Source organism: Flavobacterium chuncheonense (assembly GCF_042686145.1).
Lineage (GTDB): Bacteria > Bacteroidota > Bacteroidia > Flavobacteriales > Flavobacteriaceae > Flavobacterium > Flavobacterium chuncheonense.
In genome coordinates this window covers 1-57,671 of the sequence record NZ_JBHUPC010000013.1, presented here as the reverse complement: position 1 = coordinate 57,671, position 57,671 = coordinate 1, and the positions used below count along the sequence as shown (strand labels likewise).

At 33.4% G+C, this 57,671-nt stretch carries 51 protein-coding genes and 1 riboswitch (1 of these 52 running past the window's edge); of the genes, 41 read left to right on the top strand and 10 right to left on the bottom strand.

Going from position 1 to position 57,671, the window contains the following annotated elements; all coding sequences use genetic code 11:
* From ACFS5J_RS07820 to ACFS5J_RS07805, 4 genes are all read left to right on the top strand, one after another.
* Nucleotides 1–1,710, top strand: partial view of a DUF5686 and carboxypeptidase-like regulatory domain-containing protein gene (locus ACFS5J_RS07820; RefSeq protein WP_379811531.1) — the 3' portion only. The gene continues 777 nt to the left of window position 1, outside the view; 1,710 of the gene's 2,487 nt are visible here — the last part of the coding sequence; its start codon lies off the left edge, out of view; the stop codon is at nucleotides 1,708–1,710.
* Nucleotides 1,711–2,316 (top strand): DNA-3-methyladenine glycosylase family protein, encoded by a 606-nt coding sequence (locus ACFS5J_RS07815; protein ID WP_379811530.1) that lies wholly within the window; start codon nucleotides 1,711–1,713, stop codon nucleotides 2,314–2,316.
* A 69-nt stretch (nucleotides 2,317–2,385) separates the two neighbouring features.
* Nucleotides 2,386–2,916, top strand: coding sequence for an inorganic diphosphatase (locus ACFS5J_RS07810; RefSeq protein ID WP_379811529.1), 531 nt, complete (start codon nucleotides 2,386–2,388; stop codon nucleotides 2,914–2,916).
* Nucleotides 2,917–3,026: 110 nt separating this feature from the next.
* Nucleotides 3,027–5,531 (top strand): sodium-translocating pyrophosphatase, encoded by a 2,505-nt coding sequence (locus tag ACFS5J_RS07805; protein ID WP_379811528.1) that lies wholly within the window; start codon nucleotides 3,027–3,029, stop codon nucleotides 5,529–5,531.
* A gap of 52 nt (nucleotides 5,532–5,583) precedes the next feature.
* On the opposite strand, the gene ACFS5J_RS07800 is transcribed toward ACFS5J_RS07805, so the two are convergent.
* The 3 genes from ACFS5J_RS07800 to ACFS5J_RS07790 all read right to left on the bottom strand — a co-directional run bounded on the left by ACFS5J_RS07800 (nucleotide 5,584) and on the right by ACFS5J_RS07790 (nucleotide 7,649).
* Complete coding sequence (locus tag ACFS5J_RS07800) at nucleotides 5,584–6,174, bottom strand: carboxymuconolactone decarboxylase family protein (RefSeq protein ID WP_379811527.1); 591 nt, start codon at nucleotides 6,172–6,174, stop codon at nucleotides 5,584–5,586.
* 78 nt (nucleotides 6,175–6,252) lie between these two features.
* Entirely contained in the window at nucleotides 6,253–6,867 is a 615-nt protein-coding gene (locus ACFS5J_RS07795; protein WP_379811526.1) for a deoxynucleoside kinase, read from the bottom strand.
* On the bottom strand, nucleotides 6,867–7,649 hold the full coding sequence (locus ACFS5J_RS07790; RefSeq protein WP_379811524.1) for a hypothetical protein: 783 nt from the start codon (nucleotides 7,647–7,649) through the stop codon (nucleotides 6,867–6,869). Before ACFS5J_RS07790 ends, ACFS5J_RS07795 begins: the two co-directional genes overlap by 1 nt.
* 135 nt (nucleotides 7,650–7,784) lie before the next feature.
* Between ACFS5J_RS07790 and ACFS5J_RS07785 the strand changes: the two genes are divergently transcribed.
* Nucleotides 7,785–8,666, top strand: a complete 882-nt coding sequence (locus ACFS5J_RS07785) for a GLPGLI family protein (RefSeq protein WP_379811523.1) — start codon at nucleotides 7,785–7,787, stop codon at nucleotides 8,664–8,666.
* A gap of 36 nt (nucleotides 8,667–8,702) precedes the next feature.
* Nucleotides 8,703–11,435, top strand: coding sequence for a carboxypeptidase regulatory-like domain-containing protein (locus ACFS5J_RS07780; protein ID WP_379811522.1), 2,733 nt, complete (start codon nucleotides 8,703–8,705; stop codon nucleotides 11,433–11,435).
* A gap of 60 nt (nucleotides 11,436–11,495) precedes the next feature.
* On the opposite strand, the gene metK is transcribed toward ACFS5J_RS07780, so the two are convergent.
* Nucleotides 11,496–12,746, bottom strand: coding sequence for a methionine adenosyltransferase (gene metK, locus ACFS5J_RS07775; protein ID WP_379811521.1), 1,251 nt, complete (start codon nucleotides 12,744–12,746; stop codon nucleotides 11,496–11,498).
* Between the two features lie 539 nt (nucleotides 12,747–13,285).
* Here metK and ACFS5J_RS07770 point away from each other — a divergent pair.
* From ACFS5J_RS07770 to ACFS5J_RS07695, 16 genes are all read left to right on the top strand, one after another.
* On the top strand, nucleotides 13,286–14,323 hold the full coding sequence (locus ACFS5J_RS07770) for an elongation factor 1-alpha C-terminal domain-related protein (RefSeq protein WP_379811520.1): 1,038 nt from the start codon (nucleotides 13,286–13,288) through the stop codon (nucleotides 14,321–14,323).
* 11 nt (nucleotides 14,324–14,334) lie between these two features.
* A complete protein-coding gene (gene epsC, locus ACFS5J_RS07765; RefSeq protein ID WP_379811519.1) occupies nucleotides 14,335–15,165 on the top strand; it encodes a serine O-acetyltransferase EpsC in 831 nt (276 codons plus the stop codon).
* Between the two features lie 29 nt (nucleotides 15,166–15,194).
* Nucleotides 15,195–16,106 carry a cysteine synthase A gene (gene cysK / locus ACFS5J_RS07760; protein ID WP_379811518.1) on the top strand — a complete coding sequence of 304 codons (912 nt, stop codon included), beginning with the start codon at nucleotides 15,195–15,197 and terminating at the stop codon, nucleotides 16,104–16,106.
* An 81-nt stretch (nucleotides 16,107–16,187) separates the two neighbouring features.
* Nucleotides 16,188–17,006 (top strand): uroporphyrinogen-III C-methyltransferase, encoded by an 819-nt coding sequence (gene cobA / locus ACFS5J_RS07755; RefSeq protein ID WP_379811517.1) that lies wholly within the window; start codon nucleotides 16,188–16,190, stop codon nucleotides 17,004–17,006.
* Complete coding sequence (locus ACFS5J_RS07750; protein WP_379811516.1) at nucleotides 16,996–18,696, top strand: diflavin oxidoreductase; 1,701 nt, start codon at nucleotides 16,996–16,998, stop codon at nucleotides 18,694–18,696. Before cobA ends, ACFS5J_RS07750 begins: the two co-directional genes overlap by 11 nt.
* Before the next feature lie 11 nt (nucleotides 18,697–18,707).
* A complete protein-coding gene (locus tag ACFS5J_RS07745) occupies nucleotides 18,708–20,351 on the top strand; it encodes an NADPH-dependent assimilatory sulfite reductase hemoprotein subunit (RefSeq protein WP_379811515.1) in 1,644 nt (547 codons plus the stop codon).
* A 6-nt stretch (nucleotides 20,352–20,357) separates the two neighbouring features.
* The gene (locus ACFS5J_RS07740) at nucleotides 20,358–21,113 is read left to right on the top strand and encodes a precorrin-2 dehydrogenase/sirohydrochlorin ferrochelatase family protein (RefSeq protein WP_379811514.1); all 756 of its coding nucleotides are present in this window, start codon (nucleotides 20,358–20,360) and stop codon (nucleotides 21,111–21,113) included.
* Between the two features lie 341 nt (nucleotides 21,114–21,454).
* Complete coding sequence (locus tag ACFS5J_RS07735) at nucleotides 21,455–21,790, top strand: hypothetical protein (protein WP_379811513.1); 336 nt, start codon at nucleotides 21,455–21,457, stop codon at nucleotides 21,788–21,790.
* Between the two features lie 387 nt (nucleotides 21,791–22,177).
* On the top strand, nucleotides 22,178–23,152 hold the full coding sequence (locus tag ACFS5J_RS07730; protein ID WP_379811512.1) for an alpha/beta fold hydrolase: 975 nt from the start codon (nucleotides 22,178–22,180) through the stop codon (nucleotides 23,150–23,152).
* A gap of 4 nt (nucleotides 23,153–23,156) precedes the next feature.
* A complete protein-coding gene (gene thrA / locus ACFS5J_RS07725; RefSeq protein ID WP_379811511.1) occupies nucleotides 23,157–25,571 on the top strand; it encodes a bifunctional aspartate kinase/homoserine dehydrogenase I in 2,415 nt (804 codons plus the stop codon).
* Nucleotides 25,572–25,573: 2 nt separating this feature from the next.
* Nucleotides 25,574–26,809 carry a trans-sulfuration enzyme family protein gene (locus tag ACFS5J_RS07720; RefSeq protein WP_379811510.1) on the top strand — a complete coding sequence of 412 codons (1,236 nt, stop codon included), beginning with the start codon at nucleotides 25,574–25,576 and terminating at the stop codon, nucleotides 26,807–26,809.
* Nucleotides 26,810–26,946: 137 nt separating this feature from the next.
* A riboswitch (SAM riboswitch) is annotated at nucleotides 26,947–27,051 on the top strand.
* Between the two features lie 68 nt (nucleotides 27,052–27,119).
* On the top strand, nucleotides 27,120–28,109 hold the full coding sequence (locus ACFS5J_RS07715; RefSeq protein WP_379812252.1) for a homocysteine S-methyltransferase family protein: 990 nt from the start codon (nucleotides 27,120–27,122) through the stop codon (nucleotides 28,107–28,109).
* Between the two features lie 39 nt (nucleotides 28,110–28,148).
* Nucleotides 28,149–28,289 (top strand): hypothetical protein, encoded by a 141-nt coding sequence (locus ACFS5J_RS07710; RefSeq protein ID WP_379811509.1) that lies wholly within the window; start codon nucleotides 28,149–28,151, stop codon nucleotides 28,287–28,289.
* Nucleotides 28,276–30,954 (top strand): methionine synthase, encoded by a 2,679-nt coding sequence (gene metH / locus ACFS5J_RS07705; protein WP_379811508.1) that lies wholly within the window; start codon nucleotides 28,276–28,278, stop codon nucleotides 30,952–30,954. The genes ACFS5J_RS07710 and metH overlap by 14 nt, the downstream gene beginning before the upstream one ends.
* A gap of 1 nt (nucleotide 30,955) precedes the next feature.
* Nucleotides 30,956–31,912 carry a methylenetetrahydrofolate reductase [NAD(P)H] gene (metF, locus tag ACFS5J_RS07700; protein WP_379811507.1) on the top strand — a complete coding sequence of 319 codons (957 nt, stop codon included), beginning with the start codon at nucleotides 30,956–30,958 and terminating at the stop codon, nucleotides 31,910–31,912.
* Nucleotides 31,913–32,053: 141 nt separating this feature from the next.
* Nucleotides 32,054–32,446 carry a tetratricopeptide repeat protein gene (locus ACFS5J_RS07695; RefSeq protein WP_379811506.1) on the top strand — a complete coding sequence of 131 codons (393 nt, stop codon included), beginning with the start codon at nucleotides 32,054–32,056 and terminating at the stop codon, nucleotides 32,444–32,446.
* A 51-nt stretch (nucleotides 32,447–32,497) separates the two neighbouring features.
* Here ACFS5J_RS07695 and gldA read toward each other — a convergent pair whose 3' ends face one another.
* A complete protein-coding gene (gldA, locus tag ACFS5J_RS07690; RefSeq protein WP_379811505.1) occupies nucleotides 32,498–33,391 on the bottom strand; it encodes a gliding motility-associated ABC transporter ATP-binding subunit GldA in 894 nt (297 codons plus the stop codon).
* 117 nt (nucleotides 33,392–33,508) lie between these two features.
* Here gldA and ACFS5J_RS07685 point away from each other — a divergent pair, with 117 nt between their 5' ends.
* Nucleotides 33,509–34,741, top strand: coding sequence for a YCF48-related protein (locus ACFS5J_RS07685; RefSeq protein ID WP_379811504.1), 1,233 nt, complete (start codon nucleotides 33,509–33,511; stop codon nucleotides 34,739–34,741).
* Nucleotides 34,742–34,907: 166 nt separating this feature from the next.
* Nucleotides 34,908–35,990 (top strand): chorismate mutase, encoded by a 1,083-nt coding sequence (locus ACFS5J_RS07680; protein WP_379811503.1) that lies wholly within the window; start codon nucleotides 34,908–34,910, stop codon nucleotides 35,988–35,990.
* A 31-nt stretch (nucleotides 35,991–36,021) separates the two neighbouring features.
* Here ACFS5J_RS07680 and ACFS5J_RS07675 read toward each other — a convergent pair whose 3' ends face one another.
* Nucleotides 36,022–36,477, bottom strand: coding sequence for a hypothetical protein (locus ACFS5J_RS07675; RefSeq protein ID WP_379811502.1), 456 nt, complete (start codon nucleotides 36,475–36,477; stop codon nucleotides 36,022–36,024).
* Nucleotides 36,478–36,539: 62 nt separating this feature from the next.
* Here ACFS5J_RS07675 and rsgA point away from each other — a divergent pair, with 62 nt between their 5' ends.
* The 12 genes from rsgA (at nucleotide 36,540) to ACFS5J_RS07615 (ending at nucleotide 49,834) form a co-directional block, all read left to right on the top strand.
* Nucleotides 36,540–37,517 carry a ribosome small subunit-dependent GTPase A gene (rsgA, locus tag ACFS5J_RS07670; protein WP_379812251.1) on the top strand — a complete coding sequence of 326 codons (978 nt, stop codon included), beginning with the start codon at nucleotides 36,540–36,542 and terminating at the stop codon, nucleotides 37,515–37,517.
* A 73-nt stretch (nucleotides 37,518–37,590) separates the two neighbouring features.
* Nucleotides 37,591–38,043: a D-aminoacyl-tRNA deacylase gene (gene dtd / locus ACFS5J_RS07665; protein ID WP_379811501.1), complete on the top strand. Its 453-nt coding sequence runs from the start codon at nucleotides 37,591–37,593 to the stop codon at nucleotides 38,041–38,043.
* Between the two features lies 1 nt (nucleotide 38,044).
* On the top strand, nucleotides 38,045–39,949 hold the full coding sequence (locus ACFS5J_RS07660) for a DUF3857 domain-containing protein (RefSeq protein WP_379811500.1): 1,905 nt from the start codon (nucleotides 38,045–38,047) through the stop codon (nucleotides 39,947–39,949).
* Nucleotides 39,949–41,955, top strand: a complete 2,007-nt coding sequence (locus tag ACFS5J_RS07655) for a transglutaminase domain-containing protein (RefSeq protein WP_379811499.1) — start codon at nucleotides 39,949–39,951, stop codon at nucleotides 41,953–41,955. The genes ACFS5J_RS07660 and ACFS5J_RS07655 overlap by 1 nt, the downstream gene beginning before the upstream one ends.
* Nucleotides 41,956–42,166: 211 nt before the next feature.
* A complete protein-coding gene (locus tag ACFS5J_RS07650) occupies nucleotides 42,167–42,493 on the top strand; it encodes a nucleotide pyrophosphohydrolase (protein ID WP_379811498.1) in 327 nt (108 codons plus the stop codon).
* Between the two features lies 1 nt (nucleotide 42,494).
* Nucleotides 42,495–42,821, top strand: coding sequence for a DMT family transporter (locus ACFS5J_RS07645; RefSeq protein ID WP_379811497.1), 327 nt, complete (start codon nucleotides 42,495–42,497; stop codon nucleotides 42,819–42,821).
* Nucleotides 42,821–44,053 (top strand): 3-phosphoshikimate 1-carboxyvinyltransferase, encoded by a 1,233-nt coding sequence (gene aroA, locus ACFS5J_RS07640; protein WP_379811496.1) that lies wholly within the window; start codon nucleotides 42,821–42,823, stop codon nucleotides 44,051–44,053. The genes ACFS5J_RS07645 and aroA overlap by 1 nt, the downstream gene beginning before the upstream one ends.
* Before the next feature lie 143 nt (nucleotides 44,054–44,196).
* A complete protein-coding gene (gene queA / locus ACFS5J_RS07635) occupies nucleotides 44,197–45,246 on the top strand; it encodes a tRNA preQ1(34) S-adenosylmethionine ribosyltransferase-isomerase QueA (protein WP_379811495.1) in 1,050 nt (349 codons plus the stop codon).
* A 126-nt stretch (nucleotides 45,247–45,372) separates the two neighbouring features.
* Nucleotides 45,373–46,677, top strand: coding sequence for a kynureninase (gene kynU / locus ACFS5J_RS07630; RefSeq protein ID WP_379811494.1), 1,305 nt, complete (start codon nucleotides 45,373–45,375; stop codon nucleotides 46,675–46,677).
* Nucleotides 46,655–47,737: an agmatinase family protein gene (locus tag ACFS5J_RS07625; protein ID WP_379811493.1), complete on the top strand. Its 1,083-nt coding sequence runs from the start codon at nucleotides 46,655–46,657 to the stop codon at nucleotides 47,735–47,737. Before kynU ends, ACFS5J_RS07625 begins: the two co-directional genes overlap by 23 nt.
* Before the next feature lie 71 nt (nucleotides 47,738–47,808).
* Nucleotides 47,809–48,390 (top strand): HNH endonuclease, encoded by a 582-nt coding sequence (locus ACFS5J_RS07620; protein WP_379811492.1) that lies wholly within the window; start codon nucleotides 47,809–47,811, stop codon nucleotides 48,388–48,390.
* A gap of 88 nt (nucleotides 48,391–48,478) precedes the next feature.
* Entirely contained in the window at nucleotides 48,479–49,834 is a 1,356-nt protein-coding gene (locus ACFS5J_RS07615) for an FAD-dependent oxidoreductase (protein ID WP_379811490.1), read from the top strand.
* 10 nt (nucleotides 49,835–49,844) lie between these two features.
* On the opposite strand, the gene ACFS5J_RS07610 is transcribed toward ACFS5J_RS07615, so the two are convergent.
* Together ACFS5J_RS07610 and ACFS5J_RS07605 are read right to left on the bottom strand one after the other, a co-directional pair.
* Complete coding sequence (locus ACFS5J_RS07610) at nucleotides 49,845–50,213, bottom strand: cupin domain-containing protein (RefSeq protein ID WP_379811489.1); 369 nt, start codon at nucleotides 50,211–50,213, stop codon at nucleotides 49,845–49,847.
* Nucleotides 50,213–51,730, bottom strand: a complete 1,518-nt coding sequence (locus ACFS5J_RS07605; protein ID WP_379811488.1) for a helicase HerA-like domain-containing protein — start codon at nucleotides 51,728–51,730, stop codon at nucleotides 50,213–50,215. Before ACFS5J_RS07605 ends, ACFS5J_RS07610 begins: the two co-directional genes overlap by 1 nt.
* 136 nt (nucleotides 51,731–51,866) lie before the next feature.
* Between ACFS5J_RS07605 and ACFS5J_RS07600 the strand changes: the two genes are divergently transcribed.
* Together ACFS5J_RS07600 and ACFS5J_RS07595 are read left to right on the top strand one after the other, a co-directional pair.
* Nucleotides 51,867–52,499 carry a 7-carboxy-7-deazaguanine synthase QueE gene (locus tag ACFS5J_RS07600; protein ID WP_379811487.1) on the top strand — a complete coding sequence of 211 codons (633 nt, stop codon included), beginning with the start codon at nucleotides 51,867–51,869 and terminating at the stop codon, nucleotides 52,497–52,499.
* Nucleotides 52,500–52,541: 42 nt separating this feature from the next.
* Nucleotides 52,542–52,943: a DUF2059 domain-containing protein gene (locus tag ACFS5J_RS07595; protein ID WP_379811486.1), complete on the top strand. Its 402-nt coding sequence runs from the start codon at nucleotides 52,542–52,544 to the stop codon at nucleotides 52,941–52,943.
* 56 nt (nucleotides 52,944–52,999) lie between these two features.
* On the opposite strand, the gene ACFS5J_RS07590 is transcribed toward ACFS5J_RS07595, so the two are convergent.
* Entirely contained in the window at nucleotides 53,000–53,707 is a 708-nt protein-coding gene (locus tag ACFS5J_RS07590; RefSeq protein ID WP_379811485.1) for an SAM-dependent methyltransferase, read from the bottom strand.
* 69 nt (nucleotides 53,708–53,776) lie between these two features.
* Between ACFS5J_RS07590 and ACFS5J_RS07585 the strand changes: the two genes are divergently transcribed.
* Nucleotides 53,777–54,274, top strand: coding sequence for a YkgJ family cysteine cluster protein (locus ACFS5J_RS07585; protein ID WP_379811484.1), 498 nt, complete (start codon nucleotides 53,777–53,779; stop codon nucleotides 54,272–54,274).
* Between the two features lie 10 nt (nucleotides 54,275–54,284).
* Nucleotides 54,285–54,695, top strand: a complete 411-nt coding sequence (locus tag ACFS5J_RS07580) for a PH domain-containing protein (RefSeq protein ID WP_379811483.1) — start codon at nucleotides 54,285–54,287, stop codon at nucleotides 54,693–54,695.
* A 33-nt stretch (nucleotides 54,696–54,728) separates the two neighbouring features.
* On the opposite strand, the gene ACFS5J_RS07575 is transcribed toward ACFS5J_RS07580, so the two are convergent.
* A complete protein-coding gene (locus ACFS5J_RS07575) occupies nucleotides 54,729–55,940 on the bottom strand; it encodes an exo-beta-N-acetylmuramidase NamZ family protein (protein ID WP_379811481.1) in 1,212 nt (403 codons plus the stop codon).
* Nucleotides 55,941–55,947: 7 nt separating this feature from the next.
* Between ACFS5J_RS07575 and ACFS5J_RS07570 the strand changes: the two genes are divergently transcribed.
* Nucleotides 55,948–57,180 carry an ABC transporter permease gene (locus ACFS5J_RS07570; RefSeq protein ID WP_379811480.1) on the top strand — a complete coding sequence of 411 codons (1,233 nt, stop codon included), beginning with the start codon at nucleotides 55,948–55,950 and terminating at the stop codon, nucleotides 57,178–57,180.
* Nucleotides 57,181–57,671 lie beyond the last annotated feature (491 nt).

Sequence of the window (57,671 nt, the reverse complement as noted above, 5' to 3'; positions counted from 1 at the left end):
TACAATTATGTATTGAGCGATAGTACATTTATTGACAATAAATGGTGTTATAACATTGTGTTCTATCCCCGTAGAAAAAACGAACTAACTTTTAAGGGTGATTTTTGGGTTAACGATAGTACGTTCGCAATTAAGAAAATTAATCTAGAAGCTAGTAAAAGTGCTAATATCAACTGGGTAAAAGAGATTTATATTGAGCAAGAATTTGACGTGTTGAATGATTCTGTGTTTTTGCTAAAGCGCGATTATATGATGTCAGATTTTAGTTTTTCTAAAAAAGAAGAATCAAAAGGTGTTTATGGAAAGCGAACAACAGTTGTAAAAAATCATCAGTTTGATATTCCAAAAGATGAGAAATTTTACCGAGAAGAAGTTAATTTTTATGATAATGCTGTTTTTGATAAGCCAAATGAATTTTGGGAGCAAAATCGTTTTGAGTCATTAAATAATAACGAAGCAGGAATCTATAAGATGTTAGATACCTTAGGTACGGTACCTAAGTTCAAACGAATTTATAATTTAGCTTCTATTTTAGGTAGCGGTTATGTGGAATTTCCACAGTATAACCTTGATTTTGGTCCAATATTCTCAACTTTTGGTTATAACGATGTCGAAGGAGTACGTATAAGAGCAGGAGGAAGAACTTATTTTGGGCCTAATGATAAGTGGCGTATTCAAGGTTATGGCGCTTATGGTTTTAACGACGATAAATTCAAATACGGTATTTCGGGTAAATGGATGGTGAATCCAAAGAATCGTTTGATATTATCGCTTGGTAATCGCAGAGACGTAGAGCAAATTGGAGTAAGTTTAACGACTTCAAATGATGTTTTAGGTAGGAGTTTCGCTTCGTCTTCACTTTTTTCAAGTGGGATTAATAATAAGTTAACTTCCATTAATTTGACAACCCTAGGTGCCGAAATGGAGGTTTTCAAAAACTTTATGATTCAAACTAATTTAACTTATAGAACGTTACGTTCGGCTTCAAATGAATTTAGTTTGGATTATTATACAGATGCGTCACAATCTGAAATTAAAAGCGAAGTTAAACAATCAGAATTGAACTTAGTATTGGAATATACACCAGGAAGAAAAACGGTTGGTTATGGTGTTGATCGAATGGAAGTGGACAACAACTATGCGCGTTTTTTCTTGAGTTATAGTAACGGTTTGAAAGGGGTTTTAAATAGTGATTTTAATTATCAAAAGCTACAACTTTTTTACAGGCAGCCTGCTTTAATTGGTGGTTTCGGTCGCTTGTTTACAACATTTGAAACGGGTAAAATTTTTGGAACAGTTCCATTAGGATTGATGGGTGTTATTCCGGGTAACCAGTCGTATTTTATTATTGAAAATACTTATAATCTTTTGGACTACTATGACTTTGTTGCCGATGAATATGCTTCTTTACATTTTGAGCATCATTTCAATGGGCGCCTTTTTTCACGTGTTCCGATGTTGCGTAAGTTGAATTTGAGAGAGATTATTGGGATTAAAGGTGTTTATGGAAGGGTTTCGGATGAAAATAAATTAATTAATGCTTCTGGTTTTGAATATGTAGCACCTGAAGATTTATATTGGGAATACCATGCAGGGGTTGGAAATATTTTTAAAATTCTTCGAATAGATTGTGCTTGGAGAGGAAGTTATTTGGATATGCCTAATGCTCGCAAATTCAGTGTGAAAGCCTCATTTGGTTTTTACTTCTAAATGGAAACTTGTTTCGAGTTACTTGCGGAAAGGGATACCGTTTTAAAAGAACTATATAAGCAATATGGAGTTCCCTATATTCCTTCGCGACCACAAGGTTTTGTAACACTCTGCAAACTTATTTTGGAGCAACAAGTTTCGTTAGCATCTGCTAAAGCTTGTTTTTTAAAACTTGAAGCTAAATTAGTTGCGATAACTCCACAAAATATAATAAATGCAACTGATGAAGAGTTACGTAGTTGTACTGTTAGCAGACAAAAGTCGGTTTATTTGAAAGAATTAGCTAATGCTGTTTTATTAAATCAGATAGATTTGGATAATTTATCGAAAATTTCTTCGGAAGAGGTCCGAAATCAACTAATTCAAATCAAAGGAATTGGTAATTGGACAGTTGATGTCTATTTAATGTTTGCTTTAGGTGATTTAGATTTATTTCCTCTAGGTGATATTGCACTTATAAACACTATGAAAGAATTGTATAAGTGTAATTCAACGGAAGAAATGATTGTAATTTCAAACGCTTGGAAACCTTATCGTAGCTTGGCAACCTATCTGTTTTGGCATCATTATCTTGAGAAAAGAGGAAGAAAGCCCTTAATTTATTAAAAAAACTAAAGTTATACTTGTTATAAAAGTATGATTCTTTACCTTTGCAGTCGCAAAAAATATATAAAAATGACAGCAGATAAAATAACGACGTTTGATGTATTAATTGAAATTCCTAGAGGAAGTAGAAATAAATACGAGTACGATTTTGATTTAAAAAGAATGCGTTTTGATAGAATGTTATTTTCTTCAATGATGTATCCTGCAGATTATGGTTTTATTCCAGAAACTTTAGCATTAGATGGTGATCCGTTAGATGTATTAGTATTAGTAAATGAGCCAACTTTTCCTGGTTGTGTAATGGAGGTTAAGCCAATTGGAGTTTTCCATATGGCAGACGATAAAGGACCAGATGAGAAAGTTATCTGTGTACCAGTTTCAGATCCAATTTGGAATAAATTAAACGATTTAAGTGATGTAAACTCGCACTTAATTAAAGAAATCGAGCACTTTTTCCAAGTATATAAAGACTTAGAAAACAAAAAAGTTGATGTTGAAGGATGGGGAGATGTTAACGAAGCTAAAGAAATTTTAGTGAAGTGTACAAACCGTTTCAACGAATTAGAAAACAAACCAGAAGGATTATTTAGTATTAAATAATTTTCAATATAATTCATAAAAAAGGGAGTATTAATTAATAATGCTCCCTTTTTTGTTTATTTTTGTTACTAACGACCATTTTTTATTAACTAAAAATAACCAAAAATTTTATGAATTCAGTAATGATTTACATGCCAATAATTATGGCAATTATTGGGCTGTTGTTTATGGCTTACAAGAGAGCTTGGGTTTTAAAACAAGATGCTGGTGATGGTAAAATGAAAGAAATTTCAGAACATATTTACGAAGGTGCACTAGCGTTTTTAAAAGCGGAATATAAACTATTAACGTTTTTTGTTATTGGAGCCAGTTTAGCACTTGCTGGTATCTCTATAGTAGTTCCTACTACACACATTCTTATAGTGGTTGCTTTTATTTTTGGTGCTATTTTTTCTGCTTTAGCAGGGAATATGGGGATGAAAATTGCAACCAAAACAAATGTCAGAACTACGCAAGCGGCTCGTACAAGTTTACCACAAGCATTGAAAGTTTCTTTCGGTGGGGGTACGGTTATGGGACTTGGAGTTGCAGGTTTGGCAGTTTTAGGATTGACAACTTTTTTTATTATCCTTTTCCAAGTGTTTATGGATGGTACTTGGACTTCTACTGAAGACATGACAATTGTTTTGGAAACTTTAGCTGGATTCTCTTTAGGAGCGGAGTCTATTGCTTTGTTCGCGCGTGTTGGAGGAGGAATTTATACAAAGGCTGCCGATGTAGGAGCCGATTTAGTAGGGAAAGTTGAAGCAGGAATTCCAGAAGATGATCCGCGTAATCCTGCTACAATTGCTGATAACGTTGGAGATAATGTAGGAGATGTTGCCGGTATGGGGGCCGATTTATTTGGTTCGTATGTTGCAACAGTGTTAGCGGCAATGGTTTTGGGGAATTATGTGATTAAAGATATGGGTGGTGCTATTGAAGATGCATTTGGCGGAATTGGTCCAATTTTATTACCAATGGCCATTGCAGGATTCGGAATTTTATTTTCCATTATCGGTACCATGTTGGTTAAAATAACGAGTGACGATGCCAAAGAAAAACAAGTTCAAGGGGCATTGAATATTGGAAACTGGGTATCTATAGCATTGACTTTGATAACATGTTATTTCCTAGTACAATATATGTTGCCAGCAACCATGAAAATGGAGTTTTATGGTGAAGGATTAAAAGATATTTCGTCTATGCGCGTATTTTATGCTACTATTATCGGTTTGTTTGTTGGGGGAGCCATTTCATCAGTAACTGAATATTATACGGGATTGGGGACAAAGCCAGTTTTAGCAATTGTTCAAAAATCGTCTACAGGCGCGGGAACTAATGTGATTGCAGGTTTGGCAACAGGGATGATTTCAACTTTTCCAACCGTTTTATTATTTGCAGGTGCTATTTGGGTATCTTACGCATTATCAGGGTTTTATGGTGTTGCATTAGCAGCTTCTGCAATGATGGCTACTACAGCTATGCAATTAGCGATTGATGCTTTCGGGCCAATTTCAGATAATGCTGGTGGTATTGCAGAAATGAGTGAATTGCCAAAAGAGGTACGTACTAGAACTGATATTTTAGATTCTGTAGGTAATACTACCGCAGCAACGGGTAAAGGATTTGCAATTGCTTCAGCAGCTTTGACATCATTGGCCTTATTTGCCGCATATGTAACTTTTACGGGTATAGATGGCATTAATATTTTTAAAGCGCCAGTTTTGGCAATGCTTTTCGTTGGGGGAATGATTCCTGTAGTGTTCTCGGCTCTCGCTATGAATTCTGTTGGGAAAGCGGCTATGGATATGGTTTATGAGGTACGTCGTCAGTTCAAGGAAATTCCTGGTATAATGGAAGGTACAGGTAAGCCGGAATATGGAAAGTGTGTGGCAATTTCTACAAAAGCAGCTTTGCGTGAAATGATGTTGCCAGGAATTTTGACTATTGGTTTTCCTATCGCTATAGTTTTAATAGGGAAATTAGTATACGGAGATAATAATCAATTAATAGCGGAAATGCTTGGAGGATATATGGCTGGCGTTACGGTTTCGGGAGTGTTGTGGGCAGTTTTCCAAAACAATGCAGGTGGTGCCTGGGATAATGCTAAAAAATCCTTCGAAGCAGGTGTGGAAATTAATGGTGAAATGACGTTTAAAGGTTCTGATGCGCATAAAGCTGCAGTTACAGGAGATACTGTTGGTGATCCTTTTAAAGATACTTCAGGGCCATCTATGAATATCTTGATTAAATTGACTTGCCTGATAGGTTTGGTGATCGCTCCAATTTTAGGTGGGCATTCCGAAACAGCTGTAGCGGCTTGTTGCAAAGGGCAAGGAACAGAAATTGTATGCAAGTCAATGTCACATGAAGATTGCTTAGCTAAAGGCTGTGCTAATGCAAATTGTGAGTATGGAAAAGGACATGTGCATTCAGCATCTTGTAACCATAGTGATAAAGCAGAGAAAATTATAAAAGATGTTAAAATTGAAAAGATAAAAGGAGATGATGGAAAAGTAACAGCTACCGTTATATTGAAAACTATAGTAAATGGTGAAGAAGTAATTGAAGAAAAAGTTTTTGAAGGATCTGATATTGAAGTGGAAGCTAAAATAGCGGAAATGGGATTATAATGACAAGTTCAGTTTTAAAATAAAAAGCCTGAAATTTTTCAGGCTTTTTATTTTAATGATGTTTCCCAATTTCCCAACCTTTTTTTTCTAAATACTGATTACCACTTGCAATTGCATCTTCTTCCAAAGTCGTACCCATAGAATCGTTCCATCTGTTCAAATAACCAAATAACGATATTACACCTAGCATTTCAACAATTTCTCCTTCGTTCCAATGTTGGTATAGTTCTGTCTTTATTTCTTCGGTAACAGCATTTGGAATTAACGAAGCTGCTAAAGAAAAATCCAGTGCAATTCGCTCTGCAGGTGAAAATGCCGGATGGGTTTTGTATTCCCAAATATTGTCTAGTTTTTCTTGTTCTGCACCATAGCGTTCCGCTGCTCTTATGGCGTGAGCTTGACAATAACGACAGCCAGTAGCATTACTACTTACCCAAGCAATCATGCGTTTCAGAGAAGATGTGACACGACCTTGATTTTCCATAACCGCTTTGTTTAAGTTAATGAAAGCTTTTGAAATGGCAGGGCGGTGTTGCATTGTTAATACTGAATTCGGACAAAAACCTAGGGTTTCGTTAAAAAATTCGGCTAATGTTTTTGTTTCGATATCATGATCAGGTGATAAAGGTGTAACTAAAGGCATAATTTTAAGTTTTCGTTTTAGCTAAAATAATAAATGCCACTAAATGTGGCATTGTAAAGTTTAAAATATTGATGCTTTTTAAAACAAACCGTTTATTTCAGCATCAATTCTGTTGATTATATTTCCAAGGTCTTCTGGATTGTCAACAAAATTAATTTTGTCTACATCAATAATTAAAAGTTTTCCTTTGTCATATGTTTGTACCCAAGCTTCGTAACGTTCGTTAAGTCGGCTTAAATAATCAATAGAAATAGAATTTTCGTATTCGCGGCCGCGCTTGTGAATTTGATTGACCAAGTTTGGAATGGAACTTCTCAGGTAAATTAGTAAGTCAGGAGCGCCTACTAAATCTTCCATAAGGTCAAAAAGTGATTTGTAGTTGCCAAAATCACGATTGGTCATCAGCCCCATAGCATGAAGGTTCGGAGCAAAAATATATGCATCTTCATAAATGGTTCTATCTTGAATGGTCGTTTTTCCTGTTTCTCTAATTTGTAATACCTGTCTGAAACGACTGTTTAAGAAATAAATTTGGAGATTAAAACTCCAACGTTCCATCTGATGGTAGAAATCATCTAAATATGGGTTGTCGACAACGTCTTCAAAATGTGCATCCCATTTAAAATGTTTTGATAATAATTTTGTTAAAGTGGTTTTCCCAGCGCCAATATTTCCAGCTACAGCAATATGCATTAAGGTGTGTTTATTTTATAGTTAATAACTTTATTATTGGTAAAAATAGATAAAAATTCGCCTTTCAGACAAAAATTCGAAAATGTTTTTTTATCTGTTTTGAGTTCAATTTCCTCCTTTTTAGAAAGGTCTAATAGGTATAATTGATTTTCTAATTTATATAGAAGATTTGTTTCTGAAAGTATTTGGGCAGAATTAAATGTCGGTACCTTACCTAAAGACTTTATCTTTCCAAAAAAAGTAATACTGTAAAACTCGTTGTCATCATCAATCCAATAGAATCGATTGTAATCGGATTGGCAATACTTTAATGTGTTGTTTAGTGGAGTCGAAATAAATTTATAGGAATCGTCTTCTAAGTTGAATAATCCAATTTTTAAAGTTGCCATATCGTAAAACCACAGCTTATTTTGAATGGTTAGTCCACATCCTTCAAAAATGATATTGTAATTGTTTCCGTTGATTTTCTGAACTTCCGATAATTGATTGTCCAGAATTACAATGGTATTATACTCTTTATACAATACAACAATTTGTAACGGATTTAAAATATCTACTGATGTCAGTTTTCCTAATGCAACATTTTTATACACGAATGACTTTGAAGAATTCGTTTTTTGCAAGGTGTTTTCTGTAATTGTGTAGTAATTATCAAAACTGTCTTTTCCTATGAATTGATCAGCTGAAATATTAATGGAATCTACTATTTGTGTATTGTAATGTTGCTGCGAAAAACCGTTTGAATAGCATACAAGATATAGTAGAAAAAAAAGTTGTTTCATTGTAAATTTCAATTAAACTATTTTAAGTTTTTACAGTCTAACAAGTGTTAAAGGTACAGATTAAACTTATAAAAAATGTTTTTATTGTAACAATTGCACCTTTTTTTAGTCTAAAAATAGTATAAAAAATATATCATGAAAAAAATCTTTCTTACCGTTTCTATTCTAATGATGAGTTTTGTGCAAGCACAAGATTTTCAAGGAATGGCTGTTTATGAATCCAAAACAAGTACTGCCGATTTTATGAAAGGGATGTCAGGAAATAGAGATATAACTCCTGAGATGCAAAAAAACATGGAAGAGCGAATGAAAAAAATGTTTGAAAAAACATTTGTTCTAAATTTTAATCAAACTTCTTCTATTTACAAGGAAGAGGAAAAGTTAGACATGATGGGGCAAGATGGTGGTCGTCGCATGATGGGTATGATGGGAGGCGGTGGAACACATTATAAAAATGTAAAAGAAAAGACGACTGTAGTTGACAAAGAATTCTTTAGTAAAGAGTTTTTAATAAAAGATTCATTACCAAAGTTGGATTGGAAATTAGAAGGAGAATCGAAACAAATTGGTCAATATACCTGTTTTAAAGCTACAGCAGTAAAACCAGTTAGTGAATCGGATTTTAGAAATTTTCGTTTTAGAGGCGATAAGGAAAAAGATGCAGCTGAAAAAAAGAAAGATAGTACAAAAACTGCAAAAACCAATTTGATGGATCAATGGGAAATGCCCAAAGAAATTGTAATTACAGCGTGGTATGCTCCTGAAATTCCAATTAATCAAGGACCAGAAAATTACTGGGGATTACCAGGTTTAATACTTGAAGTAAGTGATGGGAAAACTACTATTTTATGTTCTAAAATTGTAATGAATTCAAAAGAGAAAGTAGATATTGTGCCGGCTACTAAAGGTAAAGTGGTAACACAAAAGGAATACGATGAAATTGTGAAAAAGAAAATGGAGGAAATGCGTGAGATGTACCGTGGAAGCAACAGAGGTGGAGGCGGAAGATTTCATTAATTAATTTAGGTAATTCTTATTCACATACTAATTCAAATGAAAAAAATCATTTTTATTCTTGTCATGGCACTTAGTTTAAGTGCCTTTTCTCAAAATATTCGTCTAGAAGGTACGGTAAAAGATAGTACAGGTTTAGGGTTGGAAATGTCCAATGTTATGGCGATTAATACCGCGACAAAAGCTATGGATGCTTATGCTATTACAAACGATAAGGGGAAGTTTTTTTTGAATTTAAAAGCAAATACAGTTTATACAATCAAAGCGAGTTTCATTGGGTTTCAAACATTCGAAAAGGAATTTAAAACGCCTGCAAGTGATAGTACTTTTGATATTATAATGAGCCAGGGTGTTACTTTAAAAGATGTTGAGGTGGTTTATGAAATGCCGGTAACAATTTCTGGTGATACAATTATTTACAATTCCGATTCGTTTACCAACGGTACAGAGCGTAAACTTGAAGATGTTTTAAAAAAACTACCAGGTGTAGAAGTAAATAAAGATGGAGAAATTCAGGTAGAAGGAAAAACCGTTCAGAAAGTAATGGTTGAGGGGAAAGATTTTTTTGATGGTGATACGAAAATTGCAACCAAAAATATTCCTGCTGATGCATTAGATAAAATTCAAGTATTACGTAATTACAACGAAGTTTCTAATTTAAAAGGATTAGAAAACAATGAAGAAAGTATAGCCATCAACATCAAATTGAAAGAAGGAAAGAAAAACTTTTGGTTTGGTGATGTAACGGCAGGGATTGGTGTAGGCCACGAAGAAGAGCGTTATTTGGTAAATCCGAAGCTGTTTTATTACAGTCCAAAATATAGTATTAATGTAATTGGTAATATCAATAACATTGGAGAATTACCGCTTACGGCTCGAGATTATTTTAAATTCACGGGTGGTTTCAGAAGTATGATGCGTAAAGGCGGTTCTTCTTTTAATGTTACTTCTAATGATTTAGGGATTTTAGGTTTGAATAACAATCAAGCGGCTAATATCGAAACGAAATTTGGAGCGGCTAATTTCAGTTATAACCCTACAAAGTCTTGGACTATCAGTGGTTTTGGTATTTTTTTAGGAAACAAAACTCAAATAGAAAACAATACGATTTACAATCGTAAAGATGTATTGCCTAACGGCGATGAAGTTGATGTGGTTGAAACAAGAAGTCAAAAATCGTTGCAAGACAGTAACCTTGGAATTGTTAAATTGAGTTCTAGTTATGTTCCAAATGAAAAAGTGCACTTTGATTATGATGTATTGACTAAATTTTCAGATCAAAAAGAAGGTCAAACTGTTGCTTCAAATTTACTTGCTGATATTTATACTAACAAAGAGCAAAAGCCATTTAGTGTTAATCAAAATCTGAATTATTATTATACACTTAATGATAAAAACGTTTTTGCTTTTGAAACGCAGCATTTGTTCCAAGAGGAAGATCCTTTTTATAATGCCAATTTAACTTTTCAACCTTTTATGTTGAGCGGTTATGATACTACACAAAATAGAAACAATCTTAACCAGGAGCGTTTTGTAAAAACGAATAAATTAGATGCGAAGTTTGATTATTATTTAATGCTGACTTCAAAGAGCAACATCAATTTCACCTTAGGAAACACATATTCATACCAGAATTTTAATTCACATATTTTTCAAATTTTAGATAATAATTCGGTTAATGATTTAAATGATGTAGCAAATAATAACGATGTAGATTATGCTTTTAATGATGTGTTTTTAGGAGTACATTATAAGTTTTTATTAGGAAAGTTTACCTTTACTCCAGGTTTTAGTGTACACAATTATTCAACTAATGACACACAGTTGGGAACCTCTTTCAGCCAAAGTTTCAATCGTTTCTTGCCGGATGTGTATGCATTATGGCAAATTAAAAAATCAGAAACATTGACTTATAATTATAGTTTAACAAACAATTTTACGGATATCAATAGATTAGCTGAAGGTTATGTGTTTTCTAATTATAATAGTTTGTTTCAAGGAAACCGTTATTTAGAAAATTCGCTTTCACAAAGCCACAGTTTGCGCTATTTTAAATACAACATGTTTAATTTTGAAAACATATTTGCTGTTGTAAACTATTCGCGTCAAGTTGATGCTATTAAAAATAAAGCGTTATTGAGCGGTGTTAATCAAGTTTCTTCTTCGGTGAATATGAATTCAAATTTTGCAGATGAAACTTTTTCGGCAAGTGGAAATTACGGGCGTTCGTTTTTAAAATATTATAAAGCTTCAGCTGGTGCAAGTTTTAACTGGAGTAAGTTTAATAATATCCGTGTGTATCCTGATACTGATGCTAATCCGGATAACAATCCATCTGAAATTCAAACGACAGAATCGGTTACACAGAATTATAATGTGAAATTTTCTACTAATTATAAAACATTGCCGAATTTAAGTCTGCAATATGGTTTTACTATAAATGATAACTCGAGTGCTATTTTTTATACCGATAACCCATCTGTAGAATTGGAATATTATTTCTTAGATGCTTTTTCATTTGTGTCGGAATATAGTTTTTATCACAACAGAAGTAAGGATAAAACAATTGATAGTGAGTATGACTTTTTATCGGCTAGTTTGATGTATCAGAAAAAGAATAGTAAATGGGAGTGGAAACTTTCTGGAACTAATTTATTAGAAACAAAAGCGTTGAATTCAAATAGTTTTAATCAAATTGGAGGGACTAGTACTTTCTCAAGTTATATTGTTCAACCACGCTATTTAATATTGAGTTTAAAATATAATCTTTAATAAGAAGATTATAAATTACTGCTAAAGAAAAAAGCAAGCTTTAAAGCTTGCTTTTTGTTTTTATAATGTGAAGGCTTGTTTTACCTTATCTAGATAATCTAATTTTTCCCAAGTGAACAATTCAACTTCAATCGTTTTAGTCTCACCATTTGGAGTGGTAAAAGTTTTGGTCACTACTTCTGGTGTTCTTCCCATATGGCCATAAGCAGCTGTTTCACTATAAATTGGGTTACGTAGTTTCAAACGTTGCTCAATAAAGTAAGGACGCATATCAAAAATACCTTCCACAACTTTGCTGATTTCTCCATCCGTTAAGTTAACTTTTGCAGTTCCGTACGTGTTAACATTTATCGAAGTAGGTTCTGCAACTCCAATAGCGTAAGACACTTGAACCAAAACTTCATCAGCAAGACCTGCAGCAACTAAATTCTTCGCAATATGACGTGTTGCATATGCAGCAGAACGGTCTACTTTAGATGGGTCTTTTCCAGAAAAAGCACCACCACCATGAGCACCTTTACCACCATAAGTATCTACAATAATCTTACGACCTGTTAAACCAGTATCTCCATGAGGTCCACCAATAACAAATTTTCCTGTCGGATTAATGTGGTATTTGATAGCATCGTTAAATAAATGCGCATATTGTGGGTTTTTAGCAATAACACGTGGGATTAAAATATTAATGATATCCGCTTTAATTTTGGCTAACATAGTCGGCTCATCAGCAAAATCATCGTGTTGTGTAGAAACTACAATTGCATCAATACGAACAGGTTTATTATCATCGGAATACTCTAGCGTAACTTGTGATTTTGCATCAGGACGTAAATAGGTAATCTCTTTGTTTTCTCTACGTAAAATAGCCAATTCTTGTAATAGCTCATGTGACAATTTTAAAGCCAATGGCATGAATTCTTCTGTTTCGTTTGTAGCATAACCAAACATCATTCCTTGGTCGCCAGCTCCTTGTTCTTCTTTGCTAGCTCTATCTACACCTTGATTAATATCTTGTGATTGTTCATGAATAGCCGATAAAACGCCACAGGAATTAGCGTCAAACATGTATTCACTTTTTGTATAGCCAATTTTTTTAATTACTTCTCTTGCTATTGACTGTACGTCTAAATAAGTACTTGATTTAACTTCTCCAGCTAGAATTACCTGTCCAGTAGTTACAAGTGTTTCACAAGCAACTTTTGACTCAGGGTCAAATGCTAAAAAGTTATCAATTAAAGCGTCACTAATTTGATCCGCAACTTTGTCTGGATGTCCTTCACTTACAGATTCTGACGTAAATAAATAAGCCATAATTTCTTTTTTATAAATTAAGCGAGGAAAATTTGTTGCAAGTAAAAGCTAAAGAGTAGTGGGTTCTGCTTTAGCATTTTTTAACGAGGTTGCAATCAGTTCAAATTTTTCCTCTTTGTTTGGTGCAAATTTATGAAATGAAATTGAATTTCAAATGTTTAATAGGTATTTTTTAACAATCAAAAATATGTAGGATAACCATTTTATGAAATTGTTATTTTTTAGTAAATAAAACTAAGTTTGTTTTAAAAATAAGTAAAATTATACAAATGTGTGATTTTATTTTTTTTAATTGGGAAATAAATCTAATTTTGCCCTGTCGAATTTAAAAGACCAAAAAAATAAGAATGAACTTTATTATGTGTAATATGTGTTGTATGATGTGGAATATTCCGCAGAGGGACACTATTGTATATATTTAAATTTTAATAATTAACAATGAAAGCCTCTGTTGAACAAACAGAGGCTTTTTTTTATTTCACATTATTCGGTTTAAAAATTTGATAAAAAAGGAAATAGAATATTTACAAACAATTGATATGGCGAATACAATTGATTATTTAGAAGAGCTTAAAAATGAAGCTATTTATATTTTGCGGGAAACAGCTGCGCAATTTGAGAAGCCTGCTTTATTGTATTCAGGAGGGAAAGATTCTAATGTACTAGTGCATTTGGCATTAAAAGCGTTTCGTCCAGAGAAGTTTCCTTTTCCATTAGTACATATTGATATAGGGCATAATTTAACCGAAGCAATTGCTATTCGCGATTATTTGGTTATTCAAATTGGTGAAAAATGGATTATTGCTTCAGAAGAAGATAGTATTAAAAAATACGATTTTAAAGAAGCTGCAGGGCGTTTTCCTTCTCGTAATGCATTACAAACTTATGCTTTATTGGATGCAATTGAAGAAAATCAGTTTGATGGAAGTATTGGGAAAGCATTTTTAGAAACTTTGGAAACAATTGAGGTAGTTTCAACAATTGATTTAGAATCTCGTTTTCAAGTACAATGGGTAATTCGACCAAAAGGCCATGAAAATTATGATTATAGAGGTTTTGCGGGCTTGGTGTTAAGTGGAAGTTATTCTATAGGAGATACGGTTAATGTGTTGCCTGCTCAACTTGAAACAACTATAGTAAAGATTGAAAAGAACCTTGAAATTATCGATACGGCAAAGGCAGGCGATAATGTAGTGTTGCATTTTGAACACAATATTGATATCAGTCGTGGTGATACCGTTGTGCTAAGCAATCATTTGCCACGAGAATCCAATCAAATAGATACTTGGGTTTCTTGGTTAGACAATGCACCCCTTCAACTTGGAAAGACCTATTTATTTCAACATCGTTTTAAAAAGGTAAGGGTTAAGGTTCAATCGGTTAACCAAAAATGGAATATAAACGACTGGAAATTCGTACCTTCAGAGGAGATAAAATTAAACGATATAGCTCAAATCACAGTTAAGGTCAATCAACCACTTTATTTTGATGCATTTGATAAAAATTCAAAATCGGGTAAAGCTATTCTAGTCGATGAAACGAGTTTTAACACAGTGGGAGCTTTAATGTTTTTATAAAATAGATAAAGATGAGCACAAAAGAAACATCAGATTTAGAAAAACTATTTCAAGTGAATTTACTTGAAGCGCGTAGCTTTTTGAATAAAAAAGAGGTTGAACTTTGGATGGAACAGTTTTTTACTTGGCTGTTTTGTACCCAGCAAGAGTGTATCGATTTTCAAGTGTTTCAGCAAAGGAAAACCGATTTAGAAAACCGACTTGTTGATTTTTTAAAAGGAGTAAACACAAAGAATGCATCTGAAGTTTCGACATCATTTTTTAGTGAATTGGTTGTAATTCATCAAGTGTTGCTATCCGATTTAGAAGCTATAGTTGCTTTTGATCCAGCTGCTAAATCAAGAAGTGAAGTCTTGTTGGCCTATCCTGGTTTTTTTACCATAACGGTTTATCGAATTGCACATTATCTGTGGGAAAAGGGAGTTGCTATTTTACCAAGAGTACTTTCAGAATATGCGCACAGTAAAACTGGTATTGACATCCATCCAGGAGCAACAATTGGGAAACAATTTTTTATCGACCATGGTACAGGTATCGTAATTGGAGAAACCGCAATTATAGGTGATAATGTGAAAATTTATCAAGGGGTTACTTTAGGCGCCTTGAGTGTAAGTAAAGACAAAGCTGAAATTAAGCGTCATCCTACAATTGAAGATAACGTGATTATTTATGCCAATGCAACTATTTTGGGAGGGAAAACAGTAGTGGGTAAAGATTCTGTAATAGGTGGAAACGTTTGGCTTACCGATAGTGTTTCATCACAGACTTTAGTGTTTCACAAAGGCGAAGTGGTTGTAAGAGATAAAATAGAGGTTAACACAATAATAGACTTTAGTATTTAAAAAATTAAAACAAATAAAATCAAATAATTATGAAAGCGAATACTATTTTAGAAACAATTGGGAATACCCCAGTAGTTAAGATAAATTCACTCTATGGGAATCAAAAAAATGTATGGATAAAATTGGAAAGAACCAATCCTGGAAACAGTATTAAGGATAGGATTGCTTTGGCAATGATTGAAGATGCTGAATCGAAAGGTTTACTAAAACCCGATAGTGTTATCATTGAACCAACTTCTGGAAATACAGGTATCGGTTTGGCTTTGGTAGCCGCAGTAAAAGGCTACAAAGTAATCTTAGTTATGCCAGAATCGATGAGTGTAGAACGCAGAAAGTTGATGGAAATCTACGGAGCTGAATTTGATTTAACCCCACGTGAAAAAGGAATGAAAGGTGCAATTGAAAGAGCGGCTGAATTGGTTTCGCAAACGCCAAATGCTTGGTCGCCATCTCAATTTGTGAATCCTGCAAATGTGGAAGTTCATCAACGAACAACAGGTCAAGAAATTTTGGCTGATTTTCCTGATGGTTTAGATTACATCATTACTGGAGTAGGAACTGGTGGACATATTTCGGGAGTGGCTTCAGCAGTAAAAGCAAAATTTCCAAATGTTAAGGTAATAGCAGTTGAACCGGAGTTATCACCTGTTTTGAGTGGTGGTGAACCAGGTCCGCACCCGATACAAGGAATTGGAGCAGGTTTTGTGCCTGAGAATTACCACGGTAATTTAATCGATGAGGTTATTCAGGTTTCAAAAGATGAAGCGTTTGAGTTTGCTAGAGCTATAGCAAAGCAAGAAGGAATTTTAGTAGGTATTTCAACAGGAGCTTCTTTAGCAGCAGTTGCTAAGAAAGTACAAAGTTTACCTGATGATGCAGTAGTGCTAACTTTTAATTACGATACAGGAGAGCGTTACCTGTCAACTGAAGGGTTGTTCTAAAATAAATCAATAATTTTTTTGTAGGGTTTTTACTCCATTTTTTAATGGAGCAGGGATTGCTATGCTTTATTTAAAAGAAAAATGATACAAATAGTAAAAAAAGGAAAGGTAATTTTAGCGGGTGCAGGTCCTGGTGATCCAGACTTGATAAGCTTAAAAGCATTAAAATATTTGCAAACTGCTGATGTTGTTTTAACCGATAGATTGGTTTCTCCAGAGTTAATCGATACGTATGCTCGAAAAGATGCTGAGGTAATTTATGTAGGGAAACAATGTTCAAAAGGAATTCATACACCACAAAAAGATATCAATGAATTGATGGTTGATTATGCACTGCAGGATAAATTGGTGTTGCGAATAAAAGGAGGAGATGCTTCATTGTTTTCCAATGTGTTGGATGAGTTGTTAGTTTTAAAAGAAAACACAATTGACTACGAAATTATTCCTGGAATTTCTGCTGCTTTTGGAGCGGCTGCTTACACCGGTATTCCATTGACGGCTAGAGGTTATTCAAGAGGGGTTCGTTTTTTAACCTTGTATGATTTGAATACGGTTCAACCCCAACAATGGAACGATTGGGCTACAACCGAAGATACTTTGGTTTTTTACATGAGTGGTCAAAGGTTAAATACTTTAACCCAACAACTTCTATCTTTAGGTATTGATGAGCATAAAGGAATTGCTGTAGTACAACAAGCCACAACACCCAATCAGAAAACACAAGTATTTTCTTTTGGGCAATTGAAAACTACTGCTTTACTTGATTTTGAGTATGTTCCAACACTTTTAATAATTGGGAAAGTGGTGAGTTTACACCAAGATTTTGCTTGGTTTAATGAAAAGAATACAACGGAATCTTATTTCGATAATCATAAAAATGTTTTTCAAAATGCTATCTGAAATTAAATTATCATTATTGCAACAATTGGTGCAAAATGCATCAACTGAAGAAATTATTTGGACAAAAGGTTACCTCACTGGTTTTTTAGATAAAAATCAAATTGGTAATACGATTCCAAATGTTATTACGTCAACTCCCGTAGCAGTCAAACCATTAATTATTTATGGAACCGAAACGGGTAATTCTAAAAAAGTAGCTTCTCAATTATTGGCTAATTTTAAAAAGAATAAAATTCAAGCCAAAACGGTTGATGTTTTTCAATACGATGCCACTAAACTTTCAAAAGAAAATCTGGTATTGTTTGTTATGAGTACGCAAGGAGAAGGAGAATTTCCACAAAATGCGGTTGCTTTTTATGAAAATCTAAAAGGTGCTGAAGTCGATTTGAGTAAAGTGTCTTTTGCTGTATTGGGATTGGGCGATTCTTCATATCCTTTATTCTGTAATGCAGGAGTTTTATTAGATGAGGTTTTGGCTGAAAAAGGGGCAAAGCGTTTGTTGTCATTAGTGAAGGCTGATGTTGATTTTGCAGATACCGTTAGCAATTGGGAAACTAATTTAAAAGCGGCTTTTCAAAATCAAGGCACGTCACAAGAAACTGTAAAAACGCAATCTGCAAACCCAACTAAACACAAACAGAATTATACTGGAGTAATACACCATAAAGTGGTGTTAAACGATGTGGGTTCTAATAAAAAAACGTATCATATTGAAATTTCTTCAGAGGATGAAATTGTTTACAAACCTGGCGATGCTTTAGGTATTATTCCTAAAAATACTGCCGAAGAGGTGGCTTTTATTTTGAACTATTTTGGTAGTGATGCCCATCAAGAAATTGCTGTAAAAGATCAAAAGCAGACAGCTGAAAAATGGTTATTGGAACGAAATATAAAAGGATTGAGTAAGCGTTCCTTTGAACAATTGGCATCACTTCTTCAAGTAGAAATCAATGCAGAAAAAGAGGATTTAATTGATATTCTAAAAAATGTTGAAGTTAGTAAAGACTTGAAAATAGAAAGTGTGATTGAACTATTATTGCCAATTGCTCCGCGCTTGTATTCTATTTCGTCATCTTCAGAAGCGCATAACGGAGAAGTGCATCTTACGGTAAACTTGAATACGTTTAAAGTAAATGAGGAAGTGAAAACAGGATTGGCTTCTCAATTTTTAGCAGATTTTCCATTAGATACCCCTATCGACTTTTATATTCATAAAAACAACAATTTCAGATTGCCAGAACCTGATGAAAAAGTCATTATGATTGGTCCGGGTACAGGAATTGCGCCATTTAGAAGTTTCTTAGCGCATCGCGATGCTACAGCTGCAGAAGGTGAAAATTGGTTGTTTTTCGGCGAGCAACATTTCGTATTGGATTTCTATTATCAAACTGAAATTCAAGAATGGTTGACTACAGGAGTTTTGACCAAATTGGACACAGCCTTTTCAAGAGATCAGGAGCGTAAAATTTATGTGCAAGATCGTATTCGTGAGAAAGCATCAGAGTTTAATCGTTGGTTGGAAGAAGGCGCGAATGTTTACATCTGTGGGCAAAAAAATCCAATGAGTCAAGACGTGGAAGAAGCAATTGTAGCAGTGATAGCGCAAGAACGTAATATTTCGGTTCAAGCTGCGAAAGAAGTTTTGGAAACATTAGAAAATCAAGGAAAATATCAAAAAGACGTTTATTAAAAGCTATAAAAATGAGTGAAAAATTATCCCCAATAGAAACAATAAAAACCCAAAGTGATGGGTTGAGAGGGACATTAAAAGAAAGCATTGATTTGGATAATCATACGGGTAATGTGCGCCCCGATGACGAAACTTTAGTGAAGTTTCACGGAATGTATGTTCAAGATGATCGTGATAGAAGAGCAGAGCGTGCTGCGAAAAAATTGGATAAATTATATTCTTTCATGATTCGTTTGCGAATTCCAGGAGGTGTTATTTCGGCTAATCAATGGATTGCAACGCACGAAATTTCAAAGCAATATGGTACGGGAACGTTAAAGATAACAACACGTCAGACATTACAATTACACGGTTTGTTGAAACATCAATTACGACCAACTATCCAAGCATTCAATACGGCAAAACTTGATTCTATTGCAGCTTGTGGTGACGTGAACCGTAATGTAATTGTGAGCTCACATCCACAAATTTCACCACTTCATCAAGAGATTTACGAGTATGCCGATAAAATTTCGACTTTACTGTTGCCTAAAACGCAATCGTATTATGAAGTATTTATTGATGGTGAGAAAATTTACGAACGTTCCGCAGAAGCCGATCCATTGTATGAAGATCGTTATTTGCCAAGAAAATTTAAAATTGCCATTGCAATTCCACCAAGTAATGATGTTGATGTTTTTACTAACGATATTGGCTTGATTGCTGTTGTGGAAAATAATGAATTAAAAGGTTTTAATATCGCTATTGGTGGCGGTTTGGCTACTACACATGGTAATCCGAATACGTATTCACGTTTGGGAAGTATTATTGGATTTACCGATACGGAAGAGAAAACTTTAAAGGCGGTTTATGAAATATTAACGATACAACGTGATTTTGGTAATCGTGTCGATCGAAAGCTATCTCGCTTGAAATATACGGTAGATCGTTTAACTGTAGAAGGGTTTAAAAAGGAGTTAGAAAGTCGAATTGGATTCGAATTGTTGCCAGCGAAGCCTTTTGCATTTACCGAAAGAAGTGATCGCTATGGTTGGGAGCAAAATCATTTAGGGAAGTGGTTTTATACTTTGTTTGTAGAACACGGAGTGATAAAGCCTTATCAGAAGCAATTTCTATATGAATTGGCACAACTTGGGATTTCTAATTTTATTTTTTCAGGAAATCAAAACTTGATTTTAGGAGAAATAAGTGAAGCTGATAAAGTGCAAGTAGAAGCTTTATTGAAATCGCATGATATTGAAAAAAATGTTAGTGCGTTGCGAAAAAATTCGATGGCCTGTGTGGCATTGCCTACATGTCCATTAGCATTGGCTGAAGCACAACGTTATTTACCAGAATTGGTTACTAAAATTGAGCCGATTTTAGAAAAGTATAAACTTTCAGAAGATGAAATTTCAATTCGTATGACGGGTTGTCCAAATGGATGTGGTCGTCCTTATGTTGCAGAATTAGGATTTATTGGTACAGGTCCAGAACATTATAATTTTATGTTGGGAGGTGATCGTTTTGGTGAAAGATTGAATGTTTTGTATAAAGAAAAATTAAATGAAAGTCAAATTTTAGAAGAAGTAGATCGTTTGTTTTCGGATTATGTAACCAATAGAAATTTGCATGAAACATTTGGAGATTTTGCCTTCAGAGTAATTTTAAATTAATAAAAAATGATTAATACATTATTTCCCGTTTTCTTGAAAACAGAAGCAGCGCACTTTTTGATAGTTGGCGGTGGTAATGTGGGGTTAGAGAAAGCGGAAACATTGCTGAAACAAAACCCTGAAATCAAAATAACAATAGTAGCAACCTATTTCCATCAGAAATTGATGGAGATAGGCAATGCTCATACTAATATTACTTTATTGGAAAGAGCGTTTCAAGAAACCGATTTAGACGATAAAGACTTTACTATAATAGCCACAGACAAATCGGACGTTAATTTAGAAGTTCGATTATTGGCAAAAAGTAAAGGTATAAAAGTCAATGTGGCAGATCAGCCTGCATTATGTGATTTCTATTTGGGTTCAATAGTAAATAAAGGTAGTTTGAAAATTGCCATTTCAACCAATGGGAAATCACCAGTATTGGCACGCCGATTGCGGGAATATTTTACGGAAGTTATTCCCGATGATATTGAAGGAAGTATAGAAGTTTTGAATGCTTTCAGAAGCAAACACAAAGGGGATTTTAAAGAAAAATTGGCCGATTTAAATGAAGTAACCAAAAGTTTTCAGCGTAATGGTATAAACAAAGAGCAGAAGAAATTCAGGAAATTGCCTTTTATGCTTGCAACTTCATTTTTGATGTTTTTTATCGGCTATGGATTTTCTACAATTGTCTCTTTTTCGGGTATACAATATGGTTTTAAGGTTATTTCTAATGATTTCTATTATATGTTATTGATTGGTTTTTTTTCCAATTAATAGATAGTGCAGTTGGATTGGGATATGGAGTAATCTGTACAACAAGTATGATGATATTGGGTGTCAAGTTGCCTGCCATAAGTGGAATCATTCACACAGCTGAGATATTTACTGGTGCCATAAGTGACTTTTCGCATTATAAATTTGGGAATGTAAACAAGAAAAGGCTTTTTTTGGTTGGCACTTTTCGGAGTAGTTGGTGCAATGATAGGGGCTAGTTTTTTAGTTTATTTAGGAAATCAATACGAACAATATGCCTATCTTATATTTTAATCATTGGAATCCGATTAATCAAAATCGCTTTTAAAAAGTTACAACTTAAAAAAGAATTCGCTTTTTAGGTGCTTTGGGATTTTCAGGAACCATCTTTGCTTTTGGAGGAGGAGGGTGGCCCTATTGTAACTTCTATATTATTTGCAAAAGGTAGAAAGTCAAAATATGTTGTTGGGACAGTAAGTTTAGCAGATTTTTTTGTGACGCTTGCTGCTTCAATTGTATTTTTATCTGCATTAGGTAAGTCATTTGTATATTGTTTTAGGGTTGTATTGGGCGAAATTATTGCTTCACCTATAGCGGTGAAACTAGTTGGAAGTTTGCCTCAAAAAGCCGCTTTACTATTTGTACCCTTTTTGGTTATCTTGTTTAGTATCAGAACTTTTTTAAAAATTCTTGTTTAGTAGAATAATAAACAGTTTGCTTGAGTAAAAACAGTATTAAAAACCAATTTAATGTTTTAAAACAACAAAATTTAGAAAAAACAACTATTTATTTTTTTAATATAGTTTTATATTCTAGTTTTGTCTCGTTAAAAATAAAGAAATAGAGAATGAATTTTACAATGTGCAATATGTTTATGATGATGTGGAGTAATCTGCAGAGGAAGCGTATTGTGTAAATAAAAATCATTACTTGTTACAATATAACCTCTGCTTGAAAAACAGAGGTTTTTTTATGGCTTTACTCAAGAAGAAGTAGTGTTGTTGTTTTTCGCGAGAATGATAATCCATAATTGTTTAATGTTAGTTTGTATTAAGGCTGTTGAAAGGCAGCCTTTTTTTAAAGAAATGAGTCGGTTAAAGTTAAATAAAATAGTAGTAGAAAATTTTCAGTTGATAGCAGGTGATACCTTATCAAAGGTAATCTTGTCATATCAAGTGTTTGGTAGGCTAATGGGTACGGCGCCTTTGGTTTTGGTAAACCATGCTCTCACAGGAAATTCACAGGTTTTGGGTGAAAATGGTTGGTGGAATGATTTGATAGGTGAGCATAAAACTATCGATACTCAAAGATATACAGTCTTGGCTTTTAACATTCCAGGAAATGGTTTTCTAGATGCAACCAATTTGATAGAAAATTATAAAGCAGTAGCTACATATGATATTGCGAAATTGTTTTGGAATGCCCTTGATATTTTAAAAGTTAAAGAGGTTTTTGCTGTTATTGGTGGGAGTTTAGGAGGAGCAATAGCCTGGGAAATGGCAACGATACGTCCGCAAAGTGTTCAAAATCTTATTCCAATTGCAACAAGTTGGAAATCTTCCGATTGGTTAATAGGTAATGTGTTAATACAAGATTTGATTTTGAATAATTCGAAAAATCCAATTCATGACGCTCGGGTTCATGCCATGTTGCTGTACCGTACACCAGAATCACTTCATCAAAAATTTAAAGCTACAATACAAGAAGGGAATGAAATTTTTCAAGTGGAAAGTTGGCTTTTGCATCACGGAAAAAAATTGCACAATCGCTTTAATTTGGCCTCATATAAATTGATGAATCATCTCTTAAAAACAATAGATGTGCTGAAAAATCGGACTATTGAGGAGATGGCAAAAACGATAACAGCAAATGTCTATTTAGTAAGTATAGATACCGATTATTTTTTTACAGCTGATGAAATTCGATGTTGTTATACGGAAATGAAAAAGTATAAGCAGAATGTTTCTTATCATCAAATTGAATCGAAACATGGGCACGATGCTTTTTTAATAGAATACAAACAATTACACAAAATTTTAAAATCCATATTCAAATTATAAAATAATGAAAATACTAAAATTTGGAGGAAAGTCTTTAGCAAATGGAGAAGGGTTGCATAATGTAGTGCAGACAATAGCTCAAAAATATTTTAATAATGAAAGTTTGGCAGTTGTAGTTTCAGCTAGAGGTAACACAACAGATGAATTGGTAATATTGCTGAAGAAAGCACAAGCTAATATTGCATATAAATCAGATTTTGAATCGTTCAAAGCCTATCAATTAGAGGGTGTTTCTGAAAATATATTTGAAAACGAATTTGAAGTATTAGAGAAGCTTTTTGAAGGTGTCGCATTGTTGGGCGATTACAGCGAAAAAATAAAAGATCAAGTAATTGCCTATGGGGAATTGTTATCGGCAAAATATATCACCTATGTTTTAAACCATAATAATATAAAGGCAAATTTTGTCGATGCACGTCAGTTGATTAAAACTGATGCACGTTTTGGAAACGCACAACCTATCGATTTGGTGTCCAAGCGTAATGTTAAAGCGTATTTTGAAAAAAATGTTGATGCTGTAAATGTGGTTACTGGTTTTATAGGTGCGACTTTGCATAATGAAACCACAACTTTGGGAAGAAATGGTAGTAATTATACAGCATCGTTACTTGCTAATTATTTGAATGCATCAGAATTTCAGAACTATACACATGTAGATGGAATTTTTACGGCGAATCCCGATTTGGTTGTAGATGCTAAGAAAATTGAAAGATTATCGTTTAATGAGGCAAATGAATTGGCCAATTTCGGCGCACAAATTTTACATGCAAAAACCATAATTCCACTAGTAGAAAAAAATATTCCATTACGAATTTTAAATACGTTTAATGCATCAAACACAGGTACGTTAATTACGGCAGAGCAAGCTAACAATGGGATTAAATCGCTTTCGGTTCTGACGAATGTTTCTTTGATTAATTTGGAAGGTCGGGGTTTGCTTGGAAAAACAGGGATTGATGCACGTATATTTAGAGTGATGGTCGACAATGACATTAGCGTAAGTATCATTTCGCAAGGTTCTTCTGAGCGTGGTATTGGAATCGTTGTAAATTCGGATAAAGCAACAAAGGCTTTGGTGGGATTGGAAAAAGAGTTCGAAAATGACTTCTATACTAAAGATGTGAATAAGATTTCAGTTAATGATAATATAGCAGTAATCTCAATTATTGGTCAAGATCTCAGTAATTTTCATAAACCTTATACCGCTTTAATTCGAAATAAAATCACACCAATTTTATTAAACAACACCATTACAGGACGAAACATCAGTTTGGTGATTGCAAAGGAAGAGTTTAAACGTGCTTTGAATGTGATTCACGGAGAAATTTTTGGAGTTTCTAAGAAAATAAATATTGCGGTTTTTGGACATGGAACTGTGGGAGGAACATTAATAGACCAAATTGTTGCTTCTGCCGATAAAATTGAAAAACGCAAAGGAATTAAATTGAATGTTTTTGCCATTGCTAATTCTCAAAGAGTTGTTTTGAACAAGTTTGGGATTAATGAAAATTGGAGAGACACTCTTGCAGATAAAGGTATTTCGTATACAATTGAGGATGTAATTGCGTATGCAAAAGAACATCATTTGGAAAACTTAATTGCAATCGACAATACGGCTAGTGGTCAGTTTGTGGAAAATTATATCGCATTAGCGGAAAGTAGTTTTGATTTAATTTCTTCCAATAAAGTTGCTAATACAATAGGATTCGATTTTTATAAAAAGTTACGAAAAGTTTTAGCCGCAAATCAAAAGGAATATTTGTATGAAACCAATGTTGGTGCTGGTTTACCATTGATAGACACTATTAAGTTATTGCATTTGTCTGGTGAAAATATTACTAAAATCAAAGGTGTTTTTTCAGGGACATTGAGTTATCTGTTCAATAATTTTTCAGCTAGTGAAAAAAAGTTTAGTGAAGTTTTACAAGAAGCTATTGATAAAGGTTTTACCGAGCCAGACCCTCGTGAAGATTTGAGTGGAAACGATGTAGGGAGAAAGCTGCTGATTTTAGCAAGAGAATTGGATTTGCAAAATGAGTTTGAAGAAGTAAAAATTAAAAATTTAATCCCGGAACACCTTAGAGAAGGAAATGTTGCTGCGTTTTTATCGCGATTAGAGGAGTTTGATTCTGGTTATGCAGAAATTAAAAATAAGCAAACACCGAATCATGTGTTGCGATACATAGGGGAATTGTCTGGAGATTTACAACAAGACAAAGGTGTTCTGGAAGTGAAGTTAGTTTCAGTACCGGCAAATTCTGCCTTAGGATCTCTTCAAGGTTCAGATTCCATTTTTGAAATTTATACAGAATCTTATAGTGAACAGCCTATCGTGATTCAAGGAGCTGGAGCAGGTGCAAAAGTGACTGCAAGAGGTGTGTTTGGTGATATATTACGTTTATCTGAAAAAAAATTATAAGCATGAGCAATCAAAAATTAGGGTTAGAAACCCAAGCAATTCGTACGCAATTGGAAAGAACACAGTTTTTAGAACACTCTGTTCCGTTGTATTTAACATCGAGTTTTGTTTTTGAAGATGCTGAAGATATGCGTGCTTCATTTGCTGAAGAAACTCCAATAAATGAAATTGGGGTTATTGGAATCCCTGGGCAATTAGCTGAACTTGTTCCAAAAAGAAATAGAAATATTTACAGTCGATTTTCAAATCCTAATACTTCTGAGTTTGTTCAAAAAATGTGTTTGCTAGAAGGGGCTGAAGATGGTTATGCTTTTGCAACAGGAATGGCAGCAATATACTCAACATTTGCAGCTTTGTTAAATGCAGGAGATCATATTGTATCGGCAAGTAGTGTGTTTGGTTCTACCCATACTTTGTTTACGAAGTATTTTCCAAAATGGAACATTTCTACTAGTTATTTTGATGTTAACAAGGTTGAAACTATAGAAAGTTATATTCAGCCAAATACTAAAATATTGTTTGCAGAATCGCCAACAAATCCGGCAGTAGATATTTTGGATTTGAAGCTTTTGGGTGAAATTGCTAAAAAGCACAATCTTATTTTGATTATTGATAATTGTTTTGCGACATTCTATATTCAAAAACCAATAGAATTTGGAGCCGATTTGGTTGTGCATTCTGCAACAAAGTTGATAGATGGACAAGGTCGTGTTTTAGGAGGAGTGACCGTTGGACGCGCCGAATTGATTCGTGAAATTTATTTGTTTGCTCGCAATACGGGTCCAGCTTTATCACCATTTAATGCATGGGTATTGTCAAAAAGTTTAGAAACACTTTCTGTACGATTGGAGAGACATTGTGAAAATGCGCTGCAGGTGGCAGAGTTTTTAGAAAACCATCCGAATGTTCAAAAGGTAAAGTATCCCTTTTTGAAATCACATCCACAATATGCAATTGCTAAGCAGCAAATGAGTAAAGGAGGAAATATAGTGGCTTTTGAAATTAAAGGAGGGATTGAAGCGGGTCGTCAATTTTTGAACAAAATACAGCTTTGTTCGCTTTCGGCAAATTTAGGGGATACTCGAACAATAGTTACACATCCTGCTTCAACCACGCATAGTAAACTGTCGGTTGAAGAACGATTAACAGTAAGTATTACTGATGGTTTAGTTCGTATATCTGTAGGTTTAGAATCTGTTTCAGATGTAATAGCAGATTTAAACCAGGCTTTAAGTTAATCTGTTTGAAATAAATCAAGTTTTTAAAAATATTTTAGATTTAAAAACTAAAATTGAAATGTAATAATATTGTTTGTAGTAAATATTTCTAAAATACAAACTTATTAGTATTTTTGCAGCGTTCATAAATAATGTGTTTGTTATCACGAAAGCTGGAGGGAATAGACCCAATGAAAGCTTAGCAACCCTATTCTTGTAGAAGGTGCTACATTCTATTTCGATTCGTCGAAAAAAGATAACTAAAAGGAATTTCCTCTTTCTTTTTGTGATGCTCAAAATAACACTTAACCAAATGATGAAAGGGAAAGTTATGTCAAAAATTCAAGAAGAATTACAAAATAGAATTTTAGTGCTTGATGGTGCTATGGGAACTATGTTGCAGCGGTATAAATTTGAAGAATCAGATTTTAGAGGAACGCGATTTGCAGATTTTCCATTTCCTTTAAAGGGAAATAATGATTTATTATCGTTAACACAACCCGAAGCGGTAAAAGCAGTGCATCGCGCTTATTTTGAAGCGGGGGCAGATATTGTAGAAACCAATACTTTTTCTGGAACTACTATTGGAATGGCTGATTATAATTTAGAGGATTTGGTTTATGAATTGAACTATGAATCGGCAAAAATTGCACGTGAAGTTGCGGATGAATTCTCTGATAAACCTCGTTTTGTAGCAGGTTCAATCGGGCCAACAAACCGTACAGCTTCTATGTCACCCGATGTTAATGATCCTGGTTTTCGTGCCGTTACTTTTGATGAACTGCGTATTGCCTATAAACAGCAAGTGGAAGCTTTGCTTGACGGGCGATGTGATTTACTTCTAGTAGAAACGATTTTTGATACGCTAAATGCTAAAGCGGCATTGTTTGCAATAGAAGAAGTAAAAGAGGAACGAGATATTGATGTTCCTGTTATGGTGTCGGGGACTATAACAGATGCTTCTGGTAGAACATTATCGGGGCAGACCGTTGAAGCATTTTTAATTTCCATTTCACATTTTAATTTATTAAGTGTAGGTTTTAATTGTGCTTTGGGTGCCGATCAGTTAAAACCTTATTTGAAAAGATTATCCCATAACACAAGTCTAAATATTTCGGCACATCCGAATGCTGGTTTACCAAATGCTTTTGGAGAATACGATCAAACACCTGAAACGATGCAAGCATTGATTCGTGAGTATCTACAAGAAAATTTGGTGAATATTATAGGAGGTTGCTGCGGAACAACACCAGAACATATTCGATTGATTGTTGAGGCTACAAAAGAGTTCAAGCCAATTAAAAGAGAAATACTGATTTAATCAAAGCTAAATGGTAAAGGCTTTGAAAATGATAGAAGAATGAACAAGATAATTCAAAATACAGATTTTCAACGCCTTTATGAAAAACAGTTTGGTAAGGTTGTGAAATACATATCCGATTGTAAAATTTTCTGGAAAGAAGTTTTCAATTATTATAAAAGATTCAATGAGGAATTCTAACGATAAAAAATATTTAAAGCTTTCTGGTTTAGAACCTTTGGTTGTAACACCAGGCAGTAACTTTATAAATGTAGGGGAGCGCACTAATGTTACAGGATCGCGTAAATTTTTACGTTTGATAAAAGAAGAAAAGTATGATGAAGCTCTTGAAATTGCTCGTGCGCAAGTTGAAGGTGGCGCACAAATTATCGACATCAATATGGATGAAGGAATGTTGGATGGTGTGTATGCTATGACTAAGTTTCTTAATCTGATTGCTGCAGAACCTGATATTGCAAGAGTACCCGTGATGATTGATAGTTCAAAATGGGACATAATTGAAGCGGGTTTAAAAGTAATTCAAGGTAAAGGGGTAGTGAACTCTATTTCTTTAAAGGAAGGGGAAGCCGTTTTTATTCATCATGCTAAGTTGATTAAACGATATGGCGCAGCTGTAATTGTTATGGCTTTTGATGAATTGGGACAAGCTGATACTTATGAAAGAAGAATCGAAATTTGTAAACGTAGTTATGAGGTATTGGTTGATAAAGTTGGCTTTCCTGCTGAGGATATCATATTTGATCCTAATATTTTTCCGGTGGCAACAGGAATGGAGGAGCATAAATTAAATGCCTTAGATTTCTTTCAAGCTACTAAGTGGATTAGGGAAAATTTACCTTATGCTGGAATTTCTGGTGGAGTAAGTAATGTATCTTTTTCTTTTCGAGGAAATGATAAGGTGCGTGAAGCGATGCATTCTGCTTTTTTATATCATGCCATTAACAATGGGATGACAATGGGAATTGTTAACCCTGAGATGTTGGAAATCTATGATGAAATTGATCCAATATTATTGGAACACGTAGAAGATGTATTGCTGAATCGTAGAGATGATGCTACCGAACGATTATTAGATTTAGCAGAAAGCTTCAAGGGAGATGTTAAATCTAACGAAAAAGCAGTAGCAGAATGGAGAAGTGGAACTGTTCAAGAGCGTTTGACATATTCTTTGGTAAAAGGTATTGATGAATTTATTGAACGTGATGTTGAAGAAGCAAGGCAAATAGTTAATAGACCAATTGAAGTAATTGAAAAGCATTTAATGAATGGAATGAATGTAGTGGGTGATTTATTTGGTTCTGGTAAAATGTTTTTACCACAAGTTGTAAAGTCGGCCCGTGTAATGAAAAAAGCAGTGGCTTATTTACTACCTTACATTGAAGCTTCCAAAGACGATTCAAGTTCTTCAAGTGCAGGTAAAGTTTTAATGGCGACCGTAAAGGGTGATGTGCACGACATCGGTAAAAATATTGTTTCAGTTGTCTTGGCTTGTAATAATTTCGAAATTATCGATTTAGGAGTTATGGTGACACCAGAAAGAATTATAGAAACGGCTGTAAAAGAAAATGTTGATATTATTGGGTTGAGCGGTTTGATAACGCCGTCTTTAGATGAGATGGTGTATTTGGCTAGAGAGTTAGATAAATTGAATATTAAAATTCCAGTAATGATTGGTGGAGCTACTACGTCAAGAGCCCATACTGCAGTAAAAATTGCACCAGAATATAAACAAACAGTTGTGCATGTAAACGATGCGTCTCGTGCTGTTACCGTTGCATCAAATTTATTGCAGCCAGAAACAAAATTGGATTATGCGAGTGCTTTGCGCGAGGAATATGATAAACTACGTGAGGGCTATTTGAATAGAAGTAGAGAAAAGCAGTATCTGAGTATTAATGAAGCGCGAAAGAATAAATTCAAAATCGATTGGGATGCTTATGTACCGTATAAACCAAATTTTATTGGTACTAAAAATATAGAGGTTAAATTATCTGAATTGGTTGATTTTATTGATTGGACACCATTTTTTCAATCCTGGGAATTGTACGGTAAGTATCCTGCTATTTTAAAGGATGAGGTAGTTGGCGAACAAGCCACTTCACTATTTGAAGATGCACAAATAATGTTAAGCCAAATTGTAAAGGAGCAATGGTTTAAAGCAAAAGGGGTTTTAGGCATTTTTCCTGCTAATCAAATTCAAGATGATGATATTGAAGTACTCTATGCAAAAGGAGTTGCTACATTTTTAACGCTTCGTCAGCAATCACAAAAAACTGTAGTAGCACCCAATATTGCCTTGGCAGATTTTATTGCACCAAAGGCTACGGGTATTCAGGATTATTTTGGATGCTTTTGTGTGACAACAGGTTTTGGAGTGGAGGAACGCGCAATAGAATACGAGCAGAATTTAGATGATTATAATGCTATTTTGGTAAAGGCATTAGGAGATCGTTTAGCCGAAGCATTCGCGGAATATCTGCATTTGAAAGTGAGAAGAGAAATATGGGGTTATGCCTATGATGAGGTTTTGTCAAATGATGATTTGATTAAAGAAAAATATAGAGGAATTCGTCCTGCTCCAGGCTATCCAGCTTGTCCGGATCATTTGGAAAAACCAACTATTTGGAAATTGCTTGATGTTGAAAATGCAATTGGAGTTACCCTTACAGAAAGTATGGCAATGTGGCCAGCTTCATCTGTTTCGGGGTATTATTTTGCTAATCCGCAAAGTAAATATTTTGGATTGGGTAAAATTCAATCCGATCAAGTAGAAGATTATGCGAAAAGAAGAAATATAACAATAGAACAAGCTACAAAATGGCTTTCACCAAATATTGCAGAATAAAATGAAAGTAATTGAACATATCGAAAAGGCAAATGGGAGACCTTTATTTTCTTTTGAAATTTTACCACCTTTGAAAGGACAAAACATTCAATCTATTTTTGATGGAATTGATCCGTTAATGGAATTCAAACCGCCATTCATTGATGTTACCTATCATCGAGAAGAATATGAATATAAGGAACATGGTAATGGTTTGTTGGAAAAGAAAATTGTAAAGAAAAGACCGGGTACTGTAGGGATTTGTGCGGCCATACAAAATCGATATCAAGTTGATGCAATTCCACATATTTTGTGTGGTGGATTTACAAAAGAGGATACCGAAAACTTTTTAATTGATTTGGACTTTTTAGGTATTGAGAATGTAGTTGCGCTTAGAGGAGATGCAGTAAAAAGTGAAATTTATTTTAAACCAGAAAGAGAAGGGCATAGTTATGCATCAGAATTGGTATCTCAAATTCAAAATTTGAATAATGGGATTTACTTGGATGAAGATTTGCAAAATACAACCAAAACAAACTTTTGTATTGGGGTAGCGGCTTACCCTGAAAAACATATGGAAGCGCCAAGTATGGAAAGTGATATTCGTTTTTTAAAGCAGAAAATTGAGAATGGAGCCAACTATATCGTTACCCAAATGTTTTTTGACAATCAAAAATATTTTGATTTTGTGGCAAAATGCAGGGCATCTGGAATTACAGTTCCAATTTTTCCAGGTTTGAAGCCAATTGCAACAAAAAAACAATTGAATTTAATACCGCATCGTTTTAAAGTTGATTTGCCAGATGATTTGATATTGGAAGTACAAAAAGCAAAAGATAATGAAGCGGTGAATGAGATTGGTGTTGAATGGTGTTTGCAACAAAGTAAAGAGCTAGTTGCTGCTGGAGTGCCTATATTGCATTATTATTCTATGGGAAAGGCTGCAAATATTAAGAAAGTTGCAAGTGCAATTTTTTAAATTTAGTTATACAAATACTACTTATATTGTGAGATAAATTGCATTTTTATTCTTGAATATTTATTTTTTTAACATTTTTACGTGTTTATTAAAAAAATATTAGTACTTTTATAGTATCAGATACCTTAAAATCAATGTATTATGAAAAATTTTTGGTTAACCATGGTTTTTTCATTGGTAGTTCAGCTGACATTCGCAAGTGCTTTTGATGATTCTTTACTTGATAAAGCAAGAAAGTGTTATGATAATAAGGAGTATGCTGTAGCAATTGATTATTTTGAGCAATACATTAAAACCACCACAAATAGTGATTTAAAGAATGTTTATATTGAAATGGCCAATTGTTATTTTAAATTAAAAGATAATAAAATGGCGGTATATACCGTTATTGAAGCCATAACTGATTTTGGCTTTAGTGAGGAAGATTTTGTATACAATCAAGTTATTGATCCAGAGCTTTCAAAGTATGCTTTATCAGTGGTTTATGAAGATTTAGAGCAAAAGGAAAAACAATATTTAGCGACAATCGAGTAAATTAAATTTTTGAGTTAAGTTAAGAATAACCGATAGATTTATTTCTGTCGGTTATTTTTTTGATGTCTTTTCTCTGAAGATTTGTTCTAAATTTTTATTCTTCAAATTCATTTGAAGAATTTTATAGCCTTTTTCCTGAGCATAATCAAACACTTTTGAACGCATATCTTCATCAGAATTGAAAATAATTTCCCAGACGTTGTCGTTAACTTTCGCTGCAGAAATCATATTGGCCATAACAATGGTATCAATGATTTTGTCAAATTCAACTTCTATAATTTGTTGAGTATGTTCTTTTACTAAACTTTTTAAGTTTTTATCTTCTACAAGTACACCTTTATTGATTATAATTACCCTATCGCATATTGCTTCAACCTCTTGCATAATATGTGTTGATAGAAAAACCGTTTTATTTTTACCAATATTTTTAATCAACTCTCTGATTTCTAATAATTGATTTGGGTCAAGACCTGTTGTTGGTTCGTCTAAAATTAATACTTCAGGGTCGTGTAATAGAGCACATGCTAAACCGACACGCTGACGATATCCTTTTGATAGTGCTCCAATTTTTTTATTGGCTTCAGGTGTTAATCCCGTCAATTGAATTACCTCTTCAATTCGAGATTTAGAAACTTTATACACATCTGCATTGAAAGCCAAATATTCTCTTATGTATAAATCCAAATACAAAGGATTGTGTTCTGGTAAATAGCCAACAGATTTTTGTACGTTTTTAGCTTGATTGGTAACATCAAAACCATTGACAATTGCTTTCCCTTCTGTAGCACTAAGATAAGTAGTTAAAATTTTCATTAATGTTGATTTACCGGCACCATTAGGACCTAAAAAACCAACAATTTCTCCCTTTTTGATAGAAAAGGAAATATTATTTAATGCTTTTTGTTCGCCGTAAAACTTAGAAATATTTTGAACTTCTATTGACATTTTAAGATAAATTTTGAACAAATGTAATGATTTATCCAATAGATTTTTGTTGTAAAAAATGATTTATGTGTTTAAAAAATGTAACTTTATGTTATATAACAACCTAAACAACAATATATGAAAGCAAATTACTCAAAAAAACTACTAGCGGTGTTTTTTTTATTTTCCGTGACACTTTTTTCACAGACATTTTCTATAAAGCCCTCTGGTACTAATTTTATTTTGTATGATTTATCAATTCCTCCAGGTCAAAACACAATTGCTTATGCTGCTGGTTCTCAGTATACTGTTAATTCGTCGGGTATTATTTTGAAATCTACTGATGGTGGGGAAACTTGGCAAAACAATTATACTTATGCTCAAGGATTTAAAAAAATTGCTTTTGTTTCCACAACAAGAGGTTTCGCTCTAGGATACAATAATACCTTGTTAAAGACAATAGACGGCGGATCAACTTGGGTTAATATCACCGTTCAGAATGATATTTATTACTACAGTCAAATAGAGTTTTTAGATGCAAATAAAGGTTTTCTTTCTGGAATTACTAATGGAGGCCAATTTATAGCTTATAAAACTTTAGATGCTGGTGAAACATGGACAGTTGTTACAAGTACAACAAACTTATTGGATATGTCGGTTTCTTATGTAACAGATAATGTTCTATACTCTGTAGGTGCTAATCAAAAGGTTAGTAAATCAGTTGATGGTGGAAATTCTTGGACGACAATTAAATCTGGGATGATTGGGATGTATTATTTCGCAACTAGTTTTAAAGATGTCAATAATGGAGTGGTTTCTGGAGAAGATGGTGAAGTATTGTTGACAACTGATGGAGGTACAACATGGACAACAGTATGGAATACGGGTTATGAAAACTTTTATGGTTTAAAATTTATTGGAAATAAAGTAATTACAGCAGGCACCGATCATAATATATATTATTCTCAAGATTCTGGAGCTACATGGATCGCTTTAAATACTGCAAGTACTGCAACAGGAACTTTGTATGCTATTGAGGCTTTTGATAATGGCGATTTGCTGCTTTGTGGTTCTCAAGGTTCAATTTTAAAATCAGATAATTTTTTGTTTGCAAGTAACTTTGAAGCAAAAGCACCCCAACTTACACGTAGTTACAATGAAGAAACTAATATCCTAAACATTGAATCACTTTCCAATATAAATATGAATTCGGTAGAATTTGTGTCATTAGAAGGAAAACAAATATTTAAAAGGGAATTAAAATCTAGTGCAATCACATTGGATTTAAATTTTATTCAAAGTAGTGTTTACATTGTAAGAATTGAAATGGAAAATGGTTCACTGCAACTTTTTAAGTTTATCAAAAGGTAGTTGTTTCGAAGTTAATACAGAGTGTTAATTTTTTTTGTTTCTTTACTTTTGTTTTGATTAAAATCCCGATAGATTCGGGATTTTTTGTGTTTTGATATTTAAGTTTTACGATGAATCTAAAATCAATTGCTAAATAAGTTTTATTTTTACTTCAATTATTGAGAATATGGAGAATAGTAAAGCATTGCGAACATGGTTGGACGATTTTCATTTAAATCATCCATTGGTAATCGCAGGCCCATGTAGTGCTGAAACTGAGGTACAAGTACTTGAAATCGCACATGAATTGAAGAATTCAGATGTAACTGTATTTCGCGCTGGTATTTGGAAACCAAGAACACGGCCAGGTGGATTTGAAGGAGTAGGTGCAATTGGTTTGAAATGGATGCAAAGAGCAAAAGAAGAAACCGGATTGTTATTAGCAACGGAAGTGGCAACACCTGCGCATGTTCGTTTAGCAATGGAACATGATATTGATGTGTTATGGATTGGAGCAAGAACAGCAGTCAATCCTTTTGCTGTTCAAGAGATTGCAGAGGTGTTAAGAGGAACCGATAAAATTGTATTATTAAAAAATCCGGTTAATCCAGATTTGTCATTGTGGTTAGGAGGATTAGAACGTTTGTATAATGCTGATATCAAAAAGTTGGGCGTAATTCATCGTGGTTTTTCCACATATGAAAAAACGAAATATCGCAATAATCCAGAATGGCAAATCACGATTGATTTGCAAAATCGTTTTCCAGATTTACCTTTACTATGTGATCCGTCGCATATTGCAGGACGACGTGATATGATACAAGATGTTTCACAACACGCTTTAGACTTAAATTACGATGGATTAATAATTGAAACACATTGTAATCCTGATAATGCATGGAGTGATGCTGCACAGCAAGTTACGCCAACTGTTTTAAAACAGATGTTTTTAGATTTAAAAGTGCGTCAAAAAACCGATACTGAGAACGAATATAATTTGAGATTGTCAAAATTAAGAGCACAGATTGATAATTATGATGAGAAGATTTTGGAAATTTTAGGGAATAGAATGAAGATTGCCGATCAGATTGGGATGTTGAAGAGTGAGAAGAATGTTGCTATTTTACAAAATCAACGTTGGAATGAAATCTTGGATAAGATGATTTTAGAAGGTGAAGAAAAGGGTTTAAGTGGTGATTTTGTTATGCAATTATTTAAGGCAATTCACCAGGAGAGTATTAGACATCAAGAAAAAGTTTATAAAAGCTAGAGTTTTAAAAAGCTACCTAATAGGTAGCTTTTTAACTTTTTTGACGTTTAAAAATATAACGTGTAATAAAAATTCCATTGCCATCTTCTTTTCCTGCATCGCTTTCTACAGCACTGGTTACAAATGCTAAATCCCAGCCTTCTTCAATCATGTTGTTAATTTTTGAAGAGATTACAGCATCATTTGCTGCAATATTTTGAAAGCGAATTCCACCAATGTTGTAGAAGTTTAAAAGTTTAGTTTCTTCAAAATTTTTAACTCGTATGTCGCCTCTATCGCTTTTGTTTCTTTCGTCATCTTCTTCGCTTCTTGTAGAAGTAAAGTCTTTGTAGTTGCGATCCTCGTTTGAAGAAATTAATCGTGATCTACCCAAACCATTTGGAACGATAGATTCTACACTAGTCACAACACGATATTCATAAGTTTGTGCTCTGAGTCCAAACCATGAAAAAAGTGTAAAAATTAATAGAAAGAAGTTTTTTTTCATATTTACAATGATTTGTTGTTCATTCAAATATAGGAAAAAATAAAATGAATTATCTTTGTCGTATGACAGGAATCGTTTATAAATCTACGGGGAGTTGGTATACTATTAAAACCGAAAAGGGTAATTTTTTAGAATGCCGTATTAAAGGTAAGTTTCGCATGAAAGGTATTAAAAGTACCAATCCCATTGCAGTAGGAGATGTGGTAGATTATAATATAGAAAATACAACTGATGAAACCACGGGTGTTATTACACATATTCATGAGCGTAAGAATTATATCGTTCGTAAATCGGTAAACTTGTCAAAACAAACGCATATTATTGCGTCTAATATTGATGTGGTTTTTTTATTGGTGACCATTAATAATCCACCGACAACAACAAGTTTTATTGATCGTTTTTTAGTTACTGCTGAAGCTTACGGTATAGAGGCGGTATTGGTTTTTAATAAAATTGACACTTATAGTGAAGAAACAGTAGATGAACAATTGTATTTGCAATATATATATTCTGAAATTGGATATAAATGTTTACGAGTTTCTGCTCAAGAGAAAAAGGGATTAGATGAGTTAAAAGCATTAATGGTTGGAAAAACATCAATGTTCTCAGGACATTCAGGCGTTGGAAAATCTACTTTAGTAAATGCACTTGAACCTTCATTAAATCTAAAAACCAAACAAATTTCTGAATCACATTCACAAGGACAACACACAACAACTTTTGCTGAAATGTTTGACTTGTCTTTTGGCGCTCAAATAATTGATACTCCCGGTATTCGTGGTTTTGGTGTAGTAGATATGGAAAAGCAAGAAATAGGCGATTATTTTCCTGAATTTTTTGCATTAAAAGATAAATGTAAATTTAACAATTGCTTGCATAAAGACGAACCAAAATGCGCCGTAAAAGAAGCATTAGAAAAAGATGAAATTGCTTGGTCGCGTTATAAAAGCTATACCCAGATATTGGAAGGAGATGATGAGCAATATCGTGCCGATTTGTACGACGCAGATCGTAAAGCAAGTGATGAAACACGTAAATAATTACGGCTAATAAAGCTCTGTTTTTTTGAATATATGATTTAAAGTGTATATTTGGATATTCGAAAAATAATAAATGAGAGTAGTTATTCAAAGGGTTTCGGAAGCTTCTGTTACAGTTGAAGGTAAAAGAATAGCTGAAATCCAAAAGGGATTGTTGATTTTTGTTGGTATTGAAGATACTGACAAACAGGAAGATATTGATTGGTTAGCACAGAAAATTACCAATTTGCGCGTTTTCGCGGATGAAAATGATGTGATGAATCTTTCTGTAAAAGACGCAAAAGGTGATGTACTAATAATAAGTCAATTTACGTTACATGCTTTAACCAAGAAAGGAAATCGACCAAGTTATATTAAAGCAGCAAAACCGAATATTGCAGTTCCATTATACGAAGCCTTTGTAAAAAAAATTGAACAAGAACTTGATAAAACCGTTCAAACAGGAGATTTCGGTGCAAATATGAAAGTGGCTTTAATTAATGATGGTCCTGTAACCATTACTATCGATACTAAAAATAAAGAATAGTATGAGGTTAATGCTTAAAATTTTGACATTGTTTGTAACGGTATTAGTTTCAAACTTTGTAGGTTACTCTTTCGATACAGCTCCTAATATTGATAGTATGTATCACAGAGCTAATGCTGTAATAAATAGTAAAAGCAGTATACTTGAGATAGTTAGTGTTGATAAAATGGTTCTTAAAACAAAAAAGAGAATTACTGTTTTAAATGAAAAGGGTTTAGAAGCTATAGATGCAAATGTTTATTATGATAAATCGATAGCTATAAAGGAGTTAGAGGTCAAGATTTTCAACTTGGGTGGAAAAGAAATTAAAAGGATAAAGAAAAGTGACTTTAAAGATTATAGCGCAACAGGATCTTCTTTTTTAACAGATGATAGGGTCTTAGTATTCGATTATAACCCCGTTAGTTATCCTATAGTTATTGAGTTCGTTAGTGAAATAGTTAGAAAGAATACCGCTTTTTTACCAAGATGGCATCCAATTACAAATTTTAATGTTTCTATAATTAAAGATGAATTTGAGATCCATAATTATTCAGGAATTGAATTAAAGCATAAAACGTTTAATTTTAAAAACTACGGGGGCGTAAATTTTACAAAGAAAGAGAATGTAATGAAGTTTTCTTTGGAAAATTTTAAAGCAATAGATGCAGAGGTTTTAATGCCTAGTTTTGAAAAGATAGTCCCAAAAGCATTTTTTTCATTAGAAAAGTTCAATCTAGAAGGTGTTGAAGGAACGACTGAAAACTGGTCTGAATTTGGGAAGTGGATGTATGAAAGTTTGTTGAAAGATGTGCTGGAATTACCAGAAGCAACTAAAGAAAAAATTCATTCTTTAGTACAAAAGGAGCCCAATCCTATAAGAAAAGCTCGTATTGTGTATGACTATGTGCAAAATTCTACACGCTATATCAGTGTACAGCTGGGTATAGGCGGTTGGAAGCCTATGGAAGCTAAAGAGGTCGCTAAGTTGGGCTATGGTGATTGTAAAGCGTTATCCAATTATACTAAAGCACTTTTAAATGAAGTAGGAGTGCCATCTTTTTATACTATAATTAATGCAGGAAGTGAAAAAGAAGATTTTATAGAGGACTTTGTTTCTATGCAAGGAAATCATGCAATTTTAACAATTCCTAATGGTCAGGAAAATATTTTTTTAGAGTGTACCAGTCAAACAGATCCGTTTAGTTATCAAGGAAAGTTTACAGATGATCGTTTAGCACTTATAGTTAATGAAAATGGTGGAAAAATTGTTAGAACAAATAATTACGGTAGTGAAAAGAATAAACAAGAAATAACAGGTAAAATAGTAATTAACGAAGATTGTTCATTGTTTGCTTCGTCTGAAATTAAATCAACAGGTATTCAGTATGATGTTTTTAGAAAAATAGTTGATGTGTCAGATTCAGATAAAGAAAATTATTACAAAGAACACTACAGTTATATTAACAATTTGGTTGTAAATAAGTCAGAAGTTGCAAACGATAAAGATAAAATTCAAATTATAGAAAATATTGAATTAGAAGCAAAAAACTATGCTAGCTTGTATGGTAATGATATGGTATTTCCTGTTAATGTTTTTAATAGAGATAATTATGTGCCGAAGCGTATGTCAATCAGAAAATTTCCTTTTGAAATTGAAAGAGGTTATTTCGATACTGATTCATTAGATGTTTTTATACCGGATAATTATAGTTTAGATAGCTTACCAGAAAATTTTATTGAAGTAAATAAGTTTGGTGAGTACAGTATAGTATTTAAAAAAATTAATGAATCACAATTACGTTTTATACGAACTCTTTTAATTAAGCCAGGCTATTATAGTAAAGATGAATATGAGGCATTTAGAATATTTAAAGAAATAATAGCTAAAAATGATAATGTTAAAATTTTAATTCATAAAAAATAATGAAAAAACTCATTCGATTATTAGCATTGTTGCTAATAACCAATAACTATGCTCAAAAGATAGAATTGGGAGAAGTAACAAAAGAGGAACTTTTAGAGAAAAGTCATCCTACTGACCCTACTGCAGTAGCAGCCATTTTATTTCAAAGAGGGGAAACTTATTTTGAATATACTTACGATAATGGTTTTACTTTAGTTACAGATGTTGAGACAAAAATCAAGATTTATAAAAAGGAAGGTTTTGACTGGGGTAAATTTGAAATAGAGTTATATAAATATGGTGGTAAAAAAGAATTGGTTACTTTTTCTAAAGCAGTTTCCTATAATTTAGAAAATGGTAAAATAGTAAAGTCAAAGCTTAAAAGTGATGGTGAATTTAATGAAGAATTAAATAGGTATTATGATCAATATAAAATTGCGATGCCTAATGTAAAAGAAGGGACAATTGTAGAATTTAAGTATAGAGTGAGATCACCTTTTATTTCGAGGTTTCCTGAATGGAGCTTTCAAAAAGAAATTCCAGTGAATTATTCTGAATTTTTATCGAGGATACCAGAATATTATGTGTTCAATGTACATCATCGTGGTTGGATAAGTCCACAGATAGATGTTGATGGAAGAGAAAGAACCTTTACAGGTTCTTATAATAAATTAGTTAATGAAGCTGGGGGGTTTAGAAGTGAAAATGGAACGTATGAATTCAAATGTAAAGAGAATTATAAAAAATACACTTTGTCAAATATTTCAGCCCTTAAAAATGAAGGGTTTGTGGATAATTTAAACAATTATGCGGCATCTATGATGCATGAGCTAGTTTCAGTTCGTTTTCCAGATAAGCCTTTTGAAAATTATGCAACAAATTGGGAAGCAGTAGTAGAGTCAATTTACAATGATGATGATTTTGGGGGGCAATTAACCAGTACAGGATATTTTCAAGATGAATTGAGTATAATTCTGAGTAAAGCGACCACTCAACAGGAAAAAATAATGGGAATCTATAATTTTGTGTCCAATAATATAAGTTGGAATGGATATAATGGTATATTTTGTCATAAAGGGTTAAGAAGAGCCTTAATGGATAAAACAGGTAATATTGCAGATATTAACCTATTATTAGTTGCCATGTTACGAAAAGCGGGTTTCGAAGCTAATCCAATTTTATTGAGTACAAAGGCGAATGGTGTTGCACTTTACCCAACAAGAAAAGCCTTTAACTACGTTATATGTGCGATTGAAGTTAATAATGGTTTAATTTTATTTGATGCTTCTGATAAATCAGCGTCTCCCAATTTAATACCTACAAAATGTTTAAATTGGAAAGGACGAATTGTTAGAGCACATGGAAGCTCTGCGGAAGTGGATCTGACACCTAAAAAAACATCAATTAAGAATATTACGCTTATGGCTTCTATACTTGAAAATGGAGAAATTAGCGGAAGGGTAAGAGAGCAAAGATTTGATTATTTTTCTTATTTATTTTTAAAGAATGAAGGGAAATTAAGCAAACAAGATCTTGTAGAATACAAAGAGAAGATTACAAACCAGTCTGAAATAATGAACTATGATGTAAAGATTCAAAGTTTTGATAAACCAATTGTAGAAGAGTATGAATTTAAATCGAATAATTTAGTTGAACTTATTTCTGGAAAAATGTATGTAAATCCGTTGTTGTTTTTTAAGATGGATGAAACGCCTTTTAAGCTTGAGAAAAGAGAATATCCGATTGATTTTGTTTTTCCAAGCCAACAAAAGCATATGGTTACTATTAAGATTCCAGATGGCTATGAGGTTGAAAGTTTACCCGAATCGATTAATTTGACAACAGGAGGTGAAATGGGTAATTTTAAATTCGTTTTGAAAGCTACCGCAAATCAAATTCAACTAATTTCAAGTAGTGAAAGTAATTTAGCAATTGTCCCAGCCCAATATTATGATATTTTTAAGGATTATTATGCTAAAATTGTAGACAAGCAAAACGAGAAAATAGTTTTAAAGAAAAAAAGTTAAGGTTTTTGATAAGTATATAAGGCTGTTTTGAAACAAAAGCTAATTCGACTTATGGTAGCATTTTTAATTTATGCAAGCATGAATTTATTGGTTCTTTAGTTTTTCTATAGTTTTGAGAATGATATTAGTTTTTGGTGACAAGTTTTGTTTTTCAGTTTGACTATGGCAATTTTTGATTTATTAACTTTGTCAAGAATATATATAAAAAGTAATGGATATCAAAAACGCACAATTAGACGTAGATAATTGGATCAATGAGCACGGGGTTCGTTATTTTAACGAATTAACCAATATGGCGCAACTTACAGAAGAAGTAGGGGAAGTAGCACGTATTATTGCACGTCGTTATGGTGAGCAAAGTGAAAAGGAAAGTGATAAGAATAAAGATTTAGGCGAAGAACTTGCCGATGTGGTTTTTGTGGTTTTATGTTTGGCCAATCAAACAGGAGTTGATTTACAAGCCGCTTTTGATAAAAAAATGGATTTGAAAACGAAACGCGATCACGATCGTCATCATAACAATGAAAAACTAAAATAAATTGAACTGGATTCTATTGATAATAGCAGGTTTGTTTGAAGTTGGTTTTGCAAGTTGTTTAGGAAAAGCCAAAGAGACTTCTGGAACAACAATGTGGTTGTGGTATATTGGATTTCTTGTATGTCTAACCATAAGTATGGTATTATTAGTAAAAGTGACTAAAGAACTACCTATAGGAACTGCATATGCTGTATGGACAGGTATTGGTGCTGTAGGTAGTGTTTTAGTGGGAATATTGATATTCAAAGAGCCTGCAACTTTTTGGCGCATATTTTTTTTATCGACACTAATTTTTTCTTTAGTGGGACTTAAAATGGTAACGAAATAATGGATTTAAAACTTCATAAATCCAATGTAGCCTCAGCATCTTTTATAAAAGTTTCAGGTTCTAAATCTGAAACAAATAGGTTGTTGTTGTTACAGGCATTATATCCAAGTTTGGTTTTATCAAATCAATCCAATTCAGATGATTCAGATGTGATGCAAAAAGCGTTGAATGGGTTGTCTGAAAAAGTAAGCACAATTGATGTACATCATGCGGGAACAGCAATGCGTTTTCTTACTGCTTTTTTTTCAATTCAAGATGGCAAGGAAACTGTTTTAACAGGATCCAATCGAATGCTTGAACGACCTATTTCAGTTTTAGTTGATGCACTAAGGCAATTAGGTGTCCAAATTTCATATTTAGAACAAGATGGATTTCCTCCTATTAAAATCACTGGGAAAAAGATAGACTTATCTCATGTAACCCTTAAAGCAGATGTTAGCAGTCAGTATATTTCAGCGATACTGTTAATCGCACCAAAACTTGATAATGGTTTAGAAATGCATTTGGAAGGAGAAATTACTTCTTTACCTTACATAAATATGACGTTGAGTTTACTGAATCAATTAGGCGTTTCAACTTCATTTGAATCAAATGTCATAAAAGTTCAACCATTAAACATAATTACTACAACTAACGTTACCGTGGAAAGTGATTGGAGTTCAGCTTCCTATTGGTATTCCATTGTCGCACTTTCAGCGATAGGGACTAGTATTACATTGTCGAGTTACAAGAAGAATAGTTTGCAAGGTGATGCTTTTTTAGCTGAAATTTATAAAGACTTCGGGGTGGAAACTTTTTTTAATAATGATAATTCTATAACAATTGTAAAAGAGGCAAAAGCTAAAGTTAGGAATCTAAATCGTAATTTGAATAATTGTCCTGATATAGCGCAAACGATTGCAGTAACTTGTTTTGGTTTGGGTATAGGTTGCGATTTAGATGGCTTACACACTTTAAAAATTAAAGAAACAGATCGTTTGGTAGCATTAAAGGAAGAGTTGATAAAGTTAGGTGCGACTATTTCAGTAACGGACGAGTCGTTGCTTTTAAAACCTTCGAAAAAAATCATCGAAAATATTGTGATAAAAACCTATCAAGATCACAGAATGGCAATGGCATTTGCACCTTTAGCACTTCGTGTGCCAATTCAAATTGAGGAGGCTGAAGTGGTAAGTAAATCGTATCCTGATTATTGGGACGATTTGAAAAAAGTAGGATTTCGTATCCAATAAAAATGCGAAATCTGCTTTTGTAATTTGATTTTTCTAAAATAAAAGTTATTTTACTTGACAACCCCTATCTCACGATTGTATATTTGCAAAGTTTTGGGTTCAGAAAACTTCTGAATTCTAATTTCTTAATTCAAAATTTAACTATGAAGTTATCACATTTCAATTTTAATTTACCAAATGAGCTATTGGCGGAATTCCCTGCAGAAAACAGAGATGAATCACGTTTAATGGTTGTTAATCGTAAAACAGGTACTATTGAGCATAAAATGTTTAAGGATGTCATCGATTATTTTGATGATGGTGATGTAATGGTATTGAACAATACAAAAGTTTTTCCAGCTCGTCTGTATGGTAATAAAGAGAAAACGGGTGCGCGTATAGAAGTTTTCTTGTTAAGAGAATTGAATGCGGAGCAACGTTTATGGGATGTTTTAGTAGATCCAGCACGTAAAATTCGTATTGGAAATAAATTATACTTTGGAGATGATGATTCATTGGTTGCTGAAGTAATTGATAATACTACTTCACGTGGAAGAACATTACGTTTTCTTTATGATGGTTCTTATGAAGAATTTCGTCAAAAGTTAGTAGAACTTGGAGAGACTCCAATTCCAAAATATATTAATAGAGAGGTTACTCCGGAAGATGCTGAGCGTTATCAAACCATTTATGCTAAAGAAGAAGGAGCTGTTGCAGCACCTACTGCGGGCTTGCACTTTTCAAAGCATTTATTAAAGCGTTTAGAGATTAAAGGGATTAATTTTGCAGAAGTAACTTTACACGTTGGTTTAGGTACTTTTAACCCAGTTGAAGTAGAGGATTTGTCTAAACATAAGATGGATTCTGAAGAAATGGTAGTAACACAAGAAGCTTGTGATATTGTAAACAATGCTAAAGCTAAGAAGCGAAAAATTTGTTGCGTTGGTACAACTTCTATGCGTGCTATGGAAAGTACGGTTTCTTCGCAAAGAACGCTTAATCCTTATACGGGATGGACAAATAAATTTATCTATCCTCCGTATGATTTTAGTATTGCGGATGCTATGATTACGAATTTTCATACTCCAAAATCCACATTATTGATGATGATTTCGGCTTTCTGTGGTCATGATTTAATGAGAAAGGCTTATGATGAGGCAATTAAGGAAGGCTACAAGTTCTACTCTTACGGAGATGCGATGTTAATAATTTAACAAAAAAATAATATTTCTTTAAAAAGACGCGTAAACACGCGTCTTTTTTTATATTTATGTTGCTAAAAAAAGGAATAAAAATTTAAAATGTTTATTTTTGTTGTCTTAATATAAAGTTATCATTTTATGAATTTTGAGAATTCAAGAGAGTTTGCTCAAGGATTAGATTTACAAGACGAATTACGACAATATAGAAGTGAATTTATTTTCCCAAAAGTAAAAGGGAAAGAAGTAATCTATTTCACGGGAAACTCATTGGGCTTACAACCAAAACGTGCTAAAGCCTATGTAGATGAAGTTATGAACGATTGGGCTGAATTAGCTGTAGAAGGACATTTTTTTGCAGATAAGCCTTGGTGGGATTATCATGAGCGTTTTTGTCAGCCATTAAGCGAAATTGTTGGTGCTAAACCTTCAGAAGTAGCGGTTATGAATACTTTAACCATAAATTTACATTTGTTGATGGTTTCTTTTTACAGACCAACAGCAAAGAAGTATAAAATAATTTGTGAAGAGAAAGCTTTTCCATCAGATCAGTATATGTTTCAATCACAAGTTAAGTTTCATGGATATGAACCAAGCGATGCAATTGTTGAGATAAAGAGAAGAGAAGGAGAACATAACATTCGACTAGAAGATGTTTTAGCAAAAATTGATGAAGTTGGAGACGAATTAGCATTGGTTTTAATAGGAGGTGTAAACTACTACACAGGTCAAGTGTTTGACATGAAAACCATTACAGCAGCGGGTCATAAATATGGTGCGTATGTAGGATGGGATTTAGCGCATGCAGCAGGAAATATTGAATTGAAATTAAATGAATGGGGTGTTGATTTTGCCGCATGGTGTAGTTATAAGTACATGAATTCAGGACCTGGAAATGCTTCGGGTATATTTGTTCATGAACAACATCATCAAGATAGTGAATTGAATCGTTTCGCAGGTTGGTACGGTCATAATAAAGAGCGTCGTTTCTTAATGGAGCCTACTTTTGATCCAGTTCATGGTGCAAACGGTTGGCAAGTAAGTAATTTACCTGTTTTATCAATGGCTCCTTACTTAGCATCTGTGGAAATGTTTGCAGAAGTAGGTATGGCTAAATTGATTAAAAAACGTAATTTAATTACGGCGTATTTAGAGTTTATCTTGAATGAAATTGATAAAGAAATTGAAAGTGCTCAGTTTGAAATTATTACACCTTCAAATCAAGAAGAACGTGCTTGTCAATTGTCAGTTTATTTACATGGACAAGGTAAAGAATTGTTCCATTATTTGATGGAAGAAGGAGTTATTGTAGATTGGAGAGAGCCTAACGTAATTCGTTTAGCACCTGTGCCATTGTATAGTTCGTTTGAGGATATGTATGATTTCGGACAAATATTAAAAGAGGGTATCTTATCTAAAGTATATGACAAAGCAGGAAATTATTAATAGTTTTGATCCAAGTCAACCAGGCTTGGCAGATGCAAGCATTTTTGGTTTGCCTTTTTCAGCGGAACAGAGTGAAATTATTGTAATTCCTGTGCCGTGGGAAGTAACCGTAAGTTATGGCGCTGGTGCTTCCGAAGGACCAGAAGCTATTTTAGAAGCTTCTTTTCAAGTTGATTTGCTTAATCAAGATTATCCAGAATTATGGAAATTAGGGATTTATATGGATGAAATCTCTGAGGAGATGAAAGCACAGTCGGATGAATTGAAAGCCTTAGCGGCTCCAATTATCGAGGCTTTAGAAAATGGTCAAATTATCGATCATCATCCATCACTACAAACCGATTTGGATACGATTAACTATGCGTGTTCGGATATGATTGAAAAAGTGAGAACACAAACATTACATTGGCTAGATAAAGGGAAAAAACCTGTTTTGTTAGGTGGTGACCACAGTACACCTCTAGGTTATTACCAAGCTTTAGCTAGCAAGTATGATAATTTTGGTATATTGCACCTTGATGCACATATGGATTTGCGCATCGCGTATGAAGGTTTTACCTATTCTCATGCTTCAATAATGTATAATACGTTGCAGTTACCACAAGTATCAAAATTAGTACAAGTAGGGATTAGAGATTTTTGTGAACAAGAAGTTGAAGTGTTAACGAAAGAGAATGGTAGAGTACTTGTTCATACCGATTTAGATTTGAAAAAACAGTTGTTCGAAGGAAGTACATGGCAACAATTGTGTGATGCAATCATCAATTCACTACCTAGTAAAGTTTGTGTCTCTTTTGATATTGACGGTATGAATGCTTTATACTGCCCTAGTACTGGAACTCCAGTACCTGGAGGGTTTAGCTACGAGCAGGCTGTTTATTTGTTAAACCGTTTAGTAGAATCGGGTAGAGAAGTTATAGGCTTTGATTTAGTAGAAGTTGCGCCAGGAGAGAACGATTGGGATGGAAATGTAGGAGCTAGAATGTTGTTTCAAATGTGCGGAATGTTGGCTAAATCGCAGGGGATGAGTGTTGGTGAAAAAAATAAATTTTTAAAATAGATAAAATTATTGTAAATTAGACAGATATTATACTTTTTATTACTGATTATTAACCAAATCAAAAAATAGTAATGGGGCACTTTTTAACAGAAGAGTGGAGAGAGTATGTGCTAGAATTTGAACATTCAAAGCGGTACTTAGTCTCCAATATAGGACGCGTTAAAAGTTTTGTAGACAATCCTTCAGAAGCAAAAATAATAAAAGGTTCCGCAATTGAGGGGTACCGCTATATTATATTTAGAAAGAAGATAGATGGGGAATACAAAAATTTTCATTATTCGTTTCATTTCTTAGTAGCAAGCTTGTTTATAGAAAAAGAAAACGAGGAACAAAAACACGTAATTCACTTAGATTATGACAAATTAAATAATAAAGTCGATAATTTAAAATGGGTTACTTATCAAGAAATGAGGGAGCATGGCTATAAGAGTCCATTAGTTGCCGAAGGAAGAAAAAGGAGATTTGAGAAATTTGGACCAGCAAATACTAAGTTGACTGTTACTCAAGTTATAAGGCTCAAAAAGAAATTACTAGACCCGAATAGAAAAACAAGATTGCGTTTGTTAGCAAAGCAATTTGGAATCTCAGAAATGCAATTGCACCGTATCAAGACGGGAGAAAACTGGGGTCATATAAAAGTTGATAACGATTAAATCCTTCATTTGAAGGATTTTCTTTTTTTACATGGGTACTCCATAAATATTGAGTATTTTTGTATTCCAAAATAATTATATAGTTTTCATGCAAACGCCCAAAAAAATTGCTGTTGTAGGTGCTGGTTTAGTAGGTTCCTTATTGGCAATATATTTAAAAAGAGCAGGTCACCAAGTACATGTTTATGACAGAAGTCCAGATATTCGTAATATTGAATTTTCCGGAAGGTCGATAAATTTAGTGATGTCTGACCGTGGTTGGCGTGCTTTGGAACAATTAGGTTTGGATGAAGAGATTCGTAAAATTGGAATTCCTGTAGATAAACGAGCGATTCATTTGGGAACAGATGAATTAAATTATCAGCGTTACGGAAATGAAGACCAAGCAATTTTCTCACTTTCCCGAGGTATCTTAAATCGTAAGATGATTGATTTAGCGGAAGCGGAAGGTGTAGAATTTGTTTTTGAAAGTAAAATTTGGGATGTTTCGCTATCTACTGCAACTTTACATCAAGGCGAGACAGAACGTGGTGAGTGGCATGATTTAGAATATGATATCGTTTTTGGAGCAGATGGTGCTTTTTCTAGAATTCGTCACCGTATGCAGCGTCAAAGCATGTTCAACTATTCTCAAGATTTTTTAAAAATTGGCTACAAAGAATTACATATTCCTGCCAATTCTGATGGAACACATAAGTTGGATAAAAATTCATTGCACATTTGGCCACGAGGTGAGTTTATGTTGATGGCGTTGGCTAATACTAATGGAAGCTTTACGTGTACATTGTTTATGCCACATGAAGGAGAAAATTCATTTGAACAGCTAAAAGACAGAGCCACTTTAGTTGATTTTTTTGCTCAACATTTTCCAGATACCAAAGAAGTGATTCCAAACTTAGTGGAAGATTTTTTTAAAAACCCGAAAAGTTACTTGGTAACTATGAAGTGTTTTCCATGGACGCATAATGATAAAGTAGCCTTAATTGGAGATGCTTGTCATGCTATTGTACCGTTTTATGGACATGGAATGAATGCAGGTTTTGAAGATATTACCATTTTGGTAGAGATGATGGAAAAATACGGCGATGATTGGGAGAAAATTTTTAAAGAATATGAAAACTCAAGAAAGCCAAATGCAGATGCTATTGCAGAATTGTCATATCGTAATTTCATGGAAATGAGTTCGAAAACGGCAGATGCTAAATTTCATTTACAGAAGAAAATTGAAAAATGGTTTTCGGCAAAACATCCAGATAAATGGAAGCCTCTATACAGCAGAGTAACTTTTAGTCACCAACCGTATGCTGAGGCTTTAGCAGAAGGTGATCGTCAAAATGAGATTATGCAAGAAATTTTAACGATAGACAATATTGAAGAAATTTGGGAAACAGAACCTATAGAACACAGAATATTAGATTTACTAAAAGATAAAAAAGAGGCTTAAGCCTCTTTTTTCATTCTTCTCGATGTACTTTTTCAAAATCAAAAGCTGGTTTACAAATGGCTATATATTCACAAGGTTCATCAAAAGGATTTGAATATTGAACTCTAGTGTGTTTTTCAATTTTAATTGATTGTCCTGCTTCTAAAGTAATAGTGTCTTTTTCAATGATGAATTGTTTTTTACCAGAAATAACATAAGTGTATTCATCAAACTCTGGTGTTTGAAATGGTTCGCTCCATCCAGGTGGTGCAATCATATGTGCTATGGAAATCTCGGGATTGTTAGTCGCTACAATTCCATGATGCTCTTCAATTAATTTTCCGTCAGCAGTAGGCACTACAAATGGATTTTTTTGAATTTGATATTTTTTGGTTTCCATTATTTCTTCATCATTTTCATTAATACCCCCATAGCACCTCTAATAAAAGTAGCACTTGTTAATACCTTTACAATCGGATTCATTGCAGTACTTTTACGTGTAGCACTAGTTTGTTTACTGGATTTTTGTTTTTGCTCCTCTTCTTTATTAGCCAATTCCTGTGCTTTTTCAATTTTTTTAGTCAATATTTCATAAGCACTTTCTCTGTCAATAACCTCATTGTATTTTTTTGCCAATTTTGATTGTGCAATACAGTTTTCGATTTCTTTAGGTGTTAAAACATCCATTCGGCTCATCGGTGCCCGTAGCATTGTAGCAGCTAAGGGAGTTGGTATTCCTTTTTCATTCAATGCGGTAACAAATGCTTCTCCTATTCCCAATTGTGTTAGTACTTCATCGGTATCATAATACTCCGAAAGCGGATAATTTTCAGCAGTCATTTTAATTGCTTTTCTGTCGTTAGCAGTAAAAGCTCTCAAGGCATGTTGGATTTTTAACCCTAATTGTGCCAAAACGCTACTTGGGACATCCATTGGATTTTGTGTAATGAAGTAAACTCCAATGCCTTTGGAACGAATTAATTTAACGATGGTTTCAGTTTGATCTTGTAATGCTTTGCTAGCTTCATCAAAGATCAGATGGGCTTCGTCAATAAAGATAACTAATTCTGGTTGTCCGCTGTCACCTTGTTCTGGCATAGTATTGTAAATTTCAGCCAGAAGGCTTAGCATAAAAGTTGAGAATAATTTTGGTTTATCTTGAATATCGGTCAAACGCATGATGTTGATGTAACCAAAACCATTTTCGTCTATTCGCATTAAATCCTCTATTTCAAAAGACTTTTCGCCAAAAAATAATGATCCACCTTGCTGTTCAAGTTCAATAGTTTTTCTTAAAATGGATCCCGTTGAAGCTGTAGAAATGCGTCCATATTCTGCGGTGAATTCAGCCTTTCCTTCTTCTGTTGCGTATTGTAATGCTTTTTTGAAATCTTTAAGGTCTAAAAGCGGAATGTTATGGTCATCGCAATATTTAAAAATAACAGATACTACTCCTGATTGTGTTTCGTTTAAATCTAGAATTCTAGAAAATAAAACTGGACCAAATTCTGAAACTGTTGCACGTAATCGCACGCCATTTTGTTCAGAAATCGTCATTAATTCAACTGGGAAACCTTTTGTCTCATAGGGTAATGATATTTTTGAATGACGTTCTGTAATAAACGGCTTTTTTTCTCCTGGCATTGCGATGCCTGAAAAATCACCTTTGATATCCATCATTAATACTGGTATTCCTTTTGCAGAAAGTTGTTCCGATAAAACTTGAATGGTTTTGGTTTTACCAGTTCCTGTTGCACCTGCAATTAATCCGTGGCGGTTTAATGTTTTCAGAGGAATGTTTACTAATGTGTTTGGAACGGGTTCTCCATCCAAAATAGCACCTCCAATAGTAATATAGTCACCTTTACACGTATATCCGGATGATATATGTTGATTGAATTCTTCAGTTCTGCTCATTTTGAAAAAATATTGTTTCTCAAATGTATAAAAAATAGGACGGATAAGAAATACTGCCTTCAATAAATCTAATAATGCTAAAAAGCAAGTATCTAAAATTTCAATTGATTATCTTTGCAAACTATTTTAGTTTAAGATGTTAAAGAAAGAAATACAATTAGCAGTAGATAAAGGTGAGATGTTACCTTTGATGGAAGAGTTTTATACAATCCAAGGTGAGGGGTATCATACGGGTACTGCTGCATATTTTATTCGTATTGGGGGCTGTGATGTTGGTTGTCATTGGTGTGATGTAAAGGAAAGTTGGAATGCTGATTTACATCCTCCTACAGATACTGATTTGATTGTATCCAATGCTAAAAAATACGCTGAAACAGTTGTAATTACTGGTGGGGAGCCTTTGACATGGGATATGAGTTTGTTAACAGGTAAACTTAAGACTGAAAACTTAAAAGTCCATATTGAAACTTCCGGAGCATATGAAGTAACAGGACAGTGGGATTGGTTTTGCTTGTCACCAAAGAAATTAAAATTACCGGTTCAAAGTGCTTACGATATTGCGAATGAGTTAAAAGTAATTATTTACAACAAGCATGATTTTCAATTTGCAGAGGAACAAGCGGCAAAGGTAAATCCAGATGCTATTTTGTTTTTGCAACCAGAATGGAGTAAGAAAGAAGAGATGACACCACTAATTGTTGATTATGTGATGAATAATCCAAAGTGGAGAGTTTCCTTACAAACACATAAGTATTTGAATATTCCTTAGAAAAAATAATTATATTTGAATTCTAAACTTATATTATAAAATATGAAAAAATTTATTTTGACAGTTGCTTTTGTTGTGGTAGCGCAACTTGGAATGGCGCAAGATGCTTTCAAATCAGATGCGTTAAAAGTTATTGAAAAATCTGGTGCAGCTGGTCCTATGCAGAATGTTAAAGAGCAAGTTTTAGCAAGTATTCCTGAAGCAAAACATGCAGACTTTTCTAAAGATTTTGATGCAACTTTACCTGCTTTATATGATAAAATGGCAGTTATTTACATGGAAACATATACGCACGATGAATTAAAAGAAATGTTAAAATTTTATGATTCTCCAGTTGGAAAAAAAATTGCTGCTAATGCAGGAGAGTTAATGAAAAAATCTACTGAAGCAGGTCAAGAGTGGGGAATGCAATTGCAAGGTTTAATGATGAAATACATGCAATAATAAGTTACTAAAATACAATTATAAAAAAAGACCAAAACATATGTTTTGGTCTTTTTTTATAAAGTCAGTTTTGCTAAATAATCAAAATTTTTTCCTTCTTGGATCAACTCACAACTTAATCCATTGGCATGAGCTGCATTTTGAAGCGTATTGTAGTCTAAATATAACCAAGGGAAAGTATCTTCAGTTTCACCTTTGTATTGAACGGTAAAAGTTAGTTCACCATAATATCCATCTGCGGGGACTTCATATGCGCCGTCTTCATCTTGATCATACATGTAAATGATGTCAGACGAATCAACTAAAATTTGACCTCCAACATTTAAAAGTGATTTTAATTTTTGGAGATACGTTGAAATACGTTCCAATTTTTCAAAAATACCAGTTCCATTCATTAGTAATAAAATGGTATCATATTTTTCGGCACTTTCGATATCTAGGAGGTTTTGAACTTTGGCATTTTGCAAGCCTCGTAATTGACAAGCTTTAATAGCATTGGCAGAAATATCGATAGCTGTAACGTCTAACTTTTTTTCATTGGAAAGATACAATGCATGACTACCTGCACCACAACCAATATCTAAAATTTTCCCTTTGCATAGTTGTAATGCTTTTTTTTCCAATTTAGGCATCTCTTTGAAAGTGCGAAATAAATAAGCAACACTCATTTCGTCTGCCTCGCTAATGGAAGTTTCGGTAATTAAATCTTCAGGTGCATTATTGAGTTGGTAATCTAAAATGGCTTTTCCAAAGAGGTCTTTCATAGCTTTTTGTTGAAATTGTAGATTCTAGTTTTAAAGTTGTGTAACTTTGCTTTTCGAAATTGACATCAAATGCTAAAGCCATCCTTAAACGAAATACAAAAGTTAGCCAAAGATAAGCATAACGAAAATAAAAAGTATTTTGACAAACTAAAAAAGAAGACGCCAAAGAATATTGACTATGTCATGCAAGATTTGCATGAGGCCGAATTTAAAAAAACAGATTGTTTGGAATGTGCCAATTGTTGTAAAACTACTGGACCTTTGTTTACATCGGCTGATATAGAGCGTATTTCAAAGCATTTGCGCCAAAAGCCTCAGCAATTTATAGATCAGTATTTGCGTATTGATGAAGATAATGATTATGTGTTGCAATCGGTACCGTGTACTTTTTTGGATACTGATAATAAATGTTTTATTTACGATGTTCGACCAAAAGCTTGTCGAGAGTTTCCACATACCGATAGGAAAAAATTTCAACAGATTTCAAATTTAACCTTGAAAAATGTTGCGATTTGTCCAGCAGCTTTTAATATTGTGGAAGAAATGAAGAAGAAATTACCACTTTAATTCAAATTTTATGAAAAAAGTATTCAAATCAAAAGTTGATATTGCTTTACCAATATTGTTTATGGCCTCCTCTATTCCTGCATTTGTTATAGGGATACGAGAAAAAGATTGGGTGGTATTTGCTATTTTAATAGGTACTTTTGGTTTGGTGTTCTATCTGCTATATGATACTAATTATACCATTAGTAAAAACAATTTAAAAGTGCATTCGGGTTTTATAGTGAATAAAAATATTGCAATAGCAGATATTAAATCTGTAAAGAAAACAGATAGTATTTTAAGTGCGCCAGCTTCTTCTTTAACAGATAGGATAGAAGTGAATTATGGAATAGACAAATTCATAATTATATCACCTCTTCATAAAGAAGATTTTGTCACTGAATTGAAAAAGCAGAATGCAGATATACTTGTTGAAATTTAATTGAATATTCTGACTTTCTTTTAGTATTCATAATTAGTATATCAAATATTTTTCTCGTATTACTTTGAAATTTTCCAAATCTTCTTGCCAAGAAGCTCTAATTTCAACTTCAGAGAAACCACTTTCAATTTGCTGTTGTAGTTTTTTGGTTCCAGCCAATTTGGTAAAAAACGAGTTGAAGAATTTTGTCTTGTCAGCTGTTTCGTTATAGGCTTTTATTAACCATTGCAACTCTAATCGGCTTACTTTTTTAGCTTTTGTTAAATCTTCACCGTAGCATAATTTTCCATTGTAAATAGGATCTTTAGCACCTAAATTTGGTTTTGGAGTAAAACTAAAATTACTTTTTGGTAAAAATGGCGAACCGTATATTTGAAATTGTTTATCCGTTCCTCTTCCTACGCTAACGTTGGTGCCTTCAAAAAAGCATAAACTCGCATACAAATTAATCGATTGGTCGTTAGGTAAATTGGGAGATGGTTTAACCGGTAAGCTATAAGACATCTTTCGGTTGTAATTTTTACATGAAATTACACTAAGGTTGCATTGTACTCCATTCGATAACCATTTTTCACCGTTAATCATTTTGGCGTATTCACCTATGGTCATTCCGTGTAATACTGGAATTTCGTGCATTCCTACAAAGCTATGAAATTCAGATTCCAAAATTGGTCCATCTACAATATTACCGTTCGGATTTGGTCGGTCCAATACCAGTAACGGAATATTATTTTCAGCACAAGCTTCCATAACATAGTGAAGTGAAGAGATGTAAGTGTAAAATCGAGCGCCAACATCTTGCAAATCAAAAATTAATATTTCAATTCCTTTTAACTGCTCTGGTTTTGGTTTTTTGTTGTTGCCATATAACGATATTATAGGTAAGCCTGTTTGAGTGTCTTTACCATCTTTTATAAGTTCACCAGCATCAGCAGTTCCACGGAAACCATGTTCTGGAGCGAATATAGTTTTAATTTTTATTTTTTCTGATAATAGGTAATCGACTAAATGTGTCCCGTTTGATAAAATTCCCGTTTGGTTGGTTACGATCCCTATTTTTTTGTTCTTAAGAAGATTTAGATTTTCTTTTAAATTATCTGCTCCTGTTAAAATTGTACTTTCCGATGTGTTGTTTTCAATGCTTAATTTTTCAGGACCAACTTTAGTAGTTGCTGAATTTCCACAAGAAAAAATAAGTATAAAAGAGAATAATAGTGTATTTTTGAAAACCAATTTTTGAATCATAAAACCTTTGAATTTAGAATTTTTTATAGCCAAACGTCTCATCGCTACTAAAGGACATAAAAGTAGTGTTTCTTCACCAATTATAAAAATTGCCACTATTGCTATTGCAATTGGAATTATTATGATGATTGTGTCTGTAGCAACAGGTATTGGGTTGCAAGATAAAATTCGAGAAAAGGTTTCTGCTTTCAATGGACATGTTATTATTTCAAATTTTGATGACAATCAATCCCAAGTAAGTACTGTTCCGATTTCAAAGAATCAAGATTTTTATCCAAATTTCAAAAGTGTTGAAGGAGTAAAACATATTCAGGCCGTTGCAATTAAGGCAGGAATGATTCGTACAGAAGAAGTGGTCGAAGGTATTGTTTTTAAAGGGGTAGGAGCAGATTATGATTGGAGTAATATTAAGGAGTATATAGTTGAAGGAGGAATTCCTGATTTTAGTAAGGGTACAACTGATGATGTTGTGATTTCTCAGTTTTTAGCAAATCGCCTTAAAGTTAAATTGAATGATGTTTGTGTTACCTATTTTATAAAAGAAGGCGGTAAAGGCAAAAACACAAGAACTTTTAAAGTAGTTGGAGTTTTTAATTCTGGATTTCAAGAATTCGATGCGAATTATATATTAGGTGATATCCGTCATATTCAACGCATCAACAAATGGTCTGCTGATCAAGTTGGAGCTTTTGAGGTTTTCTTGAATGATTTTACACAGATTGAAGAGAAAGGAGTTGAAATTTATAATACCATTCCGCCTACCTATAATAGTGTAACTATTTCTGAAAAGTATTATAGTATTTTCGAGTGGCTAAAGTTATTCGACTTTAATATTATTGTAATATTAATTGTCATGATAGTGGTAGCTACCATTAATATGGTTGTTGCTTTATTGGTTCTGATTTTGGAACGCACTCAGATGATTGGTATTTTGAAAGCTATCGGTGCGAATAATTGGAATATCCGAAAAATTTTCTTGTACAATGCGGCTCATTTGATAATAAGGGGTTTGTTGTGGGGTAATGGTGTAGCACTTGTATTGTTGTTACTTCAAAAATATTTTGGAATTGTTGAACTCAATCCTTCAAGTTATTATGTAAATGTAGCGCCAGTTTCAATAAATCTATTTTATATAGCGCTTTTAAACATAGGGACTGTCTTAGTTTGTTTGTTGGTGCTGCTGGTTCCGTCATATATTATTACCAAAATATCTCCAGTTCGAGCTATTCGCTTCGACTAACACAACTTTGTTTAAAATTTTCAAATAGAAAAGAGGGGAGTTTTTACTTATTTTAAGGCTAAAATGGAATTCTTGTTTTATATTTTTAAAGTTTTAAAACCTGCTTATGGTGTAAAGAAGGCTTATTTAGGTGTTAAGTGTAAAAACATTTCGATTTGTAAGTGCTTTATAATCAAATAGTAGAAAAATACTTTTAAAAATAGTTGGATTAAGTCTTGTTAATGGTAAAAAAGATACTACTTTTGCACCCGCAATACAGGCAAGTTCATACAGATATTTTGGTTTAAGGGATGAGAATAAAAAAAGAATTTTTCTTTTAAAAAGCTTGTCAGAATCAAAAAAGGGATTACCTTTGCAGTCCGCAAAAACAGCGACGTTCTGATTACATATTGAGTGAGTTTTTGGAGATTTAAAAAAGAAATTTTTTTTCAAAAAAAGCTTGTGAGATTAAAAAGAAGTTGTACTTTTGCAGCCGCTAATCGAGAGAGTAG

Excerpts from the sequence above, each read along its gene's own strand:
- ACFS5J_RS07815 (WP_379811530.1), top strand. The coding sequence starts at position 1,711 with ATGGAAACTTGTTTCGAGTTACTTGCGGAAAGGGATACCGTTTTAAAA.
- ACFS5J_RS07810 (WP_379811529.1), top strand. The coding sequence starts at position 2,386 with ATGACAGCAGATAAAATAACGACGTTTGATGTATTAATTGAAATTCCT.
- ACFS5J_RS07805 (WP_379811528.1), top strand. The coding sequence starts at position 3,027 with ATGAATTCAGTAATGATTTACATGCCAATAATTATGGCAATTATTGGG.
- ACFS5J_RS07800 (WP_379811527.1), bottom strand. The coding sequence starts at position 6,174 with ATGCCTTTAGTTACACCTTTATCACCTGATCATGATATCGAAACAAAA.
- ACFS5J_RS07795 (WP_379811526.1), bottom strand. The coding sequence starts at position 6,867 with ATGCATATTGCTGTAGCTGGAAATATTGGCGCTGGGAAAACCACTTTA.
- ACFS5J_RS07790 (WP_379811524.1), bottom strand. The coding sequence starts at position 7,649 with ATGAAACAACTTTTTTTTCTACTATATCTTGTATGCTATTCAAACGGT.
- ACFS5J_RS07785 (WP_379811523.1), top strand. The coding sequence starts at position 7,785 with ATGAAAAAAATCTTTCTTACCGTTTCTATTCTAATGATGAGTTTTGTG.
- ACFS5J_RS07780 (WP_379811522.1), top strand. The coding sequence starts at position 8,703 with ATGAAAAAAATCATTTTTATTCTTGTCATGGCACTTAGTTTAAGTGCC.
- metK (WP_379811521.1), bottom strand. The coding sequence starts at position 12,746 with ATGGCTTATTTATTTACGTCAGAATCTGTAAGTGAAGGACATCCAGAC.
- ACFS5J_RS07770 (WP_379811520.1), top strand. The coding sequence starts at position 13,286 with ATGGCGAATACAATTGATTATTTAGAAGAGCTTAAAAATGAAGCTATT.
- epsC (WP_379811519.1), top strand. The coding sequence starts at position 14,335 with ATGAGCACAAAAGAAACATCAGATTTAGAAAAACTATTTCAAGTGAAT.
- cysK (WP_379811518.1), top strand. The coding sequence starts at position 15,195 with ATGAAAGCGAATACTATTTTAGAAACAATTGGGAATACCCCAGTAGTT.
- cobA (WP_379811517.1), top strand. The coding sequence starts at position 16,188 with ATGATACAAATAGTAAAAAAAGGAAAGGTAATTTTAGCGGGTGCAGGT.
- ACFS5J_RS07750 (WP_379811516.1), top strand. The coding sequence starts at position 16,996 with ATGCTATCTGAAATTAAATTATCATTATTGCAACAATTGGTGCAAAAT.
- ACFS5J_RS07745 (WP_379811515.1), top strand. The coding sequence starts at position 18,708 with ATGAGTGAAAAATTATCCCCAATAGAAACAATAAAAACCCAAAGTGAT.
- ACFS5J_RS07740 (WP_379811514.1), top strand. The coding sequence starts at position 20,358 with ATGATTAATACATTATTTCCCGTTTTCTTGAAAACAGAAGCAGCGCAC.
- ACFS5J_RS07730 (WP_379811512.1), top strand. The coding sequence starts at position 22,178 with ATGAGTCGGTTAAAGTTAAATAAAATAGTAGTAGAAAATTTTCAGTTG.
- thrA (WP_379811511.1), top strand. The coding sequence starts at position 23,157 with ATGAAAATACTAAAATTTGGAGGAAAGTCTTTAGCAAATGGAGAAGGG.
- ACFS5J_RS07720 (WP_379811510.1), top strand. The coding sequence starts at position 25,574 with ATGAGCAATCAAAAATTAGGGTTAGAAACCCAAGCAATTCGTACGCAA.
- ACFS5J_RS07715 (WP_379812252.1), top strand. The coding sequence starts at position 27,120 with ATGTCAAAAATTCAAGAAGAATTACAAAATAGAATTTTAGTGCTTGAT.
- ACFS5J_RS07710 (WP_379811509.1), top strand. The coding sequence starts at position 28,149 with ATGAACAAGATAATTCAAAATACAGATTTTCAACGCCTTTATGAAAAA.
- metH (WP_379811508.1), top strand. The coding sequence starts at position 28,276 with ATGAGGAATTCTAACGATAAAAAATATTTAAAGCTTTCTGGTTTAGAA.
- metF (WP_379811507.1), top strand. The coding sequence starts at position 30,956 with ATGAAAGTAATTGAACATATCGAAAAGGCAAATGGGAGACCTTTATTT.
- ACFS5J_RS07695 (WP_379811506.1), top strand. The coding sequence starts at position 32,054 with ATGAAAAATTTTTGGTTAACCATGGTTTTTTCATTGGTAGTTCAGCTG.
- gldA (WP_379811505.1), bottom strand. The coding sequence starts at position 33,391 with ATGTCAATAGAAGTTCAAAATATTTCTAAGTTTTACGGCGAACAAAAA.
- ACFS5J_RS07685 (WP_379811504.1), top strand. The coding sequence starts at position 33,509 with ATGAAAGCAAATTACTCAAAAAAACTACTAGCGGTGTTTTTTTTATTT.
- ACFS5J_RS07680 (WP_379811503.1), top strand. The coding sequence starts at position 34,908 with ATGGAGAATAGTAAAGCATTGCGAACATGGTTGGACGATTTTCATTTA.
- ACFS5J_RS07675 (WP_379811502.1), bottom strand. The coding sequence starts at position 36,477 with ATGAAAAAAAACTTCTTTCTATTAATTTTTACACTTTTTTCATGGTTT.
- rsgA (WP_379812251.1), top strand. The coding sequence starts at position 36,540 with ATGACAGGAATCGTTTATAAATCTACGGGGAGTTGGTATACTATTAAA.
- dtd (WP_379811501.1), top strand. The coding sequence starts at position 37,591 with ATGAGAGTAGTTATTCAAAGGGTTTCGGAAGCTTCTGTTACAGTTGAA.
- ACFS5J_RS07660 (WP_379811500.1), top strand. The coding sequence starts at position 38,045 with ATGAGGTTAATGCTTAAAATTTTGACATTGTTTGTAACGGTATTAGTT.
- ACFS5J_RS07655 (WP_379811499.1), top strand. The coding sequence starts at position 39,949 with ATGAAAAAACTCATTCGATTATTAGCATTGTTGCTAATAACCAATAAC.
- ACFS5J_RS07650 (WP_379811498.1), top strand. The coding sequence starts at position 42,167 with ATGGATATCAAAAACGCACAATTAGACGTAGATAATTGGATCAATGAG.
- aroA (WP_379811496.1), top strand. The coding sequence starts at position 42,821 with ATGGATTTAAAACTTCATAAATCCAATGTAGCCTCAGCATCTTTTATA.
- queA (WP_379811495.1), top strand. The coding sequence starts at position 44,197 with ATGAAGTTATCACATTTCAATTTTAATTTACCAAATGAGCTATTGGCG.
- kynU (WP_379811494.1), top strand. The coding sequence starts at position 45,373 with ATGAATTTTGAGAATTCAAGAGAGTTTGCTCAAGGATTAGATTTACAA.
- ACFS5J_RS07625 (WP_379811493.1), top strand. The coding sequence starts at position 46,655 with ATGACAAAGCAGGAAATTATTAATAGTTTTGATCCAAGTCAACCAGGC.
- ACFS5J_RS07620 (WP_379811492.1), top strand. The coding sequence starts at position 47,809 with ATGGGGCACTTTTTAACAGAAGAGTGGAGAGAGTATGTGCTAGAATTT.
- ACFS5J_RS07615 (WP_379811490.1), top strand. The coding sequence starts at position 48,479 with ATGCAAACGCCCAAAAAAATTGCTGTTGTAGGTGCTGGTTTAGTAGGT.
- ACFS5J_RS07610 (WP_379811489.1), bottom strand. The coding sequence starts at position 50,213 with ATGGAAACCAAAAAATATCAAATTCAAAAAAATCCATTTGTAGTGCCT.
- ACFS5J_RS07605 (WP_379811488.1), bottom strand. The coding sequence starts at position 51,730 with ATGAGCAGAACTGAAGAATTCAATCAACATATATCATCCGGATATACG.
- ACFS5J_RS07600 (WP_379811487.1), top strand. The coding sequence starts at position 51,867 with ATGTTAAAGAAAGAAATACAATTAGCAGTAGATAAAGGTGAGATGTTA.
- ACFS5J_RS07595 (WP_379811486.1), top strand. The coding sequence starts at position 52,542 with ATGAAAAAATTTATTTTGACAGTTGCTTTTGTTGTGGTAGCGCAACTT.
- ACFS5J_RS07590 (WP_379811485.1), bottom strand. The coding sequence starts at position 53,707 with ATGAAAGACCTCTTTGGAAAAGCCATTTTAGATTACCAACTCAATAAT.
- ACFS5J_RS07585 (WP_379811484.1), top strand. The coding sequence starts at position 53,777 with ATGCTAAAGCCATCCTTAAACGAAATACAAAAGTTAGCCAAAGATAAG.
- ACFS5J_RS07580 (WP_379811483.1), top strand. The coding sequence starts at position 54,285 with ATGAAAAAAGTATTCAAATCAAAAGTTGATATTGCTTTACCAATATTG.
- ACFS5J_RS07575 (WP_379811481.1), bottom strand. The coding sequence starts at position 55,940 with ATGATTCAAAAATTGGTTTTCAAAAATACACTATTATTCTCTTTTATA.